The sequence below is a fragment of the Streptomyces odontomachi genome, from assembly GCF_024435355.1.
GTDB classification, from domain to species: domain Bacteria; phylum Actinomycetota; class Actinomycetes; order Streptomycetales; family Streptomycetaceae; genus Streptomyces; species Streptomyces odontomachi.
Genome location: NZ_JAMJWG010000007.1, coordinates 1 through 57671 on the forward strand (window position 1 = coordinate 1; position 57671 = coordinate 57671).

The following is a 57671-nucleotide window of genomic DNA, read 5'->3' on the forward strand; positions in this document are numbered from 1 at the left end:
CGAGCACTGGCCAAGATCAAAGGTAGAACCCAGCGCGTCGAACAGCTTCATGACGGAGTCCCGCGGAGTCCCTTCGTCGTCCCATTGCAGTACGAACCCGACCGGGACGGTGATCCGTGTCGCGGCGTCGATGAGCCACTCGCTTCCGATGAGGCCGAGGACAGCTGCCGTGATACGCGGTTCGGCAGCGACGAGGCGGATGCCCATTTCACCGCCCTCCGACAGGCCGTAGTACCCGACGGGCTGGCCCTCGCCGACGGAGTCCAGTTTCCGCAGCGCGTCCAGGGTGGTCTGCCAGTCGGGGATGAGTTGTGCCGCCACGACTTCGCAGCGTTCACGCCACTCCGGGCCGACGGGCTCGCCGGCCGCCTCCCGTTCCTGAATGATCGCGACAAGCCGCCGGACCTCGGCGTGCTGCGGCCTGTCGCCCGTCCCCGGCGCGTCGATCGCGGCGACCGCGAAACCGCAGGACACGACGTACGGGATCGCTCGGGAGACGACCTCCCACCCCTTCTTGTGCGAGCCACCGCCGTGCCCGACCAGGACCAGCGGCCGGGGTCCGGAACCCGCAGCAGGTGTCCACAGCACCCCAGGAATGTTCCCGATGGTGAAGAGCTGCTCGCGGACGCCGTCAGCGACGGTTTCTGAGGTCAGGCGCATGCGCGCATGCCAGTAGAAGCGCCGCCGACGTCGCAACCGATTACCAGGGACCGACGTCGCCACCGATTACCAGGGACCAGCACCGGACAGCGCTCACGGCGTGGCGTGCCTTCTTTGCCCGCTGGGCGGCCACGCTCGTCACCCGCCCCGGCCGCCGTGCGTCGACCGGCCGGCCTCGCCCGGATCGCACGCCGCGCCGAGGCCTCCCCGCTTCACACTGCCGCAACTCTTGACATGGCAAGGACAACATGAGGTCATGTGAACCGTTAGTGGGAGCGCTCCCATTTCGGATGGCACCCCCATTCCCGGCATCAGGCCGACGCACCCGTACACACAAAGGAGGAACGGCCATGTGGGGCAGAAACCTCCGGCGCACGCTCACGGCGCTGCTCGCCCTGGCCTTCGCCGTGGTCCTGGCGCAGCCCGCGGCCACGGCCGAGTCCAAGGGCGGCCCGGACGCGAAGGCCCGCCTCGCGGCAGATCCGGTGCGGATCATGCCGCTGGGTGACTCGATCACCGGATCGCCCGGTTGCTGGCGTGCACTGCTGTGGAACCAGTTGCAGGACGCCGGTTACACCTCGGTCGACTTCGTCGGCACGCTCGGCCCGCAGGGCTGTGGCGTGACGTACGACGGTGACAACGAAGGCCACGGTGGTGCGCTCGCCACGGTCACCGCCGACCAGAACCAGTTGGTGGGCTGGCTCTCCGCCACGCATCCTGACATCGTTGTCATGCACTTCGGTACGAACGACGTCTGGAGCGCCAAGTCTCCGGAGACCATCCTGGCCGCGTTCACCAAAATGGTGACCCAGATGCGGGCCGACAACCCGTCGATGAAGGTCCTGGTCGCCCAGATCCTGCCGATGGCGCCGAGCAACTGTGCGGAGTGCGGCCAGCGCGTGCAGGACCTGAACGCCGAGATCCCGCAGTGGGCTGCCGGCATCAGCACCGCCCAGTCGCCGGTGGTCGCCGTCGACCAGTGGACCGGCTTCAGCACGTCGACCGACACCTACGACGGGGTGCACCCGAACGACTCGGGCAACGTCAAGATCGCCAACCGCTGGTACCCGGCGCTGACCCGGTTCCTCAGCCCCGGCGTCTCTTCTTAGGCGGCTGACGGCTGACGGCTGGCGACTGGCGACTGGCAACTGTCGACCGGTATCCGGCGACCGGCACCGCACCCCCCTCCCGTACCTCTCCCTCCCCTCCGCGTCCCGCAGTCACCCGGGGCGCCCGACCTTCTTGGAGTCGCATTATGACAACGTTGTCTCGGCGTAGCGTCCTGGCTGGCATCGCCGGCCTGTCCGGGCTTGCCCTGGGCGGCCTCGACCTCGGCCAGAGTGCGCAGGCCAGCGTGGCCGCGCCCACCGGTACCGCGGCGACCGGGCTGCACATCAGCGGTGGCAGGCTGGTGGAGGGCAACGGCAGCGCCTTCGTGCTGCGCGGTGTCAGCGCCGCGCACAACTGGTACGCCGACAAGACCACCCAGTCGCTCAAGGACATCAAGGCGCTCGGCGCCAACAGCGTCCGGATCGTGCTGAGCACCGGCGCCCGCTGGACGAAGAACGACGCCAGCGACGTCGCGAACGTGATCAGCCAGTGCAAGGCGAACAAGCTGATCTGCATCCTCGAGGCCCATGACACCACCGGCTACGGCGAGCAGAGCGGCGCCATCAGCCTGTCCCAGGCGGCGGACTACTGGATCGGCATCAAGAGCGCGCTCCAGGGCCAGGAGGCCTACACCATCGTCAACATCGGCAACGAGCCGTACGGCAACAGCAACACCTCCGGCTGGGTCGCGGACACCAAGGGCGCCATCCAGAAGCTGCGCAACGCCGGCATCACCCAGACGCTGATGGTCGACGCGCCCTGCTGGGGCCAGGACTGGGACGGCACCATGAAGAACAACGCCGCGTCCGTGGCGAGTGCCGACTCCCAGCAGAACACGCTGTTCTCGGTCCACATGTACGGCGTCTACGACACCGCGTCGGAGATCACGAGCTACCTCAACTCGTTCGTCAGCGCGGGTCTGCCGATCGCGGTCGGCGAGTTCGGCAACCAGCACACCGACGGCAACCCGGACGAGGACACCATCATGGCCACCGCCCAGCAGCTGGGCATCGGCTACCTGGGCTGGTCATGGAGCGGCAACAGCAGTGACGTCGCGTACCTCGACATGGTCAACGGCTTCAACGGCCAGTCGCTGACCAGCTGGGGCGAGCGCATCTTCCACGGCGCGAACGGCATCTCGTCGACGGCCCGGCAGGCCACGGTCTACAACTGACCGGAGCGCCCCTGCCGGGGGGGCGTAAGGCTCCCCCGCAGGGGCGCCCCCAATGGCCCACTTGCGCGGGGCGTACGGCAGCATGGGCGGTGCGCAGACCGAGCCGAGCCTGCGCACCGCCCCCCACGCTGGAGGAACCATGGCTCCGGAGTCCGCGACGCGGCTGTCCGACCGGGCGGCGTCGCTGCCGGGACCGGACGTGCTGGCCGCCTTCGAGGCCGCCAAGGGCTTCATGCCGCGGGACGAGGGCCTGGCCCTGTACGCGGCGGCGGCGCAGGCCGCGAGACTGGGCCTTCCGCTGCTGGAGGTCGGCACGTACTGCGGCCGCTCCACCGTGCTGCTCGCCGCAGCGGCCCGTGACGCGGGCGTCACCGCGGTCACCGTCGACCACCACCGTGGCAGCGAGGAGCAGCAGCCGGGCTGGGAGTACCACGATCCGGAGCTGGTCGACGCGGAGCTGGTCGATCCGGAAACGGCGGTGGCCCCGATGGACACGCTGCCCACGTTCCGCCGCACCCTGTTCAAGGCGGGCCTCGAAGACCACGTGGTCGCCCTGGTCGGCCGCTCCCCGCAGGTGGCCAGGCTGTGGCAGGCACCGCTCGGCCTGGTCTTCGTCGACGGCGGCCACACCGACGAGCACGCCACGGCCGACTACGAGGGCTGGGCGCCGCACGTCGCGGACGGCGGGCTGCTGGTGGTCCACGATGTGTTCCCCGACCCGGCGGACGGCGGCCAGGCCCCGTACCGCATCTACCGGCGCGCGATGGACTCCGGCGCCTTCGCCGAGGTCTCGGTGACCCGCTCGCTGCGCGTGCTGCGGCGCACCGGAGCGGGGCTGTGAGCGGGCGCGGTGACAACGGCGGTGCCCACGAACCGGGGGACTTCCACGATCCGGACCGGGCGCGCCCGGCGCGCAGTGTGCTGCGCGGGCGCGGGCCGCTGACGGTCACGCTCGCGGCGCTGGTGCCCGCGGTTCTGGTCGGCTGGCTGATATTCCAGGCGACCGGAAGCCCGTCGAACGGTTCCGGCGCCGCGGGCGAACCGGACGGCACCCCGGCACCGGCGAGCACGCGCCCGTCGGCCTCGGCGTCGGGCCACTCGGGAGCGTCGGCGAGCCCTTCGAGCAAGGGCACCCGGCCGGGCGGCTCCGGTGCGACGCAGGGCCCCCTCGCGGGCAAGGTCGTCGTCATCGACCCCGGTCACAACCCGAGCAACCACCTGCACACCACCGACATCAACCGGCAGGTCGACGTCGGCAACGCACGCAAGGAGTGCGACACCACCGGCACGGCCACCAACTCCGGTTACCCGGAGGCGGAGTTCACCCTCGACGTCGCACGGCGGCTGCGGACCCTGCTGGAGAAGCAGGGTGCCAGGGTCGTCCTGACCCAGGACGGCAAGCGCCCCTGGGGGCCGTGCGTCGACGAGCGGGCCCAGATCGGCAACAAGGAGCACGCCGACGCCGCGATCTCCATCCACGCCGACGGCGCCCCGGTCGGCGACCGCGGCTTCCACGTCATCCTGCCCGCCCCTGTCCACGAGGGCGGCGCGGACACCCGTGCGATCACGGGCCCTTCGCGCGACCTCGGCGAGCACGTCGCCGGTCGCTTCGCGCGGGTCACCGGCACCGCCCCGTCCAACTACATCGGCCAGGGCACCGGACTCGACGTGCGGGACGACCTGGGGGGCCTCAACCTGTCGGAAGTTCCCAAGGTGTTCATCGAATGCGGCAACATGCGGGACAGCAAGGACGCTGCTCTGATCATGAGCGGTGCATGGCGGCAGAAGGCCGCACAGGGCATCTCTGAGGGAATGATGAGTTTCCTGCACGGGTGAGGTCACAAGCCCATGACCCGGCAGACACCCCCACCGTGATGACGATAGTCTCGCCACTACGATGGGGGGCCACCCCCGCGCTTCGCCCCCCGCGGCCACCGCAGTCCTTCAGAGACCGGCCACCGCGATCCATGTGCGACAGCGACGCCCACCAGCGACCGATGAGACGACTGACGAAGGACCTGAAGTGAATATCCGCTCCCTCAACCGAGGCGACGGCGTGGTGATTGCGGCAGCGGTGTTGCTGTTCATCGCGTCGTTCCTCGGCCTCTACTCGGTACCCTCGGGCTACGGCAGCAGTGGCGAGGCGCCCAACGCCTGGGACAGCCTGGGTCAAGGCCTCGGGCTCTACATGGGTGGCGTGGTCGGCGCTGCGCTGATCGTGATCAGCCGTTCACTGCCGCAGCCGCGTAAGGTCGCCGGTCTCGAAATCGGTGCGCTCGGCGTCGGGTTCACCGTCCTGGTCGCGTGGATCATGTTCTGGACCATCGTCGACCTCGACGGTGTGGACGCCGGTTCCGGCATGATCCTCGGTCTGATCTCCTCCCTGGTGCTGGCTGCCGCCGCGGTCGCCACCCCGCTGGTGCCCGCACTCCAGGCTCCGCTCGCCGGTGCCCCGGGCCCGGCCGGCGCCCCGTACGGCATGCCTCAGGGCGGCATGCCGCAGGGCGGCGGGTACGGCTACCCGGGCGGCCCGCAGCCGAGTTACGGCGGCCAGCCCGGTCAGCCGCAGCCCGGTCAGCCCGGTCAGCCGCAGCCCGGCCAGCCGCAGCCGTACGGTGCGCAGCCGCCGACGCAGCAGCAGGGCCAGGCCCCGCAGCAGACGCAGGGCGCGCAGCCCGCCGGTGACTTCTCGCCCTTCTGGTTCGCGGTGCCGGTGCAGCGCCCGCTGTACCCGGAGGACGGCTCGTCGAACCCGATCGCCGAACTCGCCCCCGGTACCTGGTACCTGGCGGTCGAGCAGCGCGGCGCCAGCCTGGTGGCGCAGACCCAGGACGGTCGCCGGGGCGTCCTCCAGGACACCTCGGGCATCCAGCGCGGCTGAGCCCGCGCCCCGCTCCACCGAACGGATCCGCCTCGTCTCAGCGGTGGCGTCCAGTCGAGAATCCAACGGCCCCTGTTCCCAGCGGAACAGGGGCCGTTGCCGTGCCGGGGGCGGGAGCCGGTGCGTTACGGGCGGGCCGTCAGCGTCAACCCCTCGGCCGGGCGGCTGGTTTGCCATGGGCACGACGGGCAATCCGCATACCATGTCCCGATATCGCAACGGCTCTCAGCAGGCGGGGACGGTCATCGCGGTCGTAGCCGACGCCATGGCCTTCATCCTCGGCCTATGGATACTGATGTACCTCCTGGACGCCAACCGCGGCAACGACCTCGTGCGGGTCGTCCGGCACGCGGCGGACTGGCTGGCCGGGTGGTCACACGACCTGTTCACCTTCAACGAGGACTGGGCCCGAGTGGTCGCGGGCTACGGCCTGGCAGCTGTGGTCTACCTGATCGTCGGCCACGCCGTGGCCAACCGCCTCCACCGGCACTGAATCCTCCCGACAACCGCAGTACCGCCGGCCGTGCCGGCACGGTCCGGCCCGGGTCCCGGTCAGTCGCAGCACTCCGGGTCGAGACCCCACGGCAGCCCTGCGCCGCCGAACACCGCGCAGGTCGGCTCGTCGCCACCGAGCGCGGCCACGGCGAGCAGCAGCGCGCCGGCCGTCCACGTGGTCAGCTCCTTCGGCCACACGATGTCGTTCTCGTAGACGTAGCCGGTCCAGTAGAGCGCGGAGGCGTGGTCGCGTAGATGGCCGAGGGAGCGCAGTACCTGCACGGCGCGGTCGGACTCGCCCATCGCCCAGAGCGCCAGGGCGAGTTCGGCCGACTCGCCGCCGGTCACCCACGGGTTCGGCGCGATGCACCGCACCCCGAGCCCGGGCACCACGAAACGGTCCCAGCCCTGTTCGATGCGGTCCTTGGCCGCCTCGCCCCCGATCGCGCCACCGAGCACCGGGTAGTACCAGTCCATCGAGTAGTCCGACTTGTCCACGAAGCGGTCGGGGTGGCGGTGTATGGCGTGCCGCAGGCTGCCGAGCGCCAACTCCCAGTCGGGCTGCGGCTCCTCGCGCAGCTGGGCGAGGGCGAGGGCACAGCGCAGCGCGTGGTGGATGGACGACGAGCCGGTCAGCAGGGCGTCGTCGGGCGCGCTGCCTTCCGGGCTGCGGGCCCAGCTGATCTGCCCGCCGGGCAGCTGGAGCGCCAGAACGAAGTCGATGGCGGCGCGCACCACCGGCCACATCCGGTCCAAAAACCTTTCGTCACCGGTGGCCAGGTAGTGATGCCACACGCCGACGGCCGGGTAGGCGGTGAAGTTGGACTCGCGGGTGCGGTCGGTGACGGCGCCGGCGTCGCCGTCGGCGTAGGCGGAGTACCAGGAACCGTCCTCGTTCTGGTGGCGGGCCAGCCAGTCGTAGGCGCGGGCTGCGGCCTCGTGCTCGCCGGCCGCGTCCAGTGCCATGGCGGCCTCGGTGTGGTCCCAGGGGTCGAGGTGGTGGCCACGGAACCACGGAATGGCGCCGTCCGGTCGTTGGGCGGCACACAGCGCACGGACCGTGGCGGCGGCCTGGTCGCCGGTGAGCACACCGGGCAGGACGAGCCGTTCGGTCTTCTCCGGACTCGTCACGCCGTCGTCGTCCCGGTCTCGGGCAGATGCGGTTTGGTGGCGTAGACGACGAGGCTCTTGCCGACGACCGGGTTCAGCAGCCGCTCGGTGAGCCGGGTCGCCAGGGGCTTCTTGGTGATGTCCCACACCAGCAGTTGGTGGTACGCGCGCACCGGCAGCGCCTTTTCGTTGTCGACTCCGAAGGCGCACTTCAGCCACCAGTACGGGGAGTGCAGTGCGTGCGCGTGGTGACTGCCGTACGGCTTGAGGCCCGCCTCGCGGATCCGGCCGACCAGCTCGTGGGCCCGGTAGATGCGGATGTGGCCGCCCTCGACCTCGTGGTAGGCGTCACTGAGCGCCCAGCAGACCTTCTCGGGCCCGTAGCGCGGCACGGTCACGGCGATCCGGCCGCCGGGCCGCAGCACCCGCACCATCTCGGCGAGCACGCCCTTGTCGTCGGGGATGTGCTCCATGACCTCGGAGATGATCACGACGTCGAAGGAGTCGTCGGGGAACGGCAGTGCCAGCGCGTCACCCTGCATGGCGGTGGCGGTGGCGCCCTGCGGGGCCTCGCCGGCCTCCTGCATCGCCCAGAACCACTTGGCGACCTCGCGGACCTCGTCGATGCTGCGGTCCAGGGCGACGACCCGCGCACCGCGCCGGTAGCACTCGAAGGCGTGCCGCCCGGCGCCGCAGCCCAGGTCGAGCACGCGGTCGCCCGGGGCGAGCGGAAAGCGGGTGAAGTCGACGGTCAGCATCAGTGGTTGCTCCCGGAGGGTGTTCCGGTGGCCGCGGCACGGCCGGGGTGGGGGGTGGGGGCAGGGGGGCCGGCCGGAACGGCGGTCGCCAGGCCCGTGGTGGCTGCCGTACGGCCGGTCTGTGCACGGCCCGGTCGCCCGGCACCGGCGGAAAGGGCGGTCAGGGAACGGTCGGCCTGCGGCATGCGGAACGGGCGCCGACGGCTGCTGCGGGCGATCGCCTCGCGGTACCGCTCGACGGTGCCCTCGGCGGCGCGCGCCCAGGTGAACTTCGCGAGCACCCGGTCCCGGCCGGCGGCGCCGAGCCTGGCCCGCAGCTCCGGGTCGCCGAACAGCCGGTTCAGCGCGGCCGCCAGCGCCTGCGCATCACCGGGCGGCACCGCCAGACAGGTCTGGCCGTCCCGCCCGGCGACCTCCGGGATGGCACCGCCCGTGGTGGCGACCAGGGGCGTGCCGGTCGCCATGGCCTCCGCGGCCGGCAGCGAGAACCCCTCGTACAGGGAGGGCACGCAGGCGATCTCGGCGCTGCGGATCAGGTCGACCAGCTCCGCGTCCGAGATGCCCTTGACGAAGCTGACCGCGTCCTCGATGCCGAACCGCTCGATGGCCTGCGCGACCGGTCCCTGCTCGGCGCGCTTGCCCACCACGACCAGGTGCGCGTGCGGGTTCTCGGTACGCACCTTGGCGAGCGCCTCCACGAGGAAGACCAGGCCCTTGAGGGGGACGTCGGCGCTGGAGGTGGTCACGATCCGGCCCGGCACCTGTGGCACCGCGGGATCCGGCGAGAACAGCGAGGTGTCGGCGCCTATGTGCACGACGTCGATGCGGTCGGGTCGTACCCCCAGGTGGTCGACGATCTCCTGCCGGGACGTGCCCGAGACGGTCAGCACCGACGGCAGCCGGCGCGCCACCCGCTTCTGCATCCGGGTGAAGGCGTACCAGCGGCGCACTCCCCAGCGCCGCAGCCGGTCCGTGCCGGCGGCCCGCAGCTCCAGCTCGCGGTCGACGGTGATGGGGTGGTGGATGGTGGTGACCAGCGGAGCGCCGAGGTCGCCGAGCAGGCCGTAGCCGAGCGTCTGGTTGTCGTGCACGACGTCGAAGTCACCGCGCCGGGCGCGCAGCAGCCGGCCGGCGCGCAGCGAGAAGGTCAACGGCTCGGGGAAGCCGCCGGTGCGCATGTAGGCGTATTCCAGCCGGTCGATCCAGTCCCGGTACTCCTCACGCGCGGGCGTACGGAACGGATCAGGGTGGCGGTAGAGGTCGAGACTGGGCAACTCGGTGAGACGCAGACCGCCTCCGGTGGCGCCCGGCCCCGGACCGGGCTCGGGGCCCACCTCGTCCAGGACCGGGTAGGGCTGTGCGCCGATCACCTCGACCCGGTGGCCGAGGCGGGCCAGCTCGCGGGAGAGATGCCGGACGTAGACGCCCTGGCCACCGCAGTACGGGTTGCCCTTGTAGGTCAGCAGCGCGATGCGCAGCGACGGCCCACCGTCCGCGGCCTCCTCCGAGGTGCCCCCGGCCCTGCGGGCGTGGGCGGCGTCGTCCTTGCCGCCGTACGCGGCCGCCGTCGGCTTCCCGGACGCCTGAAGCTCCGCCTCTTCGGTCCCAGCGGTCACTCCCGGCCCCCTTCTGAGCTTGCACGGCGACAGTACGTGTGGGCATCAATGTAGAACAAGTTTCAGACTTGATCGTCCCGACCAATCTACCGGCAAGTAGACCTCCCGGCCCGTCGGGGCCGCCCCCGAGCGTGCGGCGGGGAAGTGCGCCCCCGCGCGGTGACGTCGGATACCCGGCCGAGCCCCCGGTTCCCCGCGCCCTTAGCGGACGTCCCACACGGGTACGGTCACCGTGCACACGATCGATCGCCGAGGCACCGTGACGGAGCGCACGTATGACTGTGGAGGCAGACGCGGCGGACCCGTCTGGCGCGCCCCTGACCGAGCGGCAGGCGGCACGCCGGGCGCGGATCCTGCGCGCGAGCGCCCGGCTGGCCGGCCGGGGCGGCTTCGACGCGGTGCAGATGCGGGAGGTCGCCGAGAGTTCGGGCGTCGCCCTGGGCACGCTCTACCGCTACTTCCCGTCCAAGGTGCACCTGCTGGTGGCCACCATGCAGGACCGTCTCGACCAGCTGCACGCCACGCTGCGTGAGCGTCCGCCGGCCGGCGACGGGCCCGCCGAACGGGTTGCGGAGACCCTGATGCGCGCCTTCCGCGCCCTCCAGCGCGAGCCGCACCTCGCCGACGCCATGGTCCGTGCCCTGACCTTCGCCGACCGCTCGGTGAACGCCGAGGTCGACCAGGTCTACCGCCGCACCACCGCGATCATCCTGGAGGCGATGAGCCCCGACTCACCGGCCGCCCCGACGCCCGGCCAGGTATGCGCCGTCCGCGTCGTCGAGCACACCTGGCACGCGGCGCTGATCGCCTGGCTGTCGGGCCGCGCCGCGATCGCCGAGGTCAGGGCCGATCTGGAGACGGTGTGCCGGCTGCTCGACCTGCCGGCGGCCGACCCGGGCGGGGGGCTGGAGCTGCCGGCGGCCGACCCCGGCGGGCCGGCGGGCCGGCGGATCATCAGGGTTCGTCCCAACACGCCCTGTTGAAGGGCCCTCCACCCCGCCTGCCGAAGGGTCGTCCACTGAGCGCCGACAGGTCCCTTCGCACGCGCCGGACCGCGCGCCCCGGCCCCGCCGCCGGGTCCGCCCCCAAGGGGCGCGCCGTACGGCCGGTAGAGTGAGTCGTCGTCCTCACACCTGTACGAGGGGAAGCCGGCGTGAATCCGGCGCTGACCCGCAACCGTGAATCGCTCGCGCGGTGACCCGTAACCGGTCCCCAAGGAAGCGGTGAGCCGGAACGCCTCGTATGGGACGTGATCGGCTCGTGCCATCGGTCGCCCCCGGTGGCCGGCACCGTCGTGGTCCACGGAGCCGGAGCCGCCCGGTGCCTGTGTGCGCCCGTGCGCCCGGCTCCCCGCAGGGAGAGGCACCGCCGTCCATGAAGGTCCGTCGTAGCGCCGCGGTGTTCGCCGCCGCCCTCGTGCTCGGCATGTCCGCAGCGCCGGTCGCTCTCGCCGACGATGCGGCGCCGTCCGCCACACCGTCCGCCTCCCCGGCCCACCCTGCCGGTCTGTACGGCACCTCGGACCCGACGTACGACGGGGTGTTCCGCCAGTCGTACGCGCTGCTCGCCCAGCACACCGTGGGCGTGCACCCGGCGGCGTCGGCCATCGACTGGCTGACCCGGCAGCAGTGCGACAACGGCGCCTTCGCCGCCTTCCGCGCCGACCCCGGCACGCGCTGCGACGCCAAGACCCAGGTGGACAGCAACTCGACCGCGGCCGCCGTGCAGGCGCTGGCCGGGCTCGGCGGGCACCTGCCGGCCGTCACCAAGGCGCTGCACTGGCTGGAGGGCGTGCAGAACGACGACGGTGGCTGGGGCTACTCGCCGGGACTGCCGAGCGACGCCAACTCCACCGGCATCGTCATCGGTGCGCTCACCGCCGCCGGCAAGCGGCCCGCCGACGTGCACTCCGCCAAGGGCGCCCGGTCGCCTTACGACGCCCTGGCGAAGCTCGCCCTGCCCTGCGCCAAGGGCGGCGCGCTGGGGCTGCGGGACGCGAAGTCCGGCAAGCTCGCGGCGAACGCCGACGCGACCGCGGCGGGCGTGCTCGGCGGCCTCGGCCGGGGACTCGTGGTGGCCGCGGGCAGCGCTTCCGCGAGCCCGGCACGCGCCAAGTGCCGGGACGACGCGGCGCACTCGGCATCCGGCGTCGCCACCAACGGCGCCGCCTACCTGCGCGCCCTGCTCGCCGACACCCCCTACGTGAAGGCCGCCCTGGCGGGCTCCGAGGACCAGCCGGACTTCGGCAACACCGCGGACGCGGTGGTCGCCCTCGTCGCTGCGGGCCAGAGCGACGCGGCCAAGAAGCCCGTCACCTGGCTGACCGGGCACGCGGCCGACTGGGCCGGCGAGACCGGTCCCGCCGGCTATGCCGAACTGATCTTCGCCGCGCACGCCACCGGCACCGACCCGCGCCACTTCGGCAAGGTCGACCTGGTCGCCGCCCTGAACGACACGGGGCCCGCGCCCCAGCGGGCGACCGGTGCCGTGGGCGACGACGCCATGGCGCGCCCGGCCGGCCACTCGGGCACCGACACCACCCTCATCTGGTCGGTGGTCGGGGCCTGCCTCGTCGCCGGCATCGGAGCCGGCCTGTTGCTCAGCGCCCGCGCGAGGCGCCGGTCATGACGCGCCGCCCGGTACGCGGCACGCGTCGGCGTCCCCTCGGGGGCGCGGGCCTGCGCCGGGCGCTGACGGGTGCGCTGCTCGCCCTGGCCCTCGCGCTGGTCGCGCTCGTCACAGCCGGCCCCGCGGAGGCCGCCGGGTACCGCTACTGGTCGTTCTGGCAGCTCGACCGCGGCGACGCGGGCGGCGGCAGTTGGGCGTACGCCACGCAAGGGCCGTCGGTCGCACGGCCCGACGACGGTGCGGTGGTGGGCTTCCGGTTCGCGGTGAGCGCGGACTCCAAGGACGCCACACGGCCGCGCGGCGGCCATGACTTCACGACGATCTGCGCCGGCACGCCCGCACGGTCGGCCACCAAACGCATCGCGCTCGTCCTCGACTTCGGCACCACCGCGGACGCCCCGCAGGGCGAACGGCCGCCCGAGCGGCGTACCGCCTGCGCCCGGGTCGAGAAGGACGCGACGGCCGCTGACGCGCTCGCCTCGGTCGCCGAACCGTTGCGCTACAACAGCAATCTGCTGCTGTGCGCCATCGCCGGCTACCCGCGCACCGGCTGCGGCGAGCAGGTCTCGGGAGCGAAACCGGCCGGCGGCAGCACCGCGCAGGCATCCGCGAAGGCCTCCCAGGAGGCGGCCGGCCACCACATCCCGTCCGCCTCGGTCCTGGTGGGCGTCGCCGCGGTGGCCCTGCTCGGCGTCGCCGCGGTCTGGCAGGCCCGCCGGCGGCGCGGCTGACCGGGCGGCGGACCGTGATGACCGGGTCGTTCGGCGCCGGGTGGCGCGCGCCTGAGGCGCACCGCGGCAACGCCGTTCACCCCGGGGCCTGGTGGCTGTGGGCGATCGGGCTCGGCACCGCGGCGTCGCGCACCACGAATCCGCTGCTGCTGGGGCTGCTGGCGGCCGTCGCCGGCTACGTGGTCGCGGTGCGCCGCACCGAGGCACCCTGGGCACGGTCGTACGGGGCGTTCGTGAAACTGGCGCTGGCGGTGCTCGCGATCCGGCTGGTCTTCGCCACGTTCCTGGGCTCGCCGGTGCCCGGCACCCATCTGCTCGTCACGCTGCCCGAGATCCCGCTGCCCGGCTGGGCCGAGGGCGTGCGGCTCGGCGGGCGGGTCACCGCCGAAGGCCTGGTGTTCGCCCTGTACGACGGGCTGAAGCTCGCCACCCTGCTGGTCTGCGTCGGCGCGGCGAACGCCCTCGCCAGCCCCACCCGGCTGCTCAGAACGCTGCCGGGCGCGCTCTACGAGGCGGGCGTCGCGGTCGTGGTGGCGATGACGTTCGCACCGCATCTGGTCGGCGATGTGCGCCGGTTGCGCGCCGCACGGCGGCTGCGCGGCCGGCCCGACCGCGGGCTGCGCGGCCTGCTCCAGGTCGGGTTGCCGGTCCTGGAGGGGGCGCTGGAACGGTCGGTGGCGCTGGCCGCAGCGATGGACGCACGCGGCTACGGGCGCACCGCCGACGTCCCGCCCGCCGTGCGGCGCACCACGGCCGCGCTCACCCTCGGCGGGCTGCTCGGCGTGTGCGCCGGCACCTACGGGCTGCTGGCCGCCGAAGGCGCCGGATACGGTCTGCCGCTGCTGCTGGCCGGCGTCGCCGCCGCGCTCGGCGGGCTCTGGCTCGGCGGCCGTCGCACGGTACGCACCCGCTATCGGCCCGACGCGTGGGGCGCGCGCGGCTGGCTGGTCGCCGGCTCAGGCGCGGCGGTCGCGGCCCTGCTGATCCGCGCCGCCGCGTACGATCCGGCCGCCCTGAGCCCCGGCGTGCTACCGCTGACCGCGCCGGCCCTCCCGCTGTGGCCGGCCGCCGCGGTACTGCTGGGCCTGCTGCCGGCGCTGGTGGCACCGTCGCCCGCCGGTGCGGCGCGGCGCGGTGCCGCCATCGAGTCCCCGTCACCCCGTGAGGAGCCCTCGTGATCCGGTTCGAGGACGTCTCCGTCCGCTACGAAGGCGCCGCCGAGCCCGCCGTCCGCGGGTTGGACCTGACCGTGCCCGAGGGCGAGCTGGTGCTGCTCGTGGGGCCGTCGGGGGTGGGCAAGTCGACCCTGCTGGGCACGGTGAGCGGCCTGGTGCCGCACTTCACGGGCGGCACGCTGCGCGGCCGGGTGACCGTCGCCGGGCGGGACACCCGCACCCACAAGCCGCGCGAACTCGCGGACGTCGTCGGCACCGTGGGCCAGGACCCGCTCGCCCACTTCGTCACCGACACCGTCGAGGACGAGCTGGCCTACGGCATGGAGTCGCTGGGCCTCGCCCCGCACGTGATGCGCCGCCGCGTGGAGGAGACCCTCGACCTCCTGGGTCTCGCGGCGTTGCGTGACCGCCCCATCGCCACGCTCTCCGGCGGGCAGCAGCAACGCGTGGCCATCGGTTCCGTGCTCACCCCGCACCCGGCCGTCCTGGTACTGGACGAACCCACGTCCGCACTGGACCCGGCCGCGGCGGAAGAGGTGCTCGCGGTGCTGCTGCGGCTGGTGCACGACCTCGGCACGACCGTGCTGATGGCCGAGCACCGTCTCGAACGCGTGGTGCAGTACGCGGACCGTCTGCTGCTGCTCCAGGCCCCCGGCGCGACACCGGTGCTGGGCGACCCCGCGCAGATCATGGCCGGCTCGCCGGTGTACCCACCCGTGGTGGGCCTGGGCCGGCTCGCCGGCTGGTCGCCGCTGCCACTGACGGTGCGCGACGCCCGGCGGCACGCCGGCGAACTGCGGGAACGGCTCGCGAGGCGGACGGGCGGGGCGGGCGGGGCCCCGGCCCCGGCCGCTTCCGGCGGCCCGGCCACGGTGGTCCCCGAGGACCCGTCCGCGACCGTTCCCGCCGATCCGGCGACGACTTCTCCCGCCGATCCGGCTACCACGGCCGCCCCGACTACCACGGTCACCACGGATTCGGCTGCCGCCGTTCCTGCCGATCCGGCATCCGCGGTCCTCGCCGATCCGGCGACGACCTCTCCGGCCGATCGGGCCAACGGGGCTGCCGCCGACTCGGCCGCGACCGTTCCCGCCGAGCCGGCGACGACTTCTCCCGGCCGGCCGGCCGGGGCCGCCGGGGGCCGGTCCGTGGCCGCCGGCACCGGATCCCCGTCCGCGGGTCCTCGTCCGGGTGGTGGACCGTTCGGCGTCGGGCGGTTGGTGCCCCGGCTGTTGTCCGGGCGGCGGAGCCGGGCCGCGGGGGCGGGACGTCGAGCCGGGCACCGGGACGACGGGCACCCGGGCATCCGTGGGGCGGAACGGGTCGCCGTCGTCGAAGGGCTGGCGGTGCGCCGGGGGCGGGTGGAGGCGCTGCGGCGGGTCGACCTCTCTCTGGCGCCCGGTGAGATCGTCGCGCTCATGGGGCGCAACGGCGCCGGCAAGTCGACGCTGCTCTCGTCACTCGTGGGCCTCGTCGAACCGGCCGCCGGCACGGTACGGGTGGGCGGCGTGGCGCCGCACCGCACCGGGCCCCAGGAGCTGGTCCGCCGGGCCGGCCTGGTGCCGCAGGAGCCGCGCGACCTGCTGTATGCGGACACCGTGGCCGGGGAGTGCGCGGCCGCCGACCGTGATGCGGCGGCGCCCGCCGGCACGTGCCGTGCGCTGGTGTCGGAGCTGCTGCCCGGCATCACGGACGACACCCATCCGCGTGACCTGTCGGAGGGCCAGCGGCTCGCCCTGGCACTGGCCGTGGTGCTCACCGCCCGCCCTCCGCTGCTGCTGCTCGACGAGCCCACCCGTGGCCTGGACTACGCCGCGAAGGCCCGCCTCGTGCGGATGCTGCGCGGCCTGACGGGCGGCGACCCGGCCCCCGGACCCGGTTCGCCACGCAATCCGCCGGTGCACGCCGTCGTCCTCGCCACGCACGACGTGGAGCTGGCCGCCGAACTGGCCGACCGGGTGGTGATCCTCGCCGACGGCGAGGTCGTCGCCGACGGTCCGACGGCCGAGGTCGTGGTCGCCTCCCCGTCCTTCGCCCCGCAGGTCGCGAAGGTGCTCGCGCCCCAGCCCTGGCTGACGGTGACCCAGGTGACGGAGGCCCTGACATGGGCCGAGTAGACCACCGGACGGGCCAGACGGCGGCCAAGCGAACGGACCCGACGGCGCGCAAGCGAGCGGACCGGACGGCGGGCAAGACGGACCCGCAGGTGCGGCCGGTGCGGCTCGGGCCGCGGTCCGTGGCCGCGCTCGTGCTGGTGAGCGCCGTCGGAGTGGCCGCCTTCGGGTGGCCGCTGCTCACCGGGCCGACGTCGCAGGCCGGCGCGCACGCGCAGGACGCCCCCTGGCTGTTCGCGGGGCTGCTGGTGCTGCTGGTCGCCGTGGTCGCCGCGACGGTGGCCGAGGCCGGGCTCGGTGCGAAGGCGGTCGCGATGCTGGGCGTGCTGGCCGCCACCGGCGCGGCACTGCGACCGCTCGGCGCCGGCACGGCCGGGATCGAGCCGATGTTCTTCCTGATGGTGCTGAGCGGGCGGGTGCTGGGCCCCGGTTTCGGGTTCGTGCTCGGCGCTGTGACCATGTTCGCCTCGGCGCTGCTGACCGGGGGAGTGGGACCGTGGCTGCCGTTCCAGATGCTGTCGATGGGGTGGTTCACCATGGGCGCCGGGCTGTTGCCGGGGCCGCACCGGCTGCGGGGCCGCGGTGAGCTGGCGATGCTGGGCGGCTACGGGTTCCTGGCCGCCGTCGCCTACGGCACGATCATGAACCTGGCCGGCTGGCCGTTCATGAACTCCCTCGCCTCCGGTGTCGCCTACGACCCGGCCGCCGGGCTCGCCCGCAATCTGGCGCGTTTCCTCGCCTACTGCCTGACCACCTCACTCGGCTGGGACCTGGGGCGCGCGGTGGTGACCGCCGTCCTGACCTGGACGCTCGGGCCCGCCGTCCTCAAGGCACTGCGCCGGGCCACCCGACGCGCGGCCTTCGAAGCGCCGATCGCCTTCGAGGCTCCGGCCGGCACGCCCCGCCGCGACGCCGGCGACCCGACGGCGTAGCGGCACCACGCGGTAGCCGGCGCGTGCGGGCCCGGCGCCGCCCTCGCGCGCGTCCCGGCGCATGCACGCCGCCGGACGGGGCACCATGGCGATCGTCCCCCCTGGCCGCGCCCCGGCCCGGGGGAAACGCGCTCGCTCCTGGGAGCACGCTCGCCCGGACTTCCCACCCCCGGAAGGTGCCGCCCGCATGCCGACGCCCCCGCCGGACGAGGGCCGCGAACCCGCTTCGCCACGACCGGCCGACGACCACGAACCCGCCCCCGTGCCCACCTCCCCGTCCTCGCCGCCCCCGCCAACGGCGCACGGCGAGCGCACCGCCCGCGGTCTGCCGCTGCCGGCCGCGCTGCTGGCGCTGACGGTGGTCAGCGGGATCATCGACGCGGTCAGCTACCTGGCGCTCGGCCATGTCTTCACGGCCAACATGACCGGCAACGTGGTGGTCCTCGGCTTCGCTGCGGCCGGCGCGCAGGGGTTCTTCTGGGCGCGCGTGCTGGTGTCGCTGGGGGCGTTCCTGGCCGGGTCGGCGGCGGGCGGCTGGGCGGGACGGAAGTGCGCGGCGGAGGCCACCTCTTCCGGCTCCGCCGCCCCTTCCGGGCAGGGGCGGCGGAGCACGGCACGGCGCACCTGGCTGCGGCTGGTGCTCGTCACCGAGACGGTGCTCCTGGGCGGTTCGTCCGGGGTGGCGGCATGGTCGCCGGGCCGTACCGCCACCCTGTACACGCTCATCGCCGTGACCGCCTTCGCCATGGGGGTGCGCAACGCCACGGTGCGCAGGTTGGGCGTGGCCGACCTGACGACGACGGTGCTGACGATGACGTTGACCGGACTGGCCGCCGACTCGCCCCTGGGGGACGGCCGGCCCGTACGGACCGTGCGGCGACTGGGTTCGACCCTGGCGCTGCTGGGCGGCGCGGTGCTCGGTGCCTGGCTGGTGCTCCATCACGGACTCTGGACGCCGCTGCTCGCCGCGGCTGCGATCTCCGGGGTGCTGGCGCTGACGGTGTCCGGCCGGGTGCCCTCGACGGACCGCGGGCCGGCCAGCAGATAGGCCAACCCGAACCCGGCCGCCACGACGAACGCGCCGCCGACCGCGTCCAGGACCCAGTGGTTGCCGGTGGCCACGATGGCGCAGACCGTGATGACCGGATGCAGCACGCCGAGCACCTTCATCCACCGTCGGGGCGCCAGCAGGACGATGACGATGCCGCACCACAGCGCCCAGCCGAAGTGCAGCGAGGGCATGGCCGCGTACTGGTTGGTGAGCGAGGTCAGCAGGCCGTAGTACGGCTTGCTGAAGTCCTGCACGCCGTGCACGGTGTCGACGAAGCCCAGGTCCGGCACGAGCCGTGGCGGGGCGAGCGGGTAGAGCCAGAAACCGAGCAGGGCGAGCGCGGTGGTGAAGCCGAGCGTCGATCGGGCCCAGCGGAAGTCCGCTGGACGGCGCACGTAGAGCACGCCGAGGACCGCGATGGGCACGATGAAGTGCAGCGACTCGTAGTAGTAGTCGAAAAGGTCGCGCAGCCAGGAGAGGTGCACCATCGTGTGGTTGGCCCAGTGCTCGACGTCGATGCCGAGCGCCTGTTCGACGTGGTGCACCTGGCCGCCGTGCCGTTCCGCCGTGCTCCTGTCGCCTTCGGCGGCGATGCGGACATAGCCGTAGGCCGCGTAGAAGACGCGGATGAGCAGGAGCTCCAGCACCAGGTTGGGCCGGGTGAGCACCCGCCGCCAGAACGGCAGCAACGGCACCCGGCGCCGGCGGCCCGCCGCGGGGGTGACGTACGCGGTGGGCACGGGCGCCCGGAAGTACGGCGAGGCGGTGGACAGGAACGGCACCGCGCAGGCGGCGGCGAGTGCGGTCAGCAGGACCGCGTTGTCGCGCAGCGGGTACATCACCGACTGGTTCGGCAGCAGCGCCGCCGGCGGCAGCGTCATGACGAGGACGACGACGGTCGGCCACACCAGGCGGTCGGCAGCGCGCCGGCCGGCCCGGCCGGTGACCGCGAGCAGCACCCACAGCAGCTGGTGCTGCCAGGTGGTGGGCGACACCACCACGGCGACGCAGCCGGTCACGGCCACCGCCAGCAGCAACTGCCCGTCGCGTGCGTAACGGACGGCGCGCGGCAGTCCGACGGCCGCGACGGCGGCACCGAGGCCGAAGTACAGCGCGAGCTCGGGCGTTCCGGTGAGGCCGCAGCGCAGCAGCGCGCCGTGCAGGGACTGGTTGCCGAGGCTGTCGGGGGCCGCGCCGAGGCCGACCCCCGTGATGTGGTGCGCCCAGTACGTCCAGGAGTCGCCCGGCAGCGCGGCCCAGGCGAGCGCCGTACCGGTGGCGAAGGTGCCGGCGCAGGACAGCACGGTCCTGCGCCGCCCGATGCACCACAGCAACGGCGTGAACAGCAGCACCGCAGGTGCCAGAGCGGCGGCAAGCCCGATGAGCACCCCGGCGGTGCGCGCCCCGCGTACCGTGCAGCAGCCCAGCAGGACCAGCAGCACCGGCAGCACGCTGGTCTGGCCGAGGTGCAGGCTGTGGCGCACCGGCAGCGACAGCATCAGCAGACAGATCGCGACCGGCGCCAGCAGCGTGGTGCGGCGCTGCGCCGGCTGCGGCAGGGTGCGCGCGGCGACGACGCCCAGCAGGACGACGAGCAGCAGCGTGCCGAAGGTCCAGGCGAGGCCGAAGGCGTGCTCGGCGGCGCCGGCGAGCGGTCTGAGGACCAGGCCGGCGAAGGGGGTACCGGTGAACCGCCCGGTGGCGTAGAGCGAGTCCCGAAGCGGCAGCACGCCGTCCGGGCCCAGCCAGCTCACCAGGCCGGGCAGGCGCTCGGCGGGCGGCTGGAGTTCCACGGCCACCAGTTGGCGTACCGCGAGCGCGGTGGCGAGCAGCCACAGGACCGCCCGAACGGCACCCAGCGGTACGCGTACCGCGCCGCCCGCGCCCTGCACCGCCATCCTCCCCGGTCTGTTGTGCTCGACGTCGGTCACGCCCTGTCGGTCCTCCCGTTCGGCTCGTCCTGCGCGGTTTCGGGTCGTCCTGCACGGCGCCCTCGCAGGTGCGCCGCGCATGGCGCGAAACCGTAGGAAATGGAAAACGCGGAAAATACGCGTGTGATAGTGCGAAATCGTGCGGTATTGACTCTAGGAGGCGATCGGGCGGGAGGGTGCGCGGGACGCGGCAACGTGGTGATGCGACGCCCGTACGCGCGGACCCCTCGCACCCCTGACCCTTCGTGCACGCGGGGTGGGGGCGTGGCCCGGCTGTGGGGCCCGGTCCGTCGGGTGCGCCGTTGCGGACCGGGCCCCTGAAGGGGCGGTGCCGGCGCCCTATCTCTGACCGGCTGTCCGGCCTGTCTCCCTTGCTGTGCTGCCGGGCTCCGCGCTGTCGGTGAGGGGCGCGTGCCGCAGGGGAACGGGTGGGGTGGCGGGCGCGTCGAGCGCCCCCGCGGGACGCTTCGTCGCCGGCCCCGAGACCCGCACCCATGCCGATGCCGATGCCGATGCCGATGCCGGTTCCGGTGGCTTCGGCGCGGGGCGCCCCGCTCCTTCGTCCACGCCGCCGGGCGTCGTGACCGGACGCATGGTGGCCACCGGGGTCACCACCGCGCCGCCGGTCAGGGCCCTGGGACGGGCCCCCGCTGCCGGTGCCGTCCCGGCACGGGCAGTCGCCGGACCGGGCGCCGGGGCCGCACGGAGGGCGTTGCGGGCCAGCAGCGTGCCGTTCCTGCCGCGTGCCGCGCTCGTGCGGGCCGCGTTCCGTGCCGCGGGCGTGCGCACCGGCGGCGCAGGCAGCCTGGCCAGACCACACGGCACCGTGCGGGTCGCGTACGGCAGGTTCAGCATCCCTTCGCGGGTCCAGACGCCGCAGCCGGTCAACCAGCCCGCGGGGGCCGGGAGGTGGTGCAGGGTGCGTTCGGCCGGGCGCCAGACGGCGAGCCAGGTGCCCGCGGCACCGTCGACGCGCAGCGCCACGGCGCATCGTTCCGGCGTCAGGACCTGCCCCGGCTGGATCGCGAACGGGGTGACGGCGCAGTCGGGCAGCCGCAGGCACTCCGGGAACCGCACCGGGAGGGTGCTGCCCAGCACGGCCCAGGCCAGCCGCTCGTGGCCCGGCGACGGCGCGTCCGAGCGGATCAGCAGCAGTCCGCTGTCCGGGTCCGCCAGCAGCAACCGGTCGGTGCTGCCCTCGGCGATCTCCAGCAGGGGCGACACCGCGCAGCCGCGCCCGAGGTCCACGGTCACCGTCTTGACGCGTCCGTGGACTTCCTGGTCGAGGGCGAGCAGCCGTCCGGTGCGCTCCAGCCAGCTGCCGCCCGAGCAGCGACCGGGGATCTCGGCGAGCCGGCGCGCCCCGGACGGCTCGCCCGCCACCAGCCACAACGCCGTCGACCGCGGCCCGACCGCCAACGCATACGCCCGGCGACCTCCCGGCACCGGCGGCAGCAACCGCACCGCCTGGCGCCCCGTCAGGTCACGCCGGACCACCGGACGGGCGGTCACCGGGGCGCCCGGCCGCCTCCCTTCGAACCCCGCCCCGTCCTGGGGTGCTCCGCCCGCAACGGTCGGCGTACCGCCGTCCGTTCCCGTCCGGCGGCCCTCCGGTCCCGCCTGGGCAGGCACCCGCACGTCACGGGTCGCACCCTGTATCTGGGCCGCCCCCCGCATCCGGGGCGCACTGCCCGGGCCCGTCGCACCGTCCGGGCCCGCCGGGCCGCGACCCGGCGCCGGGTGGGCGGGCGTCGTCGGGGTGCCGGGCGGTGCCGGCCGGGCGTCCGGGTGTGCGGTGCAGCTCACGTAGCCGGAGTCCGCCGCGTACGCGGGGCAGTCCAGCGCGCCGAGCGGGATCTCGCGGGTCCCGGGGGTCGTCGGATGCAGCAGGGCGAAGACGTGCCGGCGGCCTTCGGGGCGGTGGACGAGCACCCGGCCGTCGCTCATCGGCAGCACCTCGCTGCCGGGTCCCTCCGGTCGCCCGGTCGGCAGGGCCACCCGGTACGGCTCCGGGCCGCCCAGCGTCCAGCGCTCCGGGTACCAGCCCGGGTCGGCCGCGCCGTCACCGGCCGCGCCGTCCGGCGCGCCTCCGCCGCGGCCCGGCGCGTCCCCGGGTGCGCGGCTGCGCACCAGTCGCGCCGCGTACATCCCTTCCGCCGAGATCGTGCACTCCGACTCCGACCGGTGGAACGTCTCGTCGCCGCTCCCTGCCGCCGCCTCAATGGCACTGACAGTCATTGCTCGGTCACCTCCGGCGACGAAACTAGGTTCGTCACGTGCCGAGACCTCAGGGGTGCGGGAACCTTTCACCCGGACGGGTGGCAATGCGTTTGATGAGCCGGAATTTCCCTGTAAAGGCGCGTATGGAGTGCGCCGGGCGCGGTGGGCGCGGGGGACGGAGCGCGTGAGGTCGTTCGCGCGCCTCTGCCGGTGATCCATCGCGCCGGTCTGTGGCCGGCACGCCGCCGGTCCGTCGCCGGCCTGTCGCCGGGCCCTCGCGCGTCCCCGACCGGCCTTCCCCGGCACCTCCGCACACTGGTGTGGACGCCGACACGGGCCAGGTAGCCTTGCACCCGTGCCCCGTCTGTCTGAAGTCATCGCCGCCCTCGACGCCCTGTGGCCCGCGGAGCGGGCGGAGCAGTGGGACGCGGTCGGCACGGTCTGCGGCGACCCCGATGCGACGGTCACGCGTGTGCTGTTCGCCGTGGACCCCGTTCAGGAGATCGTCGACGAAGCGGTGCGGCTCGGCGCCGATCTGCTCGTCACCCACCACCCGCTCTACCTGCGCGGCACGACGACCGTCTCGGCCGCCACCTTCAAGGGCCGGGTCGTGCACACCCTGATCAAGAACGACGTGGCCCTCCATGTCGCGCACACCAACGCCGACAAGGCCGACCCGGGTGTCTCCGACGCCCTCGCCGGCGCCCTGGACCTGCGGGTGACCGGCCCGCTGGTGCCCGATCCCACCGATCCGCACGGCCGCCGGGGCCTGGGCCGGATCTGCGAGCTGGAAACCGCGTTGACGGTGCGCGAGTTCGCCGCCCGCGCCGCCGAGCGGCTGCCGGCCACCGCCCAGGGCATCCGTGTCGCGGGGGATCCCGACGCGCGGCTGCGCACCATCGCGGTCAGCGGCGGATCCGGTGACAGCCTCTTCGACGACGTGCGTGCCGCGGGCGTCGACGCCTTCCTCACCGCCGACCTGCGCCACCACCCGGCCTCCGAGGCCCGCGAGCACAGCACGCTCGCGCTCTTCGACGCCGCGCACTGGGCCACCGAATGGCCCTGGTGCCAACTGGCCGCCGCCCAGCTCGACGAGGTCTCCGAACGGCACGGCTGGGGACTGCGCGGCCATGTCTCGACCACGGTCACCGACCCCTGGACGGCGCACGCCGGCTCCGCCGCCGAGCCGTCCGCCGCCTTCGGTGTCACGCCGCCCGGCGAGTCGGCGGACCTCGAGGCCGGCTCCCGCGCGGCGACCGCCCCTGTATCCCACGACGCACCTGGAGCCCCCAACTGAACGCCGCGCCCGCCGACCAGATCCGACTCCTCGACGTCCAGGGACTCGACGTACGCCTGACGCAGCTGGCGCACCGCCGCTCGACCCTGCCCGAGCTCGCCGAGATCGAGTCGTTGAACAAGGACCTCGCCCAGCTGCGCGATCTGCTGGTCGCCGCGCAGACCGAGGAAAGTGACTGCGCACGCGAGCAGACCAAGGCCGAGCAGGACGTCGACCAGGTGCGCCAGCGAGCCGCCCGCGACCAGCAGCGGCTCGACTCGGGCGCCGTCACCTCGCCGAAGGACCTGGAGAACCTCCAGCACGAGATCGCTTCCCTCGCCAAGCGCCAGTCGGACCTGGAGGACGTCGTCCTGGAGGTCATGGAGCGCCGCGAGTCCGCGCAGGCCCGTGCCGCCGAGCTGACCGAGCGGGTCGCCGCCGTCCAGGCGAAGATCGACGACGCCGCCGGGCGCCGCGACGCCGCGTACGAGCAGCTGGACGCCGAGACCGCGTCCGTCACCAAGGAACGCGAGGTCATCGCCGGGTCCGTGCCCGCCGACCTGCTGAAGCTCTACGAGAAGCTGCGCGAGCAGCAGGGCGGCGTCGGCGCGGCCAAGCTGTACCAGCGGCGCTGCGACGGCTGCCGCCTGGAGCTGAACATCACCGAAGTCAACGAGGTGCGGGCCGCCGCGCCGGACGCGGTGCTGCGCTGCGAGAACTGCCGTCGCATCCTGGTCCGCACCGCCGATTCCGGCCTGTAGTCGTCCGGGGGCCGGCAGCATGCACGAGTTCATCGTCGAGGCGGACGGCGGTTCCCGGGGCAATCCGGGTCCTGCGGGTTACGGCTCCGTGGTCATCGACCCCGAGTCGGGGGAGATCCTGGCCCAGACCGCCGAGTACATCGGCATCGCCACCAACAACGTCGCCGAGTACCGGGGCCTCGTCGCCGGCCTGATGGCCGCGCACGCGCTCGATCCGGCGGCGCGGGTGCGGGTGCGGATGGACTCCAAGCTGGTCGTGGAGCAGATGTCGGGGCGCTGGAAGATCAAGCACCCCGACATGCGGCCGCTCGCGGCGCGTGCCGCGGCCGTCTTCCCACCCGGGCAGGTCAGCTACGAGTGGATCCCGCGGGAGCGCAACAAGCGGGCGGACCGGCTGGCCAACGAGGCGATGGACGCCGGCAAGCGGGGCGAGCAGTGGGCCCCGTCCGCGTCGCCCACCGCACCGGCGTCCGCGCCGCAGGCCCCCGCCGGCCCGCCCGGCGACCAGGCCGCCGGTGCCCGTCGGGCGCGTGCCGCGATCACCTCCCCGACCGCCACCCGCGCCGGGCGAAGGGAAACGGCCCAGGCCGCGCCCGCCCCTTCCACCGGCCGGTCCGACGCGGCACGGCACGACGGCAAGGACGCCGCCGACGTCCGTGCCGCGAAGGCCGTCGCAGGTCACGGCGGTGCGGCACCGGTCACGGCGGGCCCACGGCCCGACACCTCTCGCGCGCCCTCCGTCGGTTGGGGCTCCGCGGACCTCGGCACCCCCGCCACGTTCGTCCTGATGCGGCACGGCGAGACCCCGCTCACCCCGCAGAAGCGCTTCTCGGGCAGCGGCGGCAGCGACCCGGCGCTCGCGCCGGCCGGGCGGGCGCAGGCCGAGCGCGCCGCCGACGCGCTGGCGGCACGCGGCACCGTCCAGGCCATCGTCAGCTCCCCGCTGCGGCGCTGCCAGGAGACCGCGGACATCGTCGCCGCCCGGCTCGGCCTGAAGGTGAGCCTCGAAGACGGCCTCCGTGAGACGGACTTCGGGGCCTGGGAGGGCCTGACCTTCGCCGAGGTGCAGGAGCGCCATCCCGGCGACCTGGCCGCCTGGCTCGCCGCACCGTCCGCCGCGCCGACCGGCGGCGGTGAGAGCTTCGACGCGGTCTCCGAACGGGTCTCCGCCGCCCGCGACAAGCTCCTCGCGGCCCATGCCGGCCGCACGGTCCTGGTGGTCACCCACGTCACCCCGGTCAAGACCCTCGTCCGGCTCGCGCTCGGCGCCCCGCCGGAGTCGGTCTTCCGCATGGAGCTCTCCGCGGCCTCGCTCTCCGCCGTGGCGTACTACGCCGACGGGAATGCGAGTGTGCGGTTGTTCAACGACACGGGGCACCTGCGGTGAGCTTGGTCCCGTAGGCGCGGGAGGCTTTTCGGCCTCCGGCCGGGGGCGTCCCTGCGGGGCGTTACGCGGCTCCGCCGCGGGGCGCGCGTAGCGCGTTTATAGGAGCGCGGGGAACTGCGCGACCGGCCACGACGAGGCCGTGGGGTCGTCACCGTCCGGGTGGGGCTGTTCCGGTCGTGTCCGGACCACCGGCCGGTGGGGGCTGGTCGCGCAGTTCCCCGCGCCCCTTGGTTGGCGCCTGCGGCGCTCCCTCGGGGCCGTGCGGCGGAGCGCGTGTCCGGACCACCGGCCGGTGGGGGCTGGTCGCGCAGTTCCCCGCGCCCCTTGGTCGGCGCCTGCGGCGCTCCCTCGGGGCCGTGCGGCGGAGCGCGTGTCCGGACCACCGGCCGGTGGGGGCTGGTCGCGCAGTTCCCCGCGCCCCTTGGTTGGCGCCTGCGGCGCTCCCTCGGGGCCGTGCGGCGGAGCCGCATGTAGAGCACAGCCCCGCGCCCCTTTTTCGTTGGCGCCTACGGCGCCCCCTCGCGGTGGGTGCCCCTGAGCACCGGGCCGGAACTGGCGCTTATCGTCAGTTGGGGTGGGATGAGGGCGACCTCGGGGGCGGGGTCGTCGGTGAGTTTGGCCACCACCAGTTCCACCGCGCGCCGGCCCATCTCCTGGGCGGGTATGGCCACCGAGGTCAGGCGTACCGACGCCTGCGCGGCGACCTGCTCCTGGCAGACGGCCACCACCGAGACGTCCTCGGGCACCGCACGGCCCTGCTGGCGCAGCACGGTGAGCAGCGGCTCCACCGCGTACTCGTTCTGCACGATGAAACCGCTGGTGCCGGGCCGCTCGTCGAAGATCCGGGACAGGGTCGCGGCCATGGCCGCATAGCCCGCCTCGCACGGCCGGTGCAGCACCCGTACGCCCAGCTCGCCGGCGCGCTCCCGGACGCCGTCCAGGGTCCGAAGGGCGAACCCGGTGTGCCGTTCGTACACCGCGGGCGCCTCGCCGATCACCGCCAACTCCCGGTGGCCGAGCGAAGCCAGATGCGTCACGCAGAGCGCACCGGTGGCATGGAAGTCGAGGTCCACGCAGGTCAACCGGTCCGTGTCGGCGGGCAGCCCGATGAGTACCGCGGGACGGCTGCCGCAGTCCCGCAGCAGCGGCAGCCGCTCGTCCTGCAACTCCACGTCCATCAGGATCATCGCGTCGGCCAGCGCGCTGCCGGTGACCCGCCGCACCGCCTCGGGGCCCTCCTCACCGGTCAGGAAGAGAACGTCGTAGCCGTGCGTACGGGCCGCGGTGGCGACCGCGATGGCGATCTCCATCATCACCGGGACGTAGATGTCGGTACGCAGCGGCACCATGAGCGCGATGATGTTGGACCGGCTGCTGGCCAGTGCGCGGGCTCCGGCGTTCGGGTGATATCCGAGCTGCCGGATGCTGCGCTCCACACGCGTCCGAGTGGCGGCCGAGATGGACCGCTTCCCGCTGAGGACGTAGCTCACCGTGCTCGCCGAGACTCCGGCATGCTGGGCGACCTCGGCAAGTGTGACCATTCACCTCTCCTGGGCAGGCGTGCGACGGGACAACGAAGAACGTACCGGCCGGGCCGTTCCGGCGGTGCGGGGTGGGGAGCCGCGGTGGCGGCACGGACACCATCGTCCATTGTCATATTGCATTACTTGCAACGTTCTTTGCAGTCCCTGCCATCTCGGGGGCAGGATGATCCCATGACATCTCTGCCGCCCTCCGTGCTCGATCTCGCCCCCGTCATGCCGGTCGTCGTACTGGAGAACGCCAACGACGCCGTGCCCCTGGCCCGGGCGCTGGTCGCAGGCGGACTCCCGGCGATCGAGGTGACCCTGCGGACGCCTGCCGCGCTGAGCGCGATCCGCGCCATCGCGGACGAGGTGCCGGAGGCGGTGGTCGGGGCCGGCACCGTCGTCACCCCGAAGAACGCGGCGGACGCGGTGGCCGCCGGAGCGCGCTTCCTGGTCAGCCCCGGTGCGACGCCGGCGCTGCTGGACGCCATGGAGGCGTCAGGGGCGCCCTTCCTGCCGGGCGTGTCGACGGCGTCGGAGGCCATGGCACTGCTGGAGCGCGAGGTGAACGAGATGAAGTTCTTCCCCGCCGAGGCGTCGGGCGGCCCCGCCGCCCTGAAGGCCCTGGCCGGCCCGCTTCCGCAGGCCCGGTTCTGCCCGACCGGCGGCATCACCATCGGCACGGCTTCCACCTATCTCGCGCTGGGGAACGTCGGCTGCGTCGGCGGTTCCTGGATGGTGCCCGGGGAGGCGCTGGCCGCCGGGGACTGGCAGCGGATCACCTCCCTCTCCGCGGACGCCGCGGCACTGGCCGACCGCTAGGCCCTGTCGTCAAACTCCCGTCTGCTCGGCGACGCCATGCACGCCCTCTCGCCGCACCGGGCACAAGCCCACGTACTCCCCCACTGCCTGAACGGCGTGGGAGGTGCCCCCATGCGTACGCGGACTCGCGCCCGGCACTCCCCCAAGCTCTTCGAGCAGGGGGGACCCCCAGAGCACGCACTGGGGGTACCGCCCACGCCCTTCAGGCAGTGGGGGAGCCGCCAGGCCGCCCTTCGGGCAACGACGGGAGTTTGACGACAGGACCTAGGGCCCTTCCTGAGGACCGCGCCGGGCCCGCGCTCCCTTCGGGCCTCGGCTTCATCCGCTCGAAACCCGGGGCCGGCGGCGCGCGGTGCCGCCGCCGACGCCACAGACGGCGGGCCGGTCTGCCCCAAGAGACCGGCCCGCCGTCCCCCGGTGCCCCGTCATTTCGACGAGACGCTCAAGGGCCCACGGAACGTGGGCCTGTCGGGTGGTGCGGCGTCAGCTCGACGACACGCTGTACCGGCTGGTGGTGAAGTTCAGCCCGCCGGACGACGAGGTGATCTCCCAGCCGAACTGCACCTCGCCGATGGTCTCGTTGCCGAACCAGCCCTTGCTCTGGATCCACTTCAGGATCGACAGGATGTCCACCGTGCCGGAGTTGGAGTCGGAGGTGCGCAGGAACGAGAAGACCTGGTTGCTTCCGTTGCTGCCGTTGTAGACGTTCCAGCTGCTGCCGCCCACCGAGAGGTTGCTGTCGGTCTGGCCGCCGATCGGTCCGACGGCGCCGTTGTAGTTCACCCAGACCATGATCTCGTAGCGGTGCGCGGAGTCCCAGATGTCGTACGCGGTGTTGTACGCGCCGGAGGACGGGACCGAGACGCTGTAGCTGCTGGTGAGCGAGTTCAGCGACGACAGCGACTTGTTGATCGACTTCGTGATGTTCGGGTACGCCTTGACCCCACCGGTGTTCGGGTGGTTGGCCGTGACGCCCCAGGAGCTGGAGGAGTCGGCCCAGATGGTCTGCGTGCCCGCACCGGAACCCCAGACGTCGTTGTAGAGGATGTATCCGTCGGAGGTCGTGTACTGGGCCCACTGGTCCGAGGACTCGAAGACGTGGTCCGCCCTGGCGGACGCGCTCTGGGCGGGGGCGAGGGAGACGCCGACCAGGACGGCCGCTGCGGCCGGGCCGAGCAGGAGCTTGCTCAGCGTGCGACGACGGATTGCCATGGTTGTCCCTTCCATGGGTGTGGGGGAGCACCACGCCCGGGGGTGGGGCGCGGTGTGCTGGCGGTGCGGCCGGAGGCGCCGGCCCGGACGGTCGGGACCTGCCCCGTCCCGCGCCGCCGGACGTGCTCGCTTCGCACGTGCCGGCAGACGTGCCGACCCGGCGACCTCCGGCCTGCCGGCGCGGACCTGGCTCAGCCGGTGTGCCTGGCCCGAGCGGTGCGGCCCGCCCCGTTCGTCCGGCCGGTGCGGTGCGGTGCGCCCCGGCCGGTTGGTGCAGTGTGCTGAACGAAACCTGAGCTCAGGTGAAGCGATTCGACGTGCGACTGGCCGCCGTTCTCGGCCTTGCCCGGTGCGGCTGCCTGACTCTGTCGAATGACTCGTCGAAGCGCTTCGAAAGAAGGCGTACTGAGGGTAGAGGAAGCACGGTGCACGCACAAGGGACCGCGGGGACGGCGCTGTTGCGCCCCTCACGGTCCCTTGTGGCGACCCTCGCCAGGCCTCGGCTGATCCGTCCGGGATCCGGGCTCCCCGCCTCAGCGGATGAGCTCAGCGGACGGCCTCAGTGGATCTCCGTCACCACCACGTCCAGCGCCCAGGCCCGACCGGGCCCGCCCTCCGTCGCCACCTCGACGGTGTGGCCGAGGTCCCGGAGCGCTTCGACGAGCGCGGCCGGGGTCCTGGGCGCCGCTCCGGCGGTGAGCAGGCCGCGCAGCAGCCGCCCCTTCGTGGCCTTGTTGAAGTGGCTGACCACCGAGCGCCGCTCGACGCCGTCGACCACCTGCGCGTGCAGTACCCGCACGGTCGCCGTCCGCCCGGCGACCTCTCCCCGCGGCTTCCAGGCCGCCGCGTACGCCGAGGACCGCAGGTCGAGCACCAGCCCGCCGCCCGTGACCTCGGGCAGCACCTCCGCCATGGCCGGACGCCAGTACGCGCCCAGCGCCCCCAGCCCCGGTAGCGTCACGCCCATCGAGCAGCGGTAGGACGGGATCCGGTCGTTCAACCGCACCGCTCCCCACAGCCCGGAGAACACCAGCACCGAACGCGCCGCCCGCCGCTTCGCCGCGGCATCCAGCGACGCCAGGTCCAGCGCGTCGTACAGCACGCCCGTGTAGAGGGCGCCGGCCGTCCGCGTCCCGGCGCTGCGCAGCCCCGCGTTCCGCACCACCTCGTCGCGCTGCCCCTCGCTGAGTTTGAGCACGTCACGGGCCTTGTCGGGGTCACCGGAGCACAACGTCACCAGCTCGTCCAGCACGGCAGCCCGGGCCGGGGTGAGCCCCGGCAGCGACAGCGACTCGAGATCCACAGGTGTGCCGCGCCCGGGCGTGGCCTTGCCTTCGGAGGGCGGGAGCAGGACGAGCACGATGCGGTCTCCGGGACGGGAGGGGGCGGGGGCTGCAACAGCGTACGGGGTGCGGGCGCGCATGCCGGCCCGCGCCCCTGCACGCGGCGACAACGCGGCCCTATCCGGTGATCGTGTGACTCGATCGAGGGAAGACCTGGATCACGAGGACTGCATCGGGCTGATCGTGCTGCCGGGTGATCGCCCTGGCCGTACCGCCTCAGCGGGTACCATGGTCACCACGGCAGACGAGCCGGGCGGACGGCCGCGAGGAGCCCCCAGGGGATCCCCGAGGAACGTCCGGACTCCACAGGGCAAGGTGGTGGCTAACGGCCACCCGGGGTGACCCGCGGGACAGTGCCACAGAAAACAGACCGCCGGGACCGTATCCGTACGGACCTCGGTAAGGGTGAAACGGTGGTGTAAGAGACCACCAGCGCCTGGGGTGACCCAGGCGGCTAGGTAAACCCCACCTGGAGCAAGGTCAAGAAGGGGCCACCCGCAAGGGCGGCCCTGCGCGGACGATCGAGGGCGGCCCGCCCGAGTTCGCGGGTAGACCGCACGAGGCCGGTGGCAACGCCGGTCCTAGATGGATGGCCGTCTCCCCGGCCGCCGCGAGGCGACCGGGTGACAAAATCCGGCGTACAGCCCGACTCGTCTGCCTTTAGAGCCCTGATCTGGAGGTTTCTCCGGGTCGGGGCCATATTTCGTAAGGGGATGTTCCCGCTTGTTCCCCTTTCTGCGTGCGGCCGGCGGCAAGCCCAACTAGTCGGCCTCTCCTGTACAACGGGGGGACCTCATGGCGTCGAAGACGTCGCGAAGGGCACGCGATGCGTCGGGCAGCCCCCGAGATGCACGGCCGAGCAGGATCAGTTGCGGCCTGCCATGACCCCGCCGTCGACGTTGAGGATGGCGCCGGTGGTCCAGTCGGAATCCGATGAAAGGAGGAAGGTGATGGCCGAGGCGAGATCCTGGGGGGTGCCGATCCGGCCGAGCGGGTGCAGGCCGCTGAGCTGCTCCAGCGATCCTTGCACCTGGCCGGCGGGAAAGACCTTTTCATAGAGGGGGGTGTCGGTGACGGCGGGAGCCACGGCGTTCACCCGGATGCCCTTGTCGGCGAGCTCGATGGCCAGGTTGTGCGTGAGGGCGTGCAGGCCCGCCTTGGCCATCGAGTACGCCGACGAGGGTGTCGCGGCCAGTGCCTGGTGCGCCCACATGCTGCCGACGTTGACGATGGCACCGCCTCGACCACCGTCGATCATGCCCCGGACGACCGTCTGCGTCAGGAAGAACGTCGACCTGTTCAGGTCGTGATAGGAGTCGTAGTCCACGACCTCGTGGTCGACGAAGGGCTTGGGCAGGAAGAACCCCGCCGAGTTGACGAGGAGAGTGGCGTCGGAGTGGTTCTGCGCCAGCTGCCTCTGCGCCTCGACGACCTGGTCCCACTTGGTCAGGTCGGCTGCGATCGACCATGCGCTGCCCGAGCGTGACAGGTTTGCCACGGCGTCGTCGAGTTTCCGCCCCGGGCGGCCGATGATGACCGCGCTGCCGCCCTTCTCGATGACGTTCTGCGCGGTTTTGAGGCCCATGCCGCTGGCCCCGCCGATCGCGACGAGTTTCTTGCCTTCGAATTCTGAGGCCATGCAGATCAAACTCCGTTTGAGCCCGAGTAGTTTGTTCCGCCCATTCCATCCTGCTGTCAGCAGGATCGACGGTTGGTGCACACGCACCATGCGCCGTTCGGTGTCCCCGATCACCTGGGCGGAGCAACCAGACGCGGGAGATCGCTGTCAACGCGCCCGCCGCCCGCGGGCGCCCTCGCAGGCACAGGGTGAGGATGGTTGGACGAACCTGGTGATGGGGCGTGGAGCATCGCAGCTTGCGCAGTAAGCCGCCAGGTTTCGATCGATCGACTGCAGCGTGCGTCCAGCATGACGAACGCTTTGGTGGAGGCGATCTGTACTGCTTCGGTCAGGGTCGGTGCGTGGGTGATCAAGGTATCGATGGCCTGGTCGATGTACGGGTACGCGGTGGGGACGCTGTCGCTGAAACCAGCGGCGGCCTGCCCCCTGGCCCTCGTTGCCACGCCTGGCAATGTCGACGACTCCACCGTGTTCGAGACGGTGCTTCAGTCGGTGCGGGTGCCTCGCATGACCGTGGGCCGGCCGCGGGGCGGACCAGAGGCGACCATCGCGGACGAGGCGTACTCCCGTCGGCATCCGGGAGCAGCTGCGCACGCTGGAGGAGGCTTGGCGCTCCCCGCTCGCGTCGCTGCGCCCGGCGTCGGCGCCCACCTGAGTACCTCCGAGCGCCTGCTACAGCGCTGCTCCCAAGCTTGCCGCCTCCAGTCGCCCAGAAGGCGGCCGTGGCGCGACTGCACCATGTCTTCAACGATGGCGCATAAACCAGCGTAATGTATCTATAAACTGGACATAAAGGGAGTTAGTGCATGGCTGTACACCTGGCTGTCGTCTACTACAGCGCTACGGGGAACGTTCACAAGCTCGCCGAGGCTGTCGCAAGGGGTGGGGCAGGGCGAGGAGCTGAGGTCCGTCTGCGGCGTGTTCCGGAGCTGGCGCCGGACACGGCCATCGATGCCAATCCGGCCTGGCGCGCTCACGTCGACGCTACGAAGGACAGCGTGCCTGAAGCGATGCTGGAGGATCTGGAGTGGGCGACGGCTTATGCGTTCGGCACCCCGACCCGGTACGGCAATGTGTCGGCCCAGTTGAAGCAGTTCATCGACACGACAGGGGGTCTGTGGCAGGCGGGTGTGTTCCACAACAAGCCCGTCACCAGTTTCACGTCGTCGTTGAACCGTCATGGTGGTCAGGAGTCGACGTTGTTGTCCTTGAACAACGTTTTCTATCACTGGGGTTGCATCATCGTTCCGCTCGGCTATACCGACCCACTCTTGTTCGCCTCGGGCGGCAATCCATATGGGACGAGTTGGCCGAGTAGCGGTGGCGAGGAGCCTGATCAGGCGGTCCTGGAAGCAGCCGACTATCAGGGAAGGCACCTGGTGCAGATCGCTGAGCAACTGCGCGGCTGAGTGGCCGGACGAGGCCGCCAACCAAGTTCAGAACCAGAGGGGTTTTGCCGTGTCGGTAGTCGTCAGACAGATGGCCGAGTCCTACCCTGGGCCCAGGCCGGCCTACGATGAAGCATTGATCAGCTGCATCGAAGAGTGTGTCGCTTGCTTTCAGGCCTGCGCTGCGTGTGCCGATGCCTGTTTGGCGGAACCTGACATCACATCGTTGATCAAGTGTGTGCGTACGGACCTCGACTGTTCCGACGCGTGCGCCACTACGACGACCATCCTGACACGGCGCACGGCCGTTGACCTGAAGGTTGTGCGGGCTGCCGTCGAGAGCTGTCTGGCCGCTTGCTTTGCATGCGCCGAGGAGTGTGAGCTGCATGCCGCACACCATGAGCATTGCCGCATCTGCGCTGAGGTCTGTCGGCGGTGCGAGGAGGCGTGCCGTCGACTTTTGGCATCGCTTCCGACCCGTGACTAGGCCGTTTCCTTCGGATCATCTGATCGTCAATTGATGTGTGTCGTTGACTGATGTTCAGTGGGCGAGGATCGAGCCGTCGCTGCCGGATCGGACTCTGAAGCGGGGAGGGCGGTGGCGTGATGCAGCGCGACGTGCTGTAGGAGGCGAAGACCGGGTACAGGGAGATCCTCGATGAAAGCGATTGTGGTAACGGACGAGGCCGCGGGCACGGCTGGGATGACGCTGGCGGAGCGGCCGGAGCCGGAGGCGACGGGGAACGACGTCCTCGTTGAGGTACATGCGTCGGGATTCACCCGTGGCGAGCTGACATGGCCCGGCACCTGGACCGATCGTCGCGGCCAGGACCGCACACCGTCGATTCCCGGCCATGAGTTGGCCGGAGTGGTCAGCGTACTCGGCTATGGCACGAGAGGGTTGTCGGTGGGACAGCGGGTGTTCGGCCTCGCGGACTGGACACGTGACGGCACCCTGGCGGAGTACGTGGCGGTCGAGGCGCGTAACGTCGCTCCGCTGCCGGGCGATGTCGATTTCACGGTGGGCGCGAGCCTGCCGATCTCGGGTCTGACCGCATGGCAAGGGCTATTCGTACACGGCCGCTTCCAGGCCGGACAAAGCGTCCTCGTGCATGGTGCAGCCGGTGGAGTCGGTTCGATGGTGACCCAGCTTGCCAAGGAATCCGGCGCCTACGTCATCGGCACCGGACATGTCGCCGACCGGCAGACGGCTCTCGACTTCGGTGCGCACGAGTTCGTCGACCTCGACAACGACGCCCTGAAAGACGTCGGCGGAGTCGACCTGGTTTTCGACGTCATCGGCGGCGATATCGGAAAGCGCTCCGCGGGCCTGGTTCGAGCCGGAGGAATGCTGGTCACCATCGCCGGCCCGCCCGAGACGCTACCGGTCGATGGTCTGGCGGTGGATTTCGTTGTCGAGGCCGATCGTGCGCAGCTGGGTGAGATCGTCCAGAGGGTGCGGGATGGTCGGCTGCGAACGAACATCGGCAACGTCGTATCGCTCGACGATGCCGTCGCCGCCTTCAATCCGACCGGGCGGGTCAAGGGAAAGACGATCGTCCGCGTTCGTCCGTGAGAACTCAGGGGACGCACCGGGACCCGTGGAGCGGCGTCAACCGCGTGACCATGCCGTGACGAACGCTCCCACGTGCGTCGATCGGGCAGTCAGCGGTACTGGTTAATCGGATTGAGGCGGGGCGGTGGCCGCGCTCTGATGTCGGGGCGATCTACGTGGCATGACACCGGGCTTTGGCTGCGGTGACTGCAACCCGGAGCTGCTGTCGGACAGCAGGGCCGGGAGGGGTAGGAGGGGATCGAACACGTCGAGTGCGTACCGGTCCACCTCTTCGCGGAGTCCGTTCTTCGAGCCGAAGTGGTGCAACAGGTGTGTCCACTCTCCAGAGGCACTTTGCGGCCAGCCGACCTGGCACGCCCTCGTCACTCAGGTCAACCGCCGAAGGACTTACCGAGCCGACCACGCAAACGGGACGGTCGGCTCGACCGCCATAATTTCACCCGGTGGCCGGCACTTGCCCATAAAGGGATCGCTGAGGGTCGAGCGACAAGAGTTTCCATGCCGCAACGCGGTTCGTCTGGATGCTGTGCTCATGTTTACGCTGCTGGATTCGGTGCTACCTCTCACGGCAACTGGAGGTCGCAAAAAAGGGGGGGACCATGGGTTTGACGACCTGTGACGGAGCAAAGGAGGCTGCCATGGCTACGGTGGTCAACGAGATGTTGAGACTCTACCCGGCTGACCTTGGCAAGGTGGATCCTGAAAGGCTGGCGAAGTGAATCGAGGAAGTGCATGGTGTGCGCACAGGCTTGCAACGAGTGCGCGGACTCCTGCATGGCCGAAAAGGAGGTACCGAGTCTGGTCAAGTGCATCAAGACCACCAGGTCGGGGGCCATCGGGCTGGCAGAGTGTGAACACGCCGCCGTAGGAGTGCCCCATCACGCGCGCATGCCGAGCGGCTCCGGCTCGTTGGTCACGCCTGTATTCTCCTCGGCCGGGCCGGGTCGTGCTTGATCGCCCCCTAAAGCAGGCGGTTTTCGACCTCATGTCTGCCCAGCACTGGCACCTGGGAGCAAATTAGTCGGCAACGAGCTTCCTGTGGTACGAGCGCTATGACACGGCAGCTCTGATGAAAAGGGTCGGGAATCGGAGCTCATGGCTGCGGAAGAAACCCTGCGGGACACTGTTGACGTCATGGTCAGGATCATTGAGGCATGCGGTGTCGCCGTGATCTCATTCGGGGCCATCTGGGCTTTTCTGCAGCTCTTCGACGTCGCGGCACGCGATCGCCGCGTGAGTAGCTTCGCGGCCGTCCGTTTGCGTTTGGGAAGAGCATTGGCTCTCGGCTTGGAGTTTCAGCTCGCCTCCGATGTTCTCCGCACAGCGGTGGCGCCCAGCTTTCGTGAGATCGGGCAGCTTGCATCCATCGTCGCCATCAGGACCGCCGTCAATTACTTCCTGTCCATGGAGATCGCCGAGGAACGCAGACAGGTAGCCGATGCAGCAGCAGAGCACGGGCACTGACACACCAGGACAGTCGCGGCCCGAATCGTGACCATGATCCGGTTCGTCGACCTTCTCAGTGCGGTGGTGGGTGCGATGGGCGTCGTGTCCGCACTCGCATCTCTCTGGGCGACACGCCGAGGAGGGATTGCACTGGCTGTCCTGCTGGACCTGCTTACCGCGGCCAGCCTGCTCCGCCTGGCCGCGGATACCGACTTCATGCGCGCTGCGACGGCCGGTGTAGTGCTGGCGATCCGGCGAATGGTGTCCTGGTCCTTCCACCATGGCCCTACGGCGCAGTGGCACAACCGCGTGTCTTTGCAGGACATCGGCATGTGGGCGGTCCGCGAAGGGCCCTCATTCCGAAGAGCGAGAAGTCAGCGGAAACGGCCTCGCGGCAGTCCTCCGAGAGGCCACTGACGGGAGGCCGCGGCGCCGAGCCCGGTGAGCAGGAAGCTCAAGATGCCGCCCCAGAGCAGGTTGCGGGAGTGCAGTAGCTGGGCGGCGAGCGACGGTCCCAGCGACAGGTAGAAGCCGCCGAGCGCCCACAGGCCAACCAGGCACGGTAGGGCGGCCGTGCGACGAACACCGCGAGCAGCAGCCACCAGGTCAGACGGGTCGGTGCCGGGGCGTACTGCGCCAGTACGCCTGCGGCGACCGCACCGAGGGCCTGGCCGGTGGTGTGGTCGCCGCGCTGGACAACACCGACGTCGCGCTGCCGTGTGGCCGCAGGTCGTGCAGCGCAGCGGCGACCGCACCCGTGATAAGGCCGACCGCGAGGCCCTGCTGCGCCCGGGCGGCGAACGACAGTCCGACTCCGGGCGAGCAGGGCCAATCTGCACGCGACGGTGCCGGTAGCCAGCCCGGCCAGCGTCAAGGGGCGGCGGCTTGGATGATCCGACAGGGAGCCCAGGAAGAGCAACGTGCCCAGCAAGACGACGATGTAGACCGTGAACAGCAAGGTCAGCGTGATGGCAGAGAACCGGAGCTGGGCCTGGTATGCCCGGTAGAACGGTGCGGCGGCCGTGTTCGACGCGAACGCCGGTAACGCGGCGACGGCCGCCACGCCGAAAGCCGCCGCCTTCGGCAGGGCGAGCCGCCGCAGTGGGCCGCTGGCCTCTTCGACACGTAGGGAGGGTGCTTGGCTGCTGCCGCTCATCAGACCGTGGGCACGCACACGCCCTCGCCGCTGTCGATGATCTTTCCCCTGCCCGGCCCATTGCCGTCGTGACCGGGTTCTTGCCGTGCCGGGCCGCATCCCGGCACACCGCCGGTCAGGACAACCGTCAGGACGGCAGGGAGATACGCAGGGCCACGGTGCCCCGAAGGTCCAGCCATGCGGCGTCAGGGGTGCGTACCAGGCGCATCCTCACCTCACCGCAGTGGGGACAGCGTCCCACCCAGCCCGGGGCGCGGTTGTAGAGGTGTATCCGTGCCACCGGTTCGGCCCGGCCGCAGTGGGCGCAGCGGCCGACGGCGCTGGTGAGGTCGACGGTGAAGATCTCGGCGAGCGGTCCGGCGAGGGCGTTGCCGTCCTCGTGGGCGTCGGCGTCGCTGGCGGGGTGGTCGGGCATGTCAGCCTCCGGTGGGGCCGAAGCGTTCGGTACGGATGCGTTCCGGCGGGTGACCCAGGTCGACGAGCAGGTCCGCCGCGGCTTCGACGAAGCCGGTGGGGCCGCATACGTAGCAGCTGGGTGACGCCTGCGGTGGCCAGGCGACGGTACGTAGGTCCTGCTCGCCGATCCGGCCCGGGCGGCGCGCCGAGCCGTGGGGCGCCGTGCGGGTGTAGAGGTGTTCCACCTCCAGCCTTGGCTCCTCCCGCTGTAGTTCGGGCAGGTAGTAGCGGTCGGCCGGCGTGCGCACCGAGTGCAGCAGCCGGAAGGGGGTGGACGCTCCGGCCGCGCGTCTGGCACGGATCATGGCCATCAGAGGGACGATGCCCGAGCCGCCGCCCACCAGCAGCACCGGCTCCGTCTGGACGGGCGTCCAGACGAACCAGCCGCCGACCGGTCCACGCAACTCCACCCGGTCCCCGGGCGCGAACGTCTCGACCAGATAGGGCGAGACCTCGCCGTCGGTAACCCGCTGCACAGTGAGTTCGACATGCCGGGCGCTGGGTGCCGAGGCCAGCGAGTAGCTGCGCTGGGTGCTGTAGCCGTCCTCGGCGGTCAGCCTGACGTCGACGTGCTGACCGGCCCGATGGCCCGGCCAGTCCGGTATGTCGAGGACCAGCGTCGTCGCCGTCTCGTTCTCCGCCCTGCGTTCCATCAGCGTGGCAACCTGCCAGCGCAGCCGTGTGCCTAGTCGCCCTGGTACCGCTGTTCGCGCCATGGGTCTCCGTAGTCGTGGTAGCCGGCGGTCTCCCAGAAGCCGGGCTGGTCCTGACGAAGCAGCCGGATGCCGTGCACCCACTTCGCCGACTTCCACAGGTACAGATGGGGGACGAGGAGCCGAGCCGGACCGCCGTGCTCCGGAGGGAGGTCGCCGCCCTCGTACCGGTACGCGATCCAGGCCCGGCCGTGCCGCAGGTCCTCCAGCGGCAGATTCGTGGTGTAGCCACCGTAGGAGCTGACCAGGGCGAAGTCCGCTTCGGTCGGCACGTCTGCCAGCAGTACGTCGAGGGAGACACCCTCCCAGGCGGTGTCGAACTTGGACCACTTCGTCACACAGTGGAGATCGACGGTAGGGGACTCGCTCGGCAACGCCGTCAGCTCGGCCCAGTTCCAGGAGTGCGGCTTCCCTGTCTCCGCGGTGATGGTGAACTCCCAGTCCTCCCGGGAGACCCGAGGGGTCGGACCGGCCGAGAGCACCGGAAAGTCGCGTGTCTCGTACTGACCCGGCGGCAGCCGCTGATCGGTCCTGCGGGCCCGGCCCCGGAATCCATGCGAAACAATGCCCACGTTTCCTCCTCACCCGTCAAGCCTGCGCCCCGGCGCTCCGCCGTGCGACCGAACACGCCCATGTGCAGTAGCGACCGCAGGGGAAGGCGGTGTCAGTCCGGAACCGAGAGTGGCAGCGGTCACGTGGTGAGGGAGGCACGTTCGCGGGCGACGCGGACGGCGGCGGTAAGGCTGGTGAGGTCGTAGGCGCCGTGGTGTCTGCGGCCGTTGATGAAGAACGTGGGTGTACCGGCCACGTTGCTGAGGTCGGCTGACTCGACGTTCTCGGCGATGCGGGCGGCGCCGACGTGGGCCTGCATGTCGCGTTCGAAGCGAGCGGTGTCCAGACCGATGGCGTCCGCATGGGCGTTCAGGTCCTCGATGCGGAGGGCTTCCTGCTGCCTGAGCAGCAGGTCGTGCATGTCCCAGAAGCGGCCTTGGCATGCGGCTGCTTCGGACGCTTCGGCGGCGAGTTGGGCGTGGATGTGCACGTCGGTGAGAGGGAGGTGGCGCCACACGTAGCGCACGTCTCCGAAGTCGGCGAGGAGTTCGCGGATGACGGGTTCGGCCTGCCCGCAGTAGGGGCATTCGTAGTCGCCGTATTCCACGACGGTCACAGGGGCGTGGTGCGGCCCTCGGATGTGATCACGGTCGGAGCTGACGGGCACGGCCAGGTCGACGATCGTCTCGGCCTTCCCGAGCAGTGCCGAGGCCCGCAGCGCAGGCGGCAGAAGGCTGATGGCCACAGTGACGAGCCGGGTTGTGAGGCCGGCGCAGACCACTGTGGCGAGGATGCCGATCTTGGCAGCGTCGAGGCGCGCACCGTGGAAGGCAAACGTCGCGATGAGCAGGGAGACGGTGAACCCGACCCCGCAGAGCGTGCCGCCGGCGGTCGCAGCTCCCCAGCCAACCGGGAGGTGCAGCCGCCCACGGGAGGCGAGTTTCGCAAGCGCGCAGGCCCCGATGATTCCCAGTGGTTTGCCCACGACGTAGGCGATGAGGATGCCCAGGGTGACGGGTGAGGTGAAGGCTCGTGCCAGCTGATCGCCGCTGAGCTCGATGCCCGCGTTGGCCAGGGCGAACAGCGGGACGATCACATAGCTGGTCCACGGGTGGTAGATCCGTTGCAGGCGGTCGTTCGGTGAGATCGCCGAGGCGATGCCGGCGCGGGCGTACCGCTCCAGTTCCGGGGTGGGCTGCTCGCGGAACAGCCGGAACAGGCCGCTCGCGTGCTCCAGATCCGTGCGCGAGGCGGGGTAGGCGTAGGTGAGCAGCCCCAGTGCGAGACCGACCACGACCGGATCGACACCAGACCCGAGCAGGGCGATCCAGGCGACGACGCCCAGAAGGCCGTACACGCTGCCGTGACGCACGCCGAGACGCCGGAAGAGCAGGACGAGTGCGAGGGTGCCGACGGCGACGCCGAGTGCGGGCACGGCGATGCGGTCGCTGTAGCCGAAGGCGATGACACCGAGGGCGAGGAAGTCGTCGACCACGGTCAGCAAGAGGATGAAGACCCGCAGCCCCGGCGGCATGCCCCGGCCCACGACGGCCAGCACGCCCAGCGCGAACGCCGTGTCGGTGGACATCGCCGCACCCCAGCCCTGCTCGGACCCGTGGCCGGCGTTGATCGCGAGGTAGAGGGCGATGGGCACGAGCATGCCGCTGACCCCCGCGACGAGCGGCAGGGCCAGCCGCTTGCGCTCACGCAGTTCCCCCATGTCGAACTCGCGTCGGGCCTCCAGACCGACGACGAAGAAGAAGAGCGTCATCAGGCCGCTGTTGACCCAGTCGCGCAAGGTGAGCGAGATCCCGTACGTGCCGAAGCGGACAGACAGGTGAATGTCCCAGAACGACGTGTACGCCGAGGGTGCCGCGTTGGCCCAGACGAGTGCGGCGAGCGCGGCGGCGACCAGGACCGCGGCGCCACCGGTCTCGGTGTGCAGGAAGGTACGCAGGGGGGAACGCGATCTGTCGCCGTACTGTGTCTGGCCTGTGTAAACGTCAGGTTCGCGGGGCATGGGTCAGATTCTCACTCGCGGTGTGGCCGGGGGCTGCGGGCCGAGAGGAGACCTGCCGCCCGGGGCGTCTGGCAGTCGGGCAGGCCGAGCGTCATGGCGGCGGCGGCCAGGCTCGCGGCGGGGGTGCGGGCTGCGGGGCCCCGGCAGCGGACACGTCCAGTGCGCGGCACGACTCAGTGGCTGCACTGCCCTCGCCCGGCAGGCGGGACTCCGTACTACCCGTGCTGGGCCATGTCGCAAGGTGTGCAGGGCCTTCGTCGGGGTGATGCAGACGGCCGAGGTGCACAGGACCGGACTCCTCGCGGAGCGCGCCGGGCCGGCTCGGGTACGTGCTGACCGCACGGAGGGGGCGCGACGCTCGTGCCTCGGATGTGCGGCTCAGTCGCTGGGGCGCGGGGCCCGGAGGTGGGCGCGCTGCCGCAGTTCCTCCTCGTCGACGAGCGTGAGCCGGGGCTTACCCGGTTCCATGAGCATCGTGACAAGGAACTTCGTTCTCACGTCCTGAAGGGCGTTGCCGTCCTGATAGTGGATGACGTCACCGCCCGGCTCCCAGAACGTTCCGCCCGCCTCGATCACCCGTTCCGGCTCACCCTCCAGTTCGAAGCGGACCGCTCCCTCCAGGACGTATCCGAAACAGGGACCGGAATGGCGGTGCGGAGGCGTACCCGGATTTCCGGGCGGCCATTCGATGACAACGGTCATCCCGGTGGCCCCGTCGGGGATGAACGGCGGAGTGACGTCTTGCAGGGTGGTCAACGCCGTCTTCCACGCCTCGGACCGCCCCTGCCGGGCGGGCCCGCTCGCTGCTTCCCTGTCCGACACTGCGCTGCACCTCCATTGGTACGCCGTCTACGGGATCTTCCGTACCGTCCGGCTCCGCGGCGCGATCCGCCGTTCCTCGGGCGGCAGCCGGCACGGGTAGCGACGCAGCTACCCGTGTCACGCGACACCGCCATCCATGCCCGTCAGCCCGAGATTCGGTTCGAACTTCACCGGCCGTCTGGTCCGTCTGGGTCAGAGGAGCCGCACCCACCGCCCCCGCGCGGGGCACGGCGGCACGGCGCCGACGGTTCAGGTCGCCGAGCCGTGCAGTACGAGGTCGGGCGGTCCGAAGCGGTCCCTGGCGAGGTTTGCCTGGTGCCAGTGCGGATAGATCATCGCGGGCGCGCTCACCCGGTCCAGCGCGGCGATCTCGTCGCCCGCGAGGGTCAGGTCGACGGCGTCGAGGTTGTCGCGGAGCTGCTCGTCCTTCCGGGCGCCGATCACCAGCGAGGTGACCGCTGGCCGGGTGAGCAGCCAGGCGAGGGCCACCTGCGCCGGGGACACCCCGTGCGCGTCGGCAACCTCGACCAGCACCTCCACGGTGTCGTAGAGCCTCTCGCGGTCGCGGACCGGGGGCTCGTTCCACCGCTCGTCGACTTGGCGCGTGCCCTTGGGGGCGTCCTTGCCGCGGCGGTACTTGCCCGACACCAGGCCGCCGGCCAGCGGGCTCCACACCAGGATGCCGAGACCCTGGTCCACGGAGAGCGGCAACAGCTCGTACTCGGCGTCGCGCGATTCGAGCGAGTAGTAGATCTGGTTGGCCACGAACCGCTGGTAACCGTGTGCGTCGCAGACCGCCAGCGCCTTCATGAGCTGCCAGCCGGTGTAGTTCGAGACGCCGAGGTAGCGGACCTTCCCGGAGCGGAGCATGGTGTCCAGCGTCTCCATGGTCTCCTCGAGCGGCGTCTGCCCGTCCCACTCGTGGACGTGGTAGATGTCCACGTGGTCCGTACGCAGCCGGCGCAGGCTGCCCTCCAGCTGGCGCATCAGGTGGAACCGCGAAGCACCGCCGTCGTTCGGACCCTCGCCGAGCACCATACGGCCCTTGGTGGACAGCAGCACCTCGTCTCGGCGCCGCTCGACGACCTGCCCGATGATCTCCTCGGCGAGGCCGTCGGAATACATGTCGGCGGTGTCGATCATGTTCACCCCGGCGTCCAGCGCCATGCCCACCTGCCGGTCGGCGTCCTCGAGACCGCCGCTGCCCAGCGCGCCGAACATGCCCCTGCCACCGTAGGTCATGGTGCCCAGGGTCAGCGCGGACACCCGCAGCCCGGAGCGCCCCAACTGACGGTATTCCATGATCACTCCCTTGCCTCTGACAAGGCGGCCCGGCTGGCCCCGCGGCCAGGCACCGTCATCGCCGCAAGCGAGTACCCGCCAGGGCGCGTCCTTGCACGACGGACCCGAGCGGTTTCAGGGGCGAGCCGCCGCGGGCTGTCGTTTCGGCGCCCGATATGCCTCGGAGTACCAGTTCGAGCTGCGGTATCTCTACACGAAGCTGTACGACGGCGACACGACGCCCCCGGACGGGCCCTGGATGGACTGGAAGTGGGTCGAAGGGGTCGACGACGGCTGGCAGGAGGCGCTGTACCTCCACATCGACGCCTTCCGCAGCTGGCTGTCGGTCGAGGGCGTGACCTTCGTCGAAGATCCGGCGCACCCGGAGTCCTGGCTGCGGGACGTGCGGTTGCAGTACTGGGACCTCACGACGAGGACCTGGCGCGACGGCCCCCTGATGCTGTCGGACTACCCCGTGCACACCCGTCGGTTCCCCGCGATCCAGGCGCGCCGCTTCCGCCTCGCCTCCAGCGGCGGCGAGGGATGGCCCTCGGGGAACATGCGGCTCGCTGAGCTGGTCTTCCACGGCACGAGCCTGGGTAACTCGCACCCGGACGTGCGCGCGAACAACACGAGCGCGGTCCTGTTCGACGAGGACGAGGACGTCCTGCGGTCGATGTTCCGGGGCATCGCCGCACCCTTCCGGTACCGGTACGACGGGGCCTACGCGAAGGGCATGCTTTCCGCCCCCCCCGTCCTCGCCCGTACCCGTGAAGTTCACGTACGAGCCGCCCATGGAGTAGGGCTGCGTCTCCTCCCAGTAGTCGACGCACCACCGCTTGATGGTCTCGGCGTTGGCCGGGTCCGGGTCGACCCCGGCGAAGACGCCGGACCAGACGGCGTCCCGGTGGCTCCACGCGGTGTCCTCCTGCGGCACCCGGTGGGCGGCCGCGTCCACCGGATACAGGTGCATGAGCGAAAGCGGTGTCGGCATGTGCTCGCCGTAGTGGAGATGGACGTCCAGCGCGGCGTCCGGAACACGGTCGAAGAAGTCTCCGCGCCAGTACCACTGGTACCCGGCGGGGATGATCTCGTCGAGCATGCTCTGTAGCGCGGGGTACGGCATCGGCGTCGCGAAGTGGAACGCCGGCGGTCCCGGCTCCTGCACCGAGGTGAGGGCCTCTTCGAAGCGGCTCAGGTCGCCGGTGTGGCACCACACGATGCCGCACATCTTCCGGCCGTGGAGTCCTTCGGGGAACGGGGGAGCGGGCGGGATGGTGAACAGCGGGAAGAAGCCGTAGACGTCCTCGGGTGCCTGCGGGAGGAAGTCGCGGTACCACGCCAGTACCTCCCGGGTACGGTCGACCGGCCACAGGGTGATCGCGGCCCCCACCGTGTCCACCGGGTGCAGCCGGTAGGTGAAGGAGGTGACGATGCCGAAGTTGCCGCCGCCCCCGCGCAGCGCCCAGAAGCCCTGGGCCGAATAGGTGACCGGAAGTGGTCATGGTGGGTGACCGGAAGTGGTCGGGATGTGTGATCGGAAGTGGTGGAGGAAGGCGTCCTCCACGTAACCCGATCGAGGGCACCGGCCTACCCGCACCCTTATTCACACGGATTTCCGCGTTCTGTACTCGGATATTCATGCACGGCAGTCATGCCCGAGCCTGACCAATGCCCGGAATTTCACGGTATTCATTATATGGGCGCCCCGGGCTGGCGGGCCTGGCGTACCTCGCTTGAAAGGTGTGAACGTGCTGTAACGTCGACGCTCGCCGTCTGCTGATGCGGCGCCGACGGGGTGAGTTCTCGGGCGCGTCAGGCCCGCCACGCCAATGGATGAAGTCCAGGTCGATCGAGGAGAGAAATCATGCAGAACGTGGGAGAAGTCGATGTCAGGGACGGCGCCACATCGGGCCTCTCCACGCCGGGTTTTTCGGAAGCGGTGCGTAAATCCTTAGCCGACGCCCTCGGCGCACCCTTGGACCGGATATTCATACCCGCCAACTCCGACAAGTACCATGACTCGCAGGAGTTGCAGGCCTCGGATTCTTCCCTGGCGCGGATATTCGACATCATGCGCGAGCTCAACGAACGGGGCATGACCGACCCCACCGTCGGCAGCTCGACTCGGAACGGTCGATCGTTACGCGATGCGCTCGATCTCGCCGTCGCCGACATCGCTCGGGCGGCCGGGGAAACCCCTGTCCAGTACACCGAACTGGGGCCCGAACCCGTGAAGACGGGGCTGATCGTCCGCGCGCTGCTGGACCGAGGAGTCGATGTCCGGCGCTACCACGGGGTGGACATCAATCCGGCCTCGTGCGAGACCATGCGCCAGACCGTTTCTCCCTTGCTCAGCCCTGCCGGGTTCACCTACAGCCAGATGTTGTTCGAAGAACTCGGAGACGCAAAGCACCGCCTCCCCGGGGTTCGCAACATCGTGACGATGCTCGGATTCGAGGAGGGGAATGAGCATCCGGCAGTCGTGAACTCCATGCTGGAGCGGATCATGCAGCCCGGAGATCTGTTTCTCTCCGAGATGCAGCTCTTGTCCGAATGCGGCTGGCAACACATCTACGCGTTCTATCAGACCGACCTGATGCGTGAGTTCTCGCAGCTCGTGCTCCGGCGTCGACACCCTGGGATCACCGATTCCGACTACGGTGTTTTCCTCGTTCCCGTGCCACTCGATCCGGCACGTCCGGAGCAGACCGTCATGGCGGCGGTCACCGCCGAGATCGTCCACACCGGCACGTCCGAAGCCCCTGAAATTCTCGTCACCAACTATTGTCTTAAATTCACGGTGCAGGACTACCGGAGACTCCGAGAGGCTGCCGGGTCCCTGAAAGTTCTCGACGAGCGGAGCAGTGGTGACGGGACCGTCGTGTTCCAGATCAGCCAGCGGCTCTGAGGAGGCCGTCCGGGCTGCCGCAGAAGCCGGGCGGGCGCGCTGGCACATCCTCGCGCTGCACGGCGCAGCCGTCATCGCCGTCTGCTACGGATTCGCACGGTACGCGTTCGGGCTCTTCGGCGAGGAGTTCCAGAGGGACTTCTCCCTCTCCGCCACCGGTCTGGGAATCCTGGGTGGAATCTCCACGGCCGGCTATGCGGCGGGCCTGGTCCTGGGGCCGAGAGTCGCGCAACGCTCACCCCAGGGTGCGGTGCTCGCTGCCGGAGCACTGTCCGTCGCGGGCATCGCCGCCATGCTGGTGGCCCAGGGGGTGATCGCCTTCGGTGCCGGAGTGGCGCTGGCCGGCAGCAGCGCAGGACTCGCCTCCCCCGGCGTGGCCCAACTCATCAACCGGAGCGTGCCGGGGCCCGCCCGGCACAGCGCTCAGACCTGGGCCAACACCGGCACCAGCTTCGGGCTGCTGGTCACCGCCTTCACCCCGCTCGTGCCACTCGACTGGCACTGGAGCTGGACCGGGTTCTGCGTGATCGCCGGGCTTGTGACGATGGTGTTCGCGGCCTGGCGTGGCCGGCTCTCGCCGCTCTCCGTGGCGCGGGGGACCGGTGCCGAACAGCCCGCAATCCACCTCGGTCGAACGGGTCCGGAACGCCGCGAACTTCTGATCACCTCCCTGCTCCTGGGGATGACGTCCGCGCCGTACTGGAACTTCTCCCAGCTCCGTCTCGCGGACGCGGGGGTCACCGGGCTCGCCGCCACCACCTGCTGGTTCATGATCGGAGCAGCCGGGATCCTGGGCGGCGTCGCCGGCCGGGTGGCCTCCGTCGCCGGGCTGCGCCGCGCCCAACTCGCCTTCTGCGCGCCATGGACCCTGAGTTCGGGCCTTCTTGCCCTGCCCTGGCTCCCCTACCCGGCCGCACTGGTCTCGGCCGCGCTCTTCGGCATGTCCTACATGGCGCTGAGCGGCCTGTGCATCCTGCGCGCCGAGCGCTGCTTTCGCACCTCGTCGTTCGGGGTCACGGTCTCCTTCTTCGGGCTGGCGATCGGCCAGGCCGGTGCCGCACCGCTGGTGGGGATGGTGGCCGACCGGGTCGGCCTCGCGCCCGCCTTCGCGCTCTCCGCCGCCGTCTCCCTCGCCCTGCTCGCCGTACTGCCGGGCCGGCCGGGTTCGGGACGGCCGGAAGCCGGTCGCGGGCTCGCGCACGCGGGAAGCGCGTCCCGGTGAGGTGAGCCGACGTTCGCCCCGGCCCGTGGGATGGCCCACGGGCCGGGGCGACGGCGATCGTGACCGCTGACGGGCGCTCCCCGCGGAACCGTCCCTCCGCGGAACCGTCCCTCCGACGCGCAGGTCACCCCTGTTCGCCGGAGAGCGCCAGCACCTCGTCGTCGACGTTCCGGCGGTGCCGCAGCTCGTCCTCCCTGGCCTTGCCGGGGCTCCACCGTCCGACCATCACGAAGATGAAGGGGACGAAGACCACCTGACCGGCGACGGTGATCCACCACCAGGTCTGCCACTGCCCGGGGCCGTCCTCGGCGGCCTGCTGCACCTCGGGTCCGTACTCCTGAAGGACCTTCAGCTGCGGCTGCGCCTTCTGCACACGGGCGAGATCGGCCGGGCCCACCTCGCGCGCGGCCCGTGCGGCCAGGTCGGACGGCACCGCGTTCGCCGGGTACTTGGCCAGCTCGGCGAAGAGTTCGGGGTGCGCCTTGACGACGGCCAGCGCGGGGCCCGCCTCCTTCTGGGCCTCGGCGACCTGGGTGCCGTGCTCCACCAACGGCGATGCCGAGGTGACGACCAGCGGAACGCAGGCGCTGGAGACGGCCACGACGATCCTGATGATCCAGCCCCAGACCGCGAGTCCGGTGGCGGTGGCGGCCGGGTTCCGCTTCTCGACGGTTTCGGTGAAGCTGGCCATCCACGGCGCGTACGCGACACCGGAGAGCGCCCCCACGGCCACGAACAGCCACGCGAAGGTGTAGTACCCGGTCTGGGGATGGGTCGCAAGGACCGCGAACGTCGAGGTGACCGCGATCGACCCGACCGCGCCGAGCAGCATGAACGGCTTGCGTACCCGCAGCCGGTCGGAGAGCAGGCCCACGACGACCAGGGCGATGGCGTTCGATGCCCAGTACCAGTTGGCGAGGGCGTTGGTGCGCTGCTGGCTGTAGTCGAAGTTGGCGGCGAAGTAGACCACGAAGTTTCCCACCGCGGAGAAGTAGAGCAGCAGGAACACGCTGATGGCGACCGCCGCCCCCACCACGTCCAGATGCAGCATCTGCCGCCAAAGTCCCTGCGTCCGGCGCTCGTCGGCGGCGCTCTGCCGGGCACGGGCCTCCACGAGGCGCCGGTCGTGCAGGCTGACCATGATCTGGTCGCGCAGCGCCGGGGTGAGCTCGCGCAGCCCGAAGAACGCGAGGACGAACACGATCAGCCCGGCGAACCCGGAGTAGCGCAGCTCGTCCTGCCAGTTCGCGGACGAGAGGGTGCTGCTGGTCACGATGGTGACGACCAGGCTGCCGAGCACCGGCCCCATGGTCCAGTACCCCATGGCCGTCGCACGGCCGAGCTGCGGTGAGAAGTCGCGGATGAGCGCGGGTGTGGCGACCAGGACGATGCCCTCGACGAAGCAGACCGCCGCGAAGAGCAGCAGATAGGCCGTCTTGCTGGGGGCGTTCGGCATCCCCAGGACCAGCAGCAGACCGGCGACGAGCAGCCCCCAGACGACCATGTTGGCCCGCCCCCACCGGTCGGCGAGCCCGGCGAGCAGCGAGGTGAAGGCCCCCACCGCGTTGCCGATCACCGACACCCACACGAAGTAGGTGTAGCTCATGTGGAAGTGCGTGATCACGGACGTGGCCACCGCGTACTGGACGTAGAGCTCGTAGTACAGGACGACGGTGGTCACCACCACGATCGCCAGGTACGAGTACCGGCGCCCCGCGTCGGGGTAGTGCGGAAGCTCCCGGCGCCAGAGCCGGGAGAGGAGTCCCGGTGCGCCGGCTTCCGGGCGGGAGTGGGGGTCTGTTCCGACGGCCTGGGGCGGATGAGCGGACATACGGCCTCCTCCGGAAACCCGGGAACGGGCCGAACGGGGCGCTTGCGCGCCATGGCCGCCCGGGGTGACCAAAGGTTAGTACCGACTGGTCGGTATGGCCTAGGGGTGCTACCGCACGAGTGTGCCTGCCGCACGGCGCGGCTGCGGCACGGCGCGGGCTGCCGCACGGCGGGGGCTGGCGCATGAGCGTGCTGCCGCGTGCGGGTCGTGCGTCGCCGCGCCGGTCGCTCGTTTCCTGCTACCCGCGGCCGTCTTCCGGCGCTCCGTGCAAGTGTGTGATGTCGGAATTCCGAGACGGTGAAGGGAAATTCTGGGAGATGAAGATCATGGAGCGAAGGGCACGCAGACGCGGCGGAGCCGCTGCACTGCCGGCGGGCCTTGCCCTGATTGCGTTAGCCGCGTTGGCGGTCGGTGGTTCGGTGTGGCCGGCGCAGGCCCGTGCGTCCGAGGCGCCGCAGGCGCAGGCCGCCACCCCTTCCGCGACTTCGGGGCTGATCAAGGATACGAACTATCCGATTCCGGACGGTGCCGTCTTCGTCTCCCCGTCGGGCGATGACGCGGCCGCGGGGACCGAGGCGCAGCCGTTGCACACGTTGGCGGCCGGCATCAACAAGATTTCCTCCGGCGGCACCGTCGTCCTGCGGGCCGGCAACTACCGGGAGAGCATCGCGGGAGTCAACAAACGCATCACCTTGCAGCCGTATCCGCATGAAAAGGTCTGGATCAAGGGCACAGACCTGGTTTCGGGATGGACGGCGGACGGCGGCGACTGGCGGACGACGACCTGGCGCTCCCCGTTCTGCCAGGACTGTTACCCGGACGACGCCATCAACCCGTCGTACCCGCTGGCCGGCAAGTCGGAGCAGGCGTTCCGCAACGGCCAGGCGCTGAAGCAGGTCGGCTCGCGGGCCGAGGTCGTCTCCGGGACGTTCTACGTCGACCCGTCCACCAAGGAGCTCTACGTCGGGGACGATCCGAGCGGCGCGACCATGGAACTGTCCACCCGATGGCGCGCGATCCTGCTGAACAGCGGTGCGGCGGGCAGCATGATCCGTGGTCTGGGCTTCAGCGAGTACTCACCGCACTGGAACGAGGACCAGCTGGCCATGGTGGTCGACGCGGCGCCGAACAGCGTGATCGAGAACGACGTGTTCACGCGCAGCGCGACCCGCGCCCTGGGGATCTACGCCGCGGGCATCCGGGTCGAGGGCAACACCGTCGACGACAACGGCGGGTCGGGCGGTACGTCGAACAAGGCCGACGGCACGGTGTTCCGCGACAACACCTTCAACCGCAACAACAACGAGCACTATGCCGTCAGTACCTGTGGCGCGTACTGCACGATGGCCGGGCTCAAAGTGGCCCACACGAAAGACGTCGTCGTCGAGCAGAACGAGTTCAACGACAACGACGGCAGCGGTTTCTGGTGCGATCTGGGCTGCACCGACGGGCAGATCACGGCCAACACGGTCGCCCGCAACACCAACAACGGCCTCTTCTGGGAAGTTTCCTCCACGGCGACCATCAGCGGAAACACCGTCACCGGCAATGCGCGGGGCCTGAAGGTCTCCGGATCGGACCACACCACGGTGACCGACAACACCTTCACCGGCAACACGACCCAGGTGGGCGTCTACGACGACGCCCGCTCGCCGTCCAGCGACGCGTATTCCTCGGGACTCGGACTGACCTGGGACACCAGCGCGACGGTGCTGACCGGCAACGCCTTCGCTTCGGCGAAGACCCTGCTCATGGACACCAACCACACGGCCCAGGTGGCCGCTCCCGCCATGTTCTCGACCGTGAGCGGCAATCAGGTGACCGGCACCCAGAGCATCAACTGGTGCCCGTCGGCCTGCACCACCTACTCCACCCTGGCGGCCTTCCGCACGGCAACCGGCATCGACTTCGGCACGGTCGGCTGAGATGGCCGCCTGAGATGGGGCGGCCAGAGCGTGAAGGCTCTGGCCGCCCCGACGAACGCTGGATTGCTTCAGACCTGGCTGATTGCCGCGAAGGCGACGCACGCCATCCCCACCAGCCGGCACCATGACGATCAGCATCGCGAGCGTGCCTCGCGGACGTACGGGCAGGGTGCGCGGCCTTCGCTGCCCGGAGGCGGCATCCGCGTGGGGCCGACGCGTGCGGCCGGGCACGCGTCGGCCCCGTCGGGACGGTCCGGGTTCCGGGTTCCGGGTCCGGTCCGTCCGATCGCCGCCGTCAAGGGACGGCGGACATCAACAGGGCGGTCAGGCCGCCGTGCAGCCACCGGGAAAGCGACCCGGACGTCGCAGCGGCGGCTCTGGAAGGAAACAACGGACGCGTCAGCGTGTCAATCATATGACGCAGTTTTCTCATTCATGCGGAGCAGGGGAGTCCGGTGCGGGCGGGCGGTGTCGACTACCCTGAGGGGGAAGTCTGTATGTAACAACTGATGGAGAAGGAACCGCCCCGGTGCGACAGCGTGCAACCGTCCGGCAGGTCGCCGAGGAGACCGGGCTGTCGATCGCCACCGTCTCCCGCGTGCTCAACGGCCAGAACAACGTGGCAGCCCGCACCCGCGAGGTGGTTCTGGAAGCCGCCGGCAGGCTCGGCCGCCGCCCGCCGCACCGGCGCTCGCCCGTGATCTACCTCCGCTGCCCCTACGTCCTGCGGGACTACTTCGGCCTCATCGTCTCCTCGATCGCCGAGGAGGCCGCCAGCCAGCGCTTCGAGGTGCTCCTCAACGCCGGAGAGGCCGCCCAGCACTCCGACGCCCTGGCGGGGTTGCCGGCGCGCGGCGGGGTCGGCGGGGCGATCCTCGTGCTGCCGCCCGAACCCGCAGAGGACCTCGTACGCCTGCGGGACAGCGGCTTCCCCTTCGTCGTCGTCGACCCCCGCACCACGCCGCCGCGCGACATCGCCGCGGTGTCCGCCGCGCACTTCACCGGCGCCCGGGCGCTGATGGCGCATCTGGTCGGCCTCGGGCACCGGCGCGTCGGCATCATCGCCGGACCACGCCACTGGCTCGTCACCGACGCGCGCATCGCCGGGCATCTCGCCGCGCTCGCCGACGTCGGCGTCCTTCCGTCGGCCGACCTGATGAGGCATGTCCCCGAGCCGACCACCGAGCACGGCTACCGCGCCGCCGGTGAGCTCCTCGACCTGCCGGATCGGCCCACCGCGCTGGTCGGGTTCAACGACAAGATGGCCGTCGGCGCCCTGCGTGCGGCCAACGAACGCGGACTGCGGGTCCCGCTCGACCTGTCGATCGCCGGTTTCGACGACATCGACCTGAGCCGCGCCACCCACCCCGAGCTCACCACGGTCCGTCAGCCCCTCGCCGAGATGGGCCGGATGGCGGTCACCCTCTTCACCCGCATCCTGGACCAGCACGAACACGAGGCCCTCCATGTGGAGCTGGCCACCGAACTCATCGTGCGCGCCTCCACGGGACCCGCACCGCAGCGCGGTTGAGCCGCCGTCCGGTCGCGCGGACCGATGGTCGGCCTCTTGACGAGCGAGCGTGACCGCAATAATTTCATGTCAAAGATTAAGTCGTGCAGTTACCGCGGCACGCTTCTTCTCGATGGCTCCGAGCCCCGGCCGGGGGGCGCATTCCACTGTCCTTTCGGCCCTTGGAGACCCCTCGTGCAGCTCAGAAGACTCGCTGCCCCCGCCACCCTCGCCGTGCTGGCCCTGCTGGCCACGTTCGGACTCTTCGCCTCCTCCGGTGCGGCCAGCGCCGCCGGCGAGACCGTGAACGTCTACCTCACCACGACCTCCGACTCCGGAGGCCGCACCGTGACGCGCGGCCTCCAGCAGCAGTCGCCGATCACGTTCGGCTCCAGCGGCGGCAGCGGCAACCAGACGATCACCGTCAACGAGAACACCACCTACCAGCAGTTCGAGGGCGCCGGCGCGGACTTCACCGACACCGCGGCCTACGACATCAAGGGCAGCGGCGCGCTGAGCAGCGCCACCCAGAACGACGTGATGACCAAGCTGTTCAGCCCGACCTCCGGGATCGGCATGAGCGCGGTCCGCAATGTGATCGGCTCGTCCGACCTGGCGCAGAACAGCTACTCGTACGACACCACCTGCTGCGACCTCAACGACTTCTCGCTGAGCCGGGACAGCGACGTCATGGCGCTGAGCAAGCAGGCGTACGGGCTGAACCCGTCGATGTTCTTCATGGCCTCGCCGTGGTCGGCGCCGCCGTGGATGAAGGACAACAACGCCTACAGCCAGGGCTACCTCCAGGCGCAGTACTACGCCACCTACGCCCAGTACTTCGTCAAGTACATCCAGGGCTACCAGTCGGCCGGGGTGCCGCTCCGGTACGTCACCGAGCAGAACGAGCCCGGCTGCTGCGCCGGGTACCCGTCGATGCAGTGGAACGCTTCGGGTCTTGACTACTTCGCGGCCAACGACCTGCTGCCGGCCCTGAAGAACGCCGGCCTGAGCACCAAGCTGCTGATCGGCGACTGGAACTGGGACACCTACAACGACTGGGTCGCCCCGCTGATGGCCGACTCGGCGATCACGAGCCACCCGAACTTCGGCGGTGTGGCCTGGCACAACTACGGCGGCAGCCCGAGCCAGGGCAGCACCTTCCACAACCAGTTCCCGAACGTGAACCAGTACGTCACCGAGTACTCCGGCGGCACCTGGGTCACCAACCAGCAGCAGCAGGACATGACCGACATGGTCAACTTCTTCCGCAACTGGGGACGGAGCTGGACCAAGTGGTCGCTCGCCGTCGACGAGAACATGGGCCCGCACAACGGCGGCTGCGGCACCTGCACAGGACTGGTCACCGTGCACCGCGGCGACAGCCGCAAGGGTCAGGTCGACTACACGATCGAGTACTACACGATGGGTCACCTGACGAAGTTCGTGAAGCCCGGGGCGGTGCGGATCGACTCCACCGCGAACGGCACGGTGCCGAACGTGGCGTTCAAGAACAGCGACGGCTCGAAGGCGCTCATCGCGTACAACACCAGCGGCAGCGCCCAGAGCGTGAAGGTCAACTGGGGCGGGCAGTCGTTCGTGTACAGCCTGCCGGCGAAGACGTCGGCGACGTTCACCTGGAGCGGCACCCAGTCGGGCTCCGGCTCGACCGGCCACACCGGGACCATCACCAGCTCGCTGAACGGCAAGTGCCTGGACGTCACCGACGGCTCCACCGCCAACGGCACCAAGCCGCAGCTGTGGGACTGCACGTCCGGCAACACCAACCAGCAGTGGACGGTCGCAAGCGACGGCACCGTCACCGCCCTCGGCAAGTGCCTGGACGTCGCGGACAACTCGACCGCTGACGGCGCTGCCGTGCACCTCTGGGACTGCTACGACACCGTGGCCAGCCAGAAGTGGACCCACACCAGCGCCGGCGACCTCGTCAACAACGCCTCCGGCAAGTGCCTCGACGTCAAGGACAACAACACCGCCAACGGAGCCACCTTGCAGCTCTGGACCTGCACCGGCGCCTCGAACCAGAAGTGGACGGTACCCGAGTAGCCGCAGGCAGCACCGAGCAGCACGGAGCAGCACCGGGTAACACCGAGCAACACCCGATGTGACCGCGTCCCGCCCGCGTGCGAGCCCGGGACACGCGCCGCCCACACCCCCGTAATCCGGTGGTGTGGGCGGCACGCGCGCGCTATAGAGCACGCATGACGTCCTGGCACCTGACCCCCGAAGCCTTCGACACGGCGGACGCGACCAGCCTGCGCCGTGCCTACTACGACGAGGTCGCCAGCCGCTACTGGAAGCGGCCCGCGACGCATGAGGAGATCGAGCAGGGCCTGGCCGACGACGGCGCGGACCTGCTCACCCCACCCACCGGCCAGTTCGTCGTGGGCCGTTGCGAAGGCGAGGCCGCCGCCTGCGGAGGGCTGTTGCTGCTGGACTCCGAGCGCGCCGAGCTGACCCGCGTCTACCTGCGCCCCGCCTTCCGGGGCAGGAAGGGCGCCGGCCTCCTGCTGGACCTGCTGGAGACGGAGGCACGCCTGCTCGGCGCCGCCCGCATGGTCCTCAACACCCGCCTCGACCTCACCGAGGCCCGCGCCCTGTACCTCCGCCACGGCTACCGCGAGATACCGGCGTACTGCACGGGGCCGTACGTGGAGATCTGCTACGGCAAGGAGCTCGACCGGCCCGGCTGACCCGATTTCAGGATCGTCCGCATCAGCGACTCCCGTCCGGAACGACCGCCGGGCCGGCGTTCACGAGGCGCTGAGGGTGAGGCTCGCCGGGATCGCGTCGAAGGCCTCCTCGACCTGACGGACCAACTGGTCGACGGCGGCCCGGCCGCGATGGGCGCCGCCGCCGCTTCGGATCCAGTTCCGAGCCGCGCACCGCCAGGCGGCCGGTGCCAGTTCGCCGAGTAGCCGCAGCCGTACGTCGGCACGGCTGTCCAGCCCCAGGGCGTCCTCCAGGATCTCCACCAGGCGACGCTGGACGGTGATCGAGGCAAGGTCGCTGTGGTCGCGCAGCGCCGGGGTGCGGGCGGCGAGCCCACGGGTGGCGAGGAAGCGCCGGGTCCAGTCGGCGTCCATCGAGGTGAGGGTGTCCACCAAGGCGGTGCGCAGGGCGTGCAGGACGGTGGTGCCGCGCAGGTCGGCCTGGGCGACGCGTCCGAGGTAGGCGTCCCACAGCTCGCCCTCGGCGGCCAGGGCGAGGGCCTCCTTGGAGGGGAAGAGGCGAAACAGGGTGCGCTTGGACAGTTCCGCGGCATCGGCGACCGCATCGAGCGTGGTCGTCTCGAAGCCGTGGTCCAGGAACATCCGTAGCGCGGTGTCGACGAGTTCGCGGCGGGCGCGCAACTTCTTGCGCTCGCGCAGTGGCAGAGCGGGTTCCGCAGCGGGCAGTGGCCGTGTCATGGCGGCCACCCTACTCCCGAACCTGCCCCCAGATGCTTTAGCCTTCTAGTAGAAAATGCCACTGAGTGGCATCAGGGAGGTGCGAGGTCGTGGATGGAAGCTTCCGGGAGCCGGAGGGCGGTGGCGTGACGTTGTTCGGTCGCTGGCGGGTGGGCGCGCTGCATCGGCAGCGGGCGACGATCGACGCGATCCAGGCCGCGTGGCGGGCCCGGCCCTGGCCGAGCCCGGAGCTGCTCGCGTACGACGTGTTGCCGAGCACGGACGGCACGACCCTGCTGCACCGCTCCCAGTGGACGTCGGCGGATGCCTGCCGCACGGCGGCGGTGGATCCATCCTGGAAGAGCGAGGTGGACCGGGCGGTTCCCGGTATCGAGCGGCTCGGGGTGGTCGGTTGCCGTTCGTACCGCAGCCGGGCGGGCGGGGCGGACGGACCGGCGCCCGGGTGCGTCGTGCTGGTCACCCGTGTCTTCGACGGCCCGGACGCGGAGCGGGCCGACGGCCTGGTCGACGCGCTTTTCGACAGCACCTGCGCGACGCCTGCACCGGTGGGCCTGCTGGTCGCACGCTTCTACGTCGGCCTCGCCGGCACCCACGTCTTCAACTGGGCCGAATGGACCTCCGAGGCGGCGCACCGGTCCGCCATCACCCGACAACTCCCCGCAACCGTCGACGCGAGCCGGTGGCAGCGGATCTGCGACTGGCCAGGCCTGACGGGCACCACCTTCGACCGCTTCCACCCCGCACTGCGGCTCACCGCCAGCGGTGCGGGGGAGGGGTGACGGAGGCTCGGCGTCCGGCTCGGCCGGTTGCCCGGTTGCCCGGTTGCCCGGTTGCCCGGTCGGCTCGCGCGGCCTCAGCGTCGGAACAGCGGACCGTGGTCCG

General features: G+C 71.1%; 47 protein-coding genes, 1 other RNA gene, 3 pseudogenes and 1 riboswitch. Of the genes and pseudogenes, 31 read left to right on the plus strand and 20 right to left on the minus strand.

Annotated features, from left to right (window positions below):
* Nucleotides 1-660 (minus strand): dienelactone hydrolase family protein (locus tag NQO67_RS16360; protein WP_255950732.1); only part of this gene is annotated, 660 nt, incomplete at its 3' end.
* Nucleotides 661-1010: 350 nt separating this feature from the next.
* Here NQO67_RS16360 and NQO67_RS16365 point away from each other — a divergent pair.
* The 6 genes and pseudogenes from NQO67_RS16365 to NQO67_RS16390 all read left to right on the plus strand — a co-directional run.
* A pseudogene (locus NQO67_RS16365) lies at nt 1011-1760 on the plus strand (SGNH/GDSL hydrolase family protein); the annotation flags it as partial.
* A gap of 155 nt (nt 1761-1915) precedes the next feature.
* A complete protein-coding gene (locus tag NQO67_RS16370) occupies nt 1916-2944 on the plus strand; it encodes a glycoside hydrolase family 5 protein (RefSeq protein ID WP_255950733.1) in 1029 nt (342 codons plus the stop codon).
* A 139-nt stretch (nt 2945-3083) separates the two neighbouring features.
* Entirely contained in the window at nt 3084-3785 is a 702-nt protein-coding gene (locus NQO67_RS16375) for a class I SAM-dependent methyltransferase (protein ID WP_255951009.1), read from the plus strand.
* A complete protein-coding gene (locus NQO67_RS16380; protein WP_374119009.1) occupies nt 3782-4780 on the plus strand; it encodes an N-acetylmuramoyl-L-alanine amidase in 999 nt (332 codons plus the stop codon). Before NQO67_RS16375 ends, NQO67_RS16380 begins: the two co-directional genes overlap by 4 nt.
* 187 nt (nt 4781-4967) lie before the next feature.
* A complete protein-coding gene (locus NQO67_RS16385; protein WP_255950734.1) occupies nt 4968-5825 on the plus strand; it encodes a DUF5336 domain-containing protein in 858 nt (285 codons plus the stop codon).
* 202 nt (nt 5826-6027) lie between these two features.
* Nucleotides 6028-6318, plus strand: coding sequence for a hypothetical protein (locus NQO67_RS16390; protein WP_255950735.1), 291 nt, complete (start codon nt 6028-6030; stop codon nt 6316-6318).
* A 59-nt stretch (nt 6319-6377) separates the two neighbouring features.
* Here the strand turns inward: NQO67_RS16390 and NQO67_RS16395 are convergent, their stop codons facing one another.
* The 3 genes from NQO67_RS16395 to NQO67_RS16405 are packed head-to-tail and all read right to left on the minus strand — an operon-like array spanning nt 6378 to nt 9804.
* Nucleotides 6378-7451, minus strand: a complete 1074-nt coding sequence (locus NQO67_RS16395) for a prenyltransferase/squalene oxidase repeat-containing protein (protein WP_255950736.1) — start codon at nt 7449-7451, stop codon at nt 6378-6380.
* The gene (locus NQO67_RS16400) at nt 7448-8188 is read right to left on the minus strand and encodes a class I SAM-dependent methyltransferase (RefSeq protein ID WP_255950737.1); all 741 of its coding nucleotides are present in this window, start codon (nt 8186-8188) and stop codon (nt 7448-7450) included. Before NQO67_RS16400 ends, NQO67_RS16395 begins: the two co-directional genes overlap by 4 nt.
* Nucleotides 8188-9804 carry a glycosyltransferase family 4 protein gene (locus tag NQO67_RS16405; protein WP_255950738.1) on the minus strand — a complete coding sequence of 539 codons (1617 nt, stop codon included), beginning with the start codon at nt 9802-9804 and terminating at the stop codon, nt 8188-8190. Before NQO67_RS16405 ends, NQO67_RS16400 begins: the two co-directional genes overlap by 1 nt.
* A gap of 275 nt (nt 9805-10079) precedes the next feature.
* Here NQO67_RS16405 and NQO67_RS16410 point away from each other — a divergent pair, with 275 nt between their 5' ends.
* From NQO67_RS16410 to NQO67_RS16440, 7 genes are all read left to right on the plus strand, one after another.
* On the plus strand, nt 10080-10787 hold the full coding sequence (locus NQO67_RS16410; RefSeq protein ID WP_255950739.1) for a TetR family transcriptional regulator: 708 nt from the start codon (nt 10080-10082) through the stop codon (nt 10785-10787).
* Nucleotides 10788-10945: 158 nt separating this feature from the next.
* Nucleotides 10946-11005, plus strand: a riboswitch (cobalamin riboswitch).
* A 173-nt stretch (nt 11006-11178) separates the two neighbouring features.
* A complete protein-coding gene (locus NQO67_RS16415; protein WP_255950740.1) occupies nt 11179-12432 on the plus strand; it encodes an SCO2321 family membrane protein in 1254 nt (417 codons plus the stop codon).
* On the plus strand, nt 12429-13163 hold the full coding sequence (locus NQO67_RS16420; protein WP_255950741.1) for an SCO2322 family protein: 735 nt from the start codon (nt 12429-12431) through the stop codon (nt 13161-13163). The genes NQO67_RS16415 and NQO67_RS16420 overlap by 4 nt, the downstream gene beginning before the upstream one ends.
* A 17-nt stretch (nt 13164-13180) precedes the next feature.
* Nucleotides 13181-14341 carry a CbiQ family ECF transporter T component gene (locus NQO67_RS16425; RefSeq protein ID WP_255950742.1) on the plus strand — a complete coding sequence of 387 codons (1161 nt, stop codon included), beginning with the start codon at nt 13181-13183 and terminating at the stop codon, nt 14339-14341.
* Nucleotides 14338-16455: an ABC transporter ATP-binding protein gene (locus NQO67_RS16430; RefSeq protein ID WP_255950743.1), complete on the plus strand. Its 2118-nt coding sequence runs from the start codon at nt 14338-14340 to the stop codon at nt 16453-16455. The genes NQO67_RS16425 and NQO67_RS16430 overlap by 4 nt, the downstream gene beginning before the upstream one ends.
* Nucleotides 16443-17384, plus strand: coding sequence for an ECF transporter S component (locus tag NQO67_RS16435; protein ID WP_255950744.1), 942 nt, complete (start codon nt 16443-16445; stop codon nt 17382-17384). The genes NQO67_RS16430 and NQO67_RS16435 overlap by 13 nt, the downstream gene beginning before the upstream one ends.
* A 187-nt stretch (nt 17385-17571) precedes the next feature.
* Nucleotides 17572-18432, plus strand: coding sequence for a YoaK family protein (locus NQO67_RS16440; protein WP_255950745.1), 861 nt, complete (start codon nt 17572-17574; stop codon nt 18430-18432).
* Here NQO67_RS16440 and NQO67_RS16445 read toward each other — a convergent pair.
* Both NQO67_RS16445 and NQO67_RS16450 read right to left on the minus strand, forming a co-directional pair.
* A complete protein-coding gene (locus NQO67_RS16445; protein ID WP_374119010.1) occupies nt 18324-20366 on the minus strand; it encodes a bifunctional glycosyltransferase 87/phosphatase PAP2 family protein in 2043 nt (680 codons plus the stop codon). The two genes, NQO67_RS16440 and NQO67_RS16445, sit on opposite strands and share 109 nt — an antisense overlap.
* A gap of 339 nt (nt 20367-20705) precedes the next feature.
* Nucleotides 20706-22604: a hypothetical protein gene (locus NQO67_RS16450; RefSeq protein ID WP_445195098.1), complete on the minus strand. Its 1899-nt coding sequence runs from the start codon at nt 22602-22604 to the stop codon at nt 20706-20708.
* A 337-nt stretch (nt 22605-22941) separates the two neighbouring features.
* Here NQO67_RS16450 and NQO67_RS16460 point away from each other — a divergent pair, with 337 nt between their 5' ends.
* Genes NQO67_RS16460 through NQO67_RS16470 form a run of 3 tightly spaced genes read left to right on the plus strand, consistent with a single transcriptional unit; the run spans nt 22942 to nt 26010 of the window.
* Nucleotides 22942-23883, plus strand: coding sequence for a Nif3-like dinuclear metal center hexameric protein (locus tag NQO67_RS16460; RefSeq protein ID WP_255950746.1), 942 nt, complete (start codon nt 22942-22944; stop codon nt 23881-23883).
* A complete protein-coding gene (locus NQO67_RS16465) occupies nt 23880-24623 on the plus strand; it encodes a zinc ribbon domain-containing protein (RefSeq protein WP_255951013.1) in 744 nt (247 codons plus the stop codon). The genes NQO67_RS16460 and NQO67_RS16465 overlap by 4 nt, the downstream gene beginning before the upstream one ends.
* Before the next feature lie 19 nt (nt 24624-24642).
* A complete protein-coding gene (locus NQO67_RS16470; RefSeq protein ID WP_255950747.1) occupies nt 24643-26010 on the plus strand; it encodes a bifunctional RNase H/acid phosphatase in 1368 nt (455 codons plus the stop codon).
* 506 nt (nt 26011-26516) lie between these two features.
* Here the strand turns inward: NQO67_RS16470 and NQO67_RS16475 are convergent.
* Entirely contained in the window at nt 26517-27551 is a 1035-nt protein-coding gene (locus NQO67_RS16475; RefSeq protein ID WP_255950748.1) for a LacI family DNA-binding transcriptional regulator, read from the minus strand.
* A gap of 174 nt (nt 27552-27725) precedes the next feature.
* Between NQO67_RS16475 and eda the strand changes: the two genes are divergently transcribed.
* Nucleotides 27726-28358 (plus strand): bifunctional 4-hydroxy-2-oxoglutarate aldolase/2-dehydro-3-deoxy-phosphogluconate aldolase, encoded by a 633-nt coding sequence (gene eda, locus NQO67_RS16480; RefSeq protein WP_255950749.1) that lies wholly within the window; start codon nt 27726-27728, stop codon nt 28356-28358.
* Between the two features lie 483 nt (nt 28359-28841).
* On the opposite strand, the gene NQO67_RS16485 is transcribed toward eda, so the two are convergent.
* Both NQO67_RS16485 and yaaA read right to left on the minus strand, forming a co-directional pair.
* Nucleotides 28842-29570 (minus strand): GH12 family glycosyl hydrolase domain-containing protein, encoded by a 729-nt coding sequence (locus NQO67_RS16485; protein ID WP_305125908.1) that lies wholly within the window; start codon nt 29568-29570, stop codon nt 28842-28844.
* Between the two features lie 559 nt (nt 29571-30129).
* Nucleotides 30130-30930: a peroxide stress protein YaaA gene (gene yaaA, locus NQO67_RS16490; RefSeq protein WP_255950750.1), complete on the minus strand. Its 801-nt coding sequence runs from the start codon at nt 30928-30930 to the stop codon at nt 30130-30132.
* A 228-nt stretch (nt 30931-31158) separates the two neighbouring features.
* Here yaaA and rnpB point away from each other — a divergent pair.
* Nucleotides 31159-31570, plus strand: an RNA gene (gene rnpB / locus NQO67_RS16495) — RNase P RNA component class A.
* 208 nt (nt 31571-31778) lie between these two features.
* Here the strand turns inward: rnpB and NQO67_RS16500 are convergent.
* Nucleotides 31779-32552: an SDR family NAD(P)-dependent oxidoreductase gene (locus tag NQO67_RS16500; RefSeq protein ID WP_255950751.1), complete on the minus strand. Its 774-nt coding sequence runs from the start codon at nt 32550-32552 to the stop codon at nt 31779-31781.
* 423 nt (nt 32553-32975) lie between these two features.
* Between NQO67_RS16500 and NQO67_RS16510 the strand changes: the two are divergent.
* The 6 genes and pseudogenes from NQO67_RS16510 to NQO67_RS16530 form a co-directional block, all read left to right on the plus strand.
* Nucleotides 32976-33125: pseudogene (locus tag NQO67_RS16510) on the plus strand (IS5/IS1182 family transposase); the annotation flags it as partial.
* A 233-nt stretch (nt 33126-33358) separates the two neighbouring features.
* Nucleotides 33359-33961, plus strand: a complete 603-nt coding sequence (gene wrbA, locus NQO67_RS16515; RefSeq protein WP_255950752.1) for an NAD(P)H:quinone oxidoreductase — start codon at nt 33359-33361, stop codon at nt 33959-33961.
* Nucleotides 33962-34031: 70 nt separating this feature from the next.
* Complete coding sequence (locus NQO67_RS44870; protein WP_255951015.1) at nt 34032-34427, plus strand: four-helix bundle copper-binding protein; 396 nt, start codon at nt 34032-34034, stop codon at nt 34425-34427.
* Between the two features lie 171 nt (nt 34428-34598).
* Nucleotides 34599-35516: an NADP-dependent oxidoreductase gene (locus NQO67_RS16525; RefSeq protein WP_255950753.1), complete on the plus strand. Its 918-nt coding sequence runs from the start codon at nt 34599-34601 to the stop codon at nt 35514-35516.
* Nucleotides 35517-36248: 732 nt separating this feature from the next.
* Nucleotides 36249-36470 (plus strand): four-helix bundle copper-binding protein, encoded by a 222-nt coding sequence (locus NQO67_RS44875; RefSeq protein ID WP_508493641.1) that lies wholly within the window; start codon nt 36249-36251, stop codon nt 36468-36470.
* Nucleotides 36471-36611: 141 nt separating this feature from the next.
* Nucleotides 36612-36980, plus strand: coding sequence for a DUF1622 domain-containing protein (locus tag NQO67_RS16530; RefSeq protein ID WP_255950754.1), 369 nt, complete (start codon nt 36612-36614; stop codon nt 36978-36980).
* Nucleotides 36981-37416: 436 nt separating this feature from the next.
* On the opposite strand, the gene NQO67_RS16535 is transcribed toward NQO67_RS16530, so the two are convergent.
* From NQO67_RS16535 to NQO67_RS16570, 8 genes and pseudogenes are all read right to left on the minus strand, one after another.
* Nucleotides 37417-38118 (minus strand): MFS transporter, encoded by a 702-nt coding sequence (locus tag NQO67_RS16535; protein ID WP_255950755.1) that lies wholly within the window; start codon nt 38116-38118, stop codon nt 37417-37419.
* Between the two features lie 127 nt (nt 38119-38245).
* Entirely contained in the window at nt 38246-38533 is a 288-nt protein-coding gene (locus NQO67_RS16540) for a DUF6510 family protein (RefSeq protein ID WP_255950756.1), read from the minus strand.
* A 1-nt stretch (nt 38534) separates the two neighbouring features.
* Nucleotides 38535-39290 (minus strand): ferredoxin reductase, encoded by a 756-nt coding sequence (locus tag NQO67_RS16545; protein WP_255950757.1) that lies wholly within the window; start codon nt 39288-39290, stop codon nt 38535-38537.
* Complete coding sequence (locus tag NQO67_RS16550; protein ID WP_255950758.1) at nt 39260-39859, minus strand: sulfite oxidase-like oxidoreductase; 600 nt, start codon at nt 39857-39859, stop codon at nt 39260-39262. Before NQO67_RS16550 ends, NQO67_RS16545 begins: the two co-directional genes overlap by 31 nt.
* Before the next feature lie 119 nt (nt 39860-39978).
* Nucleotides 39979-41859, minus strand: coding sequence for a Na+/H+ antiporter NhaA (gene nhaA, locus NQO67_RS16555; protein WP_255950759.1), 1881 nt, complete (start codon nt 41857-41859; stop codon nt 39979-39981).
* A gap of 378 nt (nt 41860-42237) precedes the next feature.
* A complete protein-coding gene (locus NQO67_RS16560) occupies nt 42238-42615 on the minus strand; it encodes a cupin domain-containing protein (RefSeq protein ID WP_255951016.1) in 378 nt (125 codons plus the stop codon).
* A 315-nt stretch (nt 42616-42930) separates the two neighbouring features.
* Nucleotides 42931-43983 carry an aldo/keto reductase gene (locus NQO67_RS16565; protein ID WP_255950760.1) on the minus strand — a complete coding sequence of 351 codons (1053 nt, stop codon included), beginning with the start codon at nt 43981-43983 and terminating at the stop codon, nt 42931-42933.
* A gap of 736 nt (nt 43984-44719) precedes the next feature.
* Nucleotides 44720-45433 (minus strand): annotated as a pseudogene (locus NQO67_RS16570) (FAD-binding oxidoreductase); the annotation flags it as partial.
* 396 nt (nt 45434-45829) lie between these two features.
* Here NQO67_RS16570 and NQO67_RS16575 point away from each other — a divergent pair.
* Entirely contained in the window at nt 45830-46873 is a 1044-nt protein-coding gene (locus NQO67_RS16575; RefSeq protein WP_255950761.1) for a hypothetical protein, read from the plus strand.
* Nucleotides 46833-48095, plus strand: coding sequence for an MFS transporter (locus tag NQO67_RS16580; RefSeq protein ID WP_255950762.1), 1263 nt, complete (start codon nt 46833-46835; stop codon nt 48093-48095). Before NQO67_RS16575 ends, NQO67_RS16580 begins: the two co-directional genes overlap by 41 nt.
* 124 nt (nt 48096-48219) lie before the next feature.
* Here NQO67_RS16580 and NQO67_RS16585 read toward each other — a convergent pair whose 3' ends face one another.
* On the minus strand, nt 48220-49926 hold the full coding sequence (locus NQO67_RS16585; protein WP_255950763.1) for an MFS transporter: 1707 nt from the start codon (nt 49924-49926) through the stop codon (nt 48220-48222).
* A 317-nt stretch (nt 49927-50243) separates the two neighbouring features.
* Between NQO67_RS16585 and NQO67_RS16590 the strand changes: the two genes are divergently transcribed.
* The 4 genes from NQO67_RS16590 to NQO67_RS16605 all read left to right on the plus strand — a co-directional run bounded on the left by NQO67_RS16590 (nt 50244) and on the right by NQO67_RS16605 (nt 56072).
* Nucleotides 50244-51851, plus strand: a complete 1608-nt coding sequence (locus tag NQO67_RS16590) for a right-handed parallel beta-helix repeat-containing protein (protein WP_255950764.1) — start codon at nt 50244-50246, stop codon at nt 51849-51851.
* A 529-nt stretch (nt 51852-52380) separates the two neighbouring features.
* Nucleotides 52381-53382, plus strand: coding sequence for a LacI family DNA-binding transcriptional regulator (locus NQO67_RS16595; protein ID WP_255950765.1), 1002 nt, complete (start codon nt 52381-52383; stop codon nt 53380-53382).
* A 174-nt stretch (nt 53383-53556) separates the two neighbouring features.
* Entirely contained in the window at nt 53557-55425 is a 1869-nt protein-coding gene (locus NQO67_RS16600) for a ricin-type beta-trefoil lectin domain protein (protein ID WP_255950766.1), read from the plus strand.
* Between the two features lie 155 nt (nt 55426-55580).
* On the plus strand, nt 55581-56072 hold the full coding sequence (locus NQO67_RS16605; protein WP_255950767.1) for a GNAT family N-acetyltransferase: 492 nt from the start codon (nt 55581-55583) through the stop codon (nt 56070-56072).
* Nucleotides 56073-56132: 60 nt separating this feature from the next.
* Here the strand turns inward: NQO67_RS16605 and NQO67_RS16610 are convergent, their stop codons facing one another.
* Nucleotides 56133-56789, minus strand: coding sequence for a TetR/AcrR family transcriptional regulator (locus NQO67_RS16610; RefSeq protein ID WP_255950768.1), 657 nt, complete (start codon nt 56787-56789; stop codon nt 56133-56135).
* 89 nt (nt 56790-56878) lie between these two features.
* On the opposite strand from NQO67_RS16610, the gene NQO67_RS16615 reads away from it, so the two are divergent.
* Nucleotides 56879-57568 (plus strand): antibiotic biosynthesis monooxygenase, encoded by a 690-nt coding sequence (locus tag NQO67_RS16615; protein WP_255950769.1) that lies wholly within the window; start codon nt 56879-56881, stop codon nt 57566-57568.
* Nucleotides 57569-57671: the final 103 nt, after the last annotated feature.

What these genes read in the sequence shown, in the direction of transcription:
- NQO67_RS16370 (WP_255950733.1), top strand. Translation starts at nt 1,916, where the DNA reads ATGACAACGTTGTCTCGGCGTAGCGTCCTGGCTGGCATCGCCGGCCTG.
- NQO67_RS16375 (WP_255951009.1), top strand. Translation starts at nt 3,084, where the DNA reads ATGGCTCCGGAGTCCGCGACGCGGCTGTCCGACCGGGCGGCGTCGCTG.
- NQO67_RS16390 (WP_255950735.1), top strand. Translation starts at nt 6,028, where the DNA reads ATGTCCCGATATCGCAACGGCTCTCAGCAGGCGGGGACGGTCATCGCG.
- NQO67_RS16400 (WP_255950737.1), bottom strand. Translation starts at nt 8,188, where the DNA reads ATGCTGACCGTCGACTTCACCCGCTTTCCGCTCGCCCCGGGCGACCGC.
- NQO67_RS16410 (WP_255950739.1), top strand. Translation starts at nt 10,080, where the DNA reads ATGACTGTGGAGGCAGACGCGGCGGACCCGTCTGGCGCGCCCCTGACC.
- NQO67_RS16415 (WP_255950740.1), top strand. Translation starts at nt 11,179, where the DNA reads ATGAAGGTCCGTCGTAGCGCCGCGGTGTTCGCCGCCGCCCTCGTGCTC.
- NQO67_RS16420 (WP_255950741.1), top strand. Translation starts at nt 12,429, where the DNA reads ATGACGCGCCGCCCGGTACGCGGCACGCGTCGGCGTCCCCTCGGGGGC.
- NQO67_RS16425 (WP_255950742.1), top strand. Translation starts at nt 13,181, where the DNA reads ATGACCGGGTCGTTCGGCGCCGGGTGGCGCGCGCCTGAGGCGCACCGC.
- NQO67_RS16435 (WP_255950744.1), top strand. Translation starts at nt 16,443, where the DNA reads ATGGGCCGAGTAGACCACCGGACGGGCCAGACGGCGGCCAAGCGAACG.
- NQO67_RS16440 (WP_255950745.1), top strand. Translation starts at nt 17,572, where the DNA reads ATGCCGACGCCCCCGCCGGACGAGGGCCGCGAACCCGCTTCGCCACGA.
- NQO67_RS16450 (WP_445195098.1), bottom strand. Translation starts at nt 22,604, where the DNA reads ATGACTGTCAGTGCCATTGAGGCGGCGGCAGGGAGCGGCGACGAGACG.
- NQO67_RS16470 (WP_255950747.1), top strand. Translation starts at nt 24,643, where the DNA reads ATGCACGAGTTCATCGTCGAGGCGGACGGCGGTTCCCGGGGCAATCCG.
- NQO67_RS16475 (WP_255950748.1), bottom strand. Translation starts at nt 27,551, where the DNA reads ATGGTCACACTTGCCGAGGTCGCCCAGCATGCCGGAGTCTCGGCGAGC.
- eda (WP_255950749.1), top strand. Translation starts at nt 27,726, where the DNA reads ATGACATCTCTGCCGCCCTCCGTGCTCGATCTCGCCCCCGTCATGCCG.
- NQO67_RS16485 (WP_305125908.1), bottom strand. Translation starts at nt 29,570, where the DNA reads ATGGCAATCCGTCGTCGCACGCTGAGCAAGCTCCTGCTCGGCCCGGCC.
- NQO67_RS16500 (WP_255950751.1), bottom strand. Translation starts at nt 32,552, where the DNA reads ATGGCCTCAGAATTCGAAGGCAAGAAACTCGTCGCGATCGGCGGGGCC.
- wrbA (WP_255950752.1), top strand. Translation starts at nt 33,359, where the DNA reads ATGGCTGTACACCTGGCTGTCGTCTACTACAGCGCTACGGGGAACGTT.
- NQO67_RS44870 (WP_255951015.1), top strand. Translation starts at nt 34,032, where the DNA reads ATGGCCGAGTCCTACCCTGGGCCCAGGCCGGCCTACGATGAAGCATTG.
- NQO67_RS16525 (WP_255950753.1), top strand. Translation starts at nt 34,599, where the DNA reads ATGAAAGCGATTGTGGTAACGGACGAGGCCGCGGGCACGGCTGGGATG.
- NQO67_RS44875 (WP_508493641.1), top strand. Translation starts at nt 36,249, where the DNA reads ATGGTGTGCGCACAGGCTTGCAACGAGTGCGCGGACTCCTGCATGGCC.
- NQO67_RS16530 (WP_255950754.1), top strand. Translation starts at nt 36,612, where the DNA reads ATGGCTGCGGAAGAAACCCTGCGGGACACTGTTGACGTCATGGTCAGG.
- NQO67_RS16535 (WP_255950755.1), bottom strand. Translation starts at nt 38,118, where the DNA reads ATGAGCGGCAGCAGCCAAGCACCCTCCCTACGTGTCGAAGAGGCCAGC.
- NQO67_RS16540 (WP_255950756.1), bottom strand. Translation starts at nt 38,533, where the DNA reads ATGCCCGACCACCCCGCCAGCGACGCCGACGCCCACGAGGACGGCAAC.
- NQO67_RS16545 (WP_255950757.1), bottom strand. Translation starts at nt 39,290, where the DNA reads ATGGCGCGAACAGCGGTACCAGGGCGACTAGGCACACGGCTGCGCTGG.
- nhaA (WP_255950759.1), bottom strand. Translation starts at nt 41,859, where the DNA reads ATGCCCCGCGAACCTGACGTTTACACAGGCCAGACACAGTACGGCGAC.
- NQO67_RS16565 (WP_255950760.1), bottom strand. Translation starts at nt 43,983, where the DNA reads ATGGAATACCGTCAGTTGGGGCGCTCCGGGCTGCGGGTGTCCGCGCTG.
- NQO67_RS16575 (WP_255950761.1), top strand. Translation starts at nt 45,830, where the DNA reads ATGCAGAACGTGGGAGAAGTCGATGTCAGGGACGGCGCCACATCGGGC.
- NQO67_RS16585 (WP_255950763.1), bottom strand. Translation starts at nt 49,926, where the DNA reads ATGTCCGCTCATCCGCCCCAGGCCGTCGGAACAGACCCCCACTCCCGC.
- NQO67_RS16590 (WP_255950764.1), top strand. Translation starts at nt 50,244, where the DNA reads ATGAAGATCATGGAGCGAAGGGCACGCAGACGCGGCGGAGCCGCTGCA.
- NQO67_RS16605 (WP_255950767.1), top strand. Translation starts at nt 55,581, where the DNA reads ATGACGTCCTGGCACCTGACCCCCGAAGCCTTCGACACGGCGGACGCG.
- NQO67_RS16610 (WP_255950768.1), bottom strand. Translation starts at nt 56,789, where the DNA reads ATGACACGGCCACTGCCCGCTGCGGAACCCGCTCTGCCACTGCGCGAG.